General features: G+C 63.5%; 42 protein-coding genes (1 of these 42 running past the window's edge). 22 read left to right on the top strand and 20 right to left on the bottom strand.

Annotation, left to right across the window (positions count from 1 at the left end; translation table 11 throughout):
* The first annotated feature begins 1,061 nt into the window (after positions 1-1,061).
* The gene (locus BLV27_RS04390; RefSeq protein ID WP_092642947.1) at positions 1,062-1,739 is read left to right on the top strand and encodes a sugar transferase; all 678 of its coding nucleotides are present in this window, start codon (positions 1,062-1,064) and stop codon (positions 1,737-1,739) included.
* 1,851 nt (positions 1,740-3,590) lie between these two features.
* Here BLV27_RS04390 and BLV27_RS04380 read toward each other — a convergent pair.
* From BLV27_RS04380 to BLV27_RS04355, 6 genes are all read right to left on the bottom strand, one after another.
* Positions 3,591-3,830: an efflux RND transporter periplasmic adaptor subunit gene (locus BLV27_RS04380; protein WP_092642941.1), complete on the bottom strand. Its 240-nt coding sequence runs from the start codon at positions 3,828-3,830 to the stop codon at positions 3,591-3,593.
* A 356-nt stretch (positions 3,831-4,186) separates the two neighbouring features.
* Positions 4,187-4,993 carry a lytic murein transglycosylase gene (locus tag BLV27_RS04375; protein WP_092642938.1) on the bottom strand — a complete coding sequence of 269 codons (807 nt, stop codon included), beginning with the start codon at positions 4,991-4,993 and terminating at the stop codon, positions 4,187-4,189.
* A gap of 73 nt (positions 4,994-5,066) precedes the next feature.
* The gene (locus BLV27_RS04370) at positions 5,067-6,521 is read right to left on the bottom strand and encodes a cobyric acid synthase (protein WP_092642934.1); all 1,455 of its coding nucleotides are present in this window, start codon (positions 6,519-6,521) and stop codon (positions 5,067-5,069) included.
* 17 nt (positions 6,522-6,538) lie between these two features.
* Entirely contained in the window at positions 6,539-7,327 is a 789-nt protein-coding gene (locus tag BLV27_RS04365) for a lysophospholipid acyltransferase family protein (protein WP_092642931.1), read from the bottom strand.
* Positions 7,328-7,336: 9 nt separating this feature from the next.
* Positions 7,337-8,236, bottom strand: coding sequence for a cell division protein FtsX (locus tag BLV27_RS04360; RefSeq protein ID WP_092642928.1), 900 nt, complete (start codon positions 8,234-8,236; stop codon positions 7,337-7,339).
* A complete protein-coding gene (locus tag BLV27_RS04355) occupies positions 8,233-8,907 on the bottom strand; it encodes a cell division ATP-binding protein FtsE (protein ID WP_092643033.1) in 675 nt (224 codons plus the stop codon). The genes BLV27_RS04360 and BLV27_RS04355 overlap by 4 nt, the downstream gene beginning before the upstream one ends.
* 182 nt (positions 8,908-9,089) lie before the next feature.
* Here BLV27_RS04355 and BLV27_RS04350 point away from each other — a divergent pair, with 182 nt between their 5' ends.
* Positions 9,090-10,184, top strand: coding sequence for a zinc-ribbon domain-containing protein (locus tag BLV27_RS04350; protein ID WP_092642925.1), 1,095 nt, complete (start codon positions 9,090-9,092; stop codon positions 10,182-10,184).
* A gap of 6 nt (positions 10,185-10,190) precedes the next feature.
* On the opposite strand, the gene BLV27_RS04345 is transcribed toward BLV27_RS04350, so the two are convergent.
* From BLV27_RS04345 to BLV27_RS04335, 3 genes are read right to left on the bottom strand one after another with little or no spacing between them, the layout of a single operon-like run.
* Positions 10,191-12,806: a DUF4175 domain-containing protein gene (locus BLV27_RS04345; protein ID WP_342023728.1), complete on the bottom strand. Its 2,616-nt coding sequence runs from the start codon at positions 12,804-12,806 to the stop codon at positions 10,191-10,193.
* A gap of 37 nt (positions 12,807-12,843) precedes the next feature.
* Positions 12,844-14,112: a diaminopimelate decarboxylase gene (gene lysA / locus BLV27_RS04340; RefSeq protein ID WP_092642922.1), complete on the bottom strand. Its 1,269-nt coding sequence runs from the start codon at positions 14,110-14,112 to the stop codon at positions 12,844-12,846.
* Complete coding sequence (locus tag BLV27_RS04335; protein WP_092642919.1) at positions 14,112-14,420, bottom strand: DUF2834 domain-containing protein; 309 nt, start codon at positions 14,418-14,420, stop codon at positions 14,112-14,114. The genes lysA and BLV27_RS04335 overlap by 1 nt, the downstream gene beginning before the upstream one ends.
* 223 nt (positions 14,421-14,643) lie before the next feature.
* Between BLV27_RS04335 and BLV27_RS04330 the strand changes: the two genes are divergently transcribed.
* From BLV27_RS04330 to BLV27_RS04320, 3 genes are all read left to right on the top strand, one after another.
* Positions 14,644-16,290, top strand: coding sequence for an electron transfer flavoprotein-ubiquinone oxidoreductase (locus tag BLV27_RS04330; RefSeq protein WP_092642916.1), 1,647 nt, complete (start codon positions 14,644-14,646; stop codon positions 16,288-16,290).
* A 181-nt stretch (positions 16,291-16,471) separates the two neighbouring features.
* Complete coding sequence (locus tag BLV27_RS04325) at positions 16,472-18,151, top strand: tetratricopeptide repeat protein (protein WP_092642913.1); 1,680 nt, start codon at positions 16,472-16,474, stop codon at positions 18,149-18,151.
* Between the two features lie 3 nt (positions 18,152-18,154).
* On the top strand, positions 18,155-18,946 hold the full coding sequence (locus tag BLV27_RS04320) for a 4-(cytidine 5'-diphospho)-2-C-methyl-D-erythritol kinase (protein WP_092642909.1): 792 nt from the start codon (positions 18,155-18,157) through the stop codon (positions 18,944-18,946).
* On the opposite strand, the gene BLV27_RS04315 is transcribed toward BLV27_RS04320, so the two are convergent.
* Positions 18,943-19,935 (bottom strand): polyprenyl synthetase family protein, encoded by a 993-nt coding sequence (locus tag BLV27_RS04315; RefSeq protein WP_092642906.1) that lies wholly within the window; start codon positions 19,933-19,935, stop codon positions 18,943-18,945. The two genes, BLV27_RS04320 and BLV27_RS04315, sit on opposite strands and share 4 nt — an antisense overlap.
* A gap of 45 nt (positions 19,936-19,980) precedes the next feature.
* On the opposite strand from BLV27_RS04315, the gene BLV27_RS04310 reads away from it, so the two are divergent.
* The 3 genes from BLV27_RS04310 to BLV27_RS04300 all read left to right on the top strand — a co-directional run bounded on the left by BLV27_RS04310 (position 19,981) and on the right by BLV27_RS04300 (position 21,220).
* A complete protein-coding gene (locus BLV27_RS04310; RefSeq protein ID WP_092642903.1) occupies positions 19,981-20,196 on the top strand; it encodes a putative signal transducing protein in 216 nt (71 codons plus the stop codon).
* A 92-nt stretch (positions 20,197-20,288) separates the two neighbouring features.
* On the top strand, positions 20,289-20,939 hold the full coding sequence (locus tag BLV27_RS04305; RefSeq protein ID WP_244504530.1) for a tRNA1(Val) (adenine(37)-N6)-methyltransferase: 651 nt from the start codon (positions 20,289-20,291) through the stop codon (positions 20,937-20,939).
* Between the two features lie 104 nt (positions 20,940-21,043).
* Entirely contained in the window at positions 21,044-21,220 is a 177-nt protein-coding gene (locus BLV27_RS04300) for a YdcH family protein (RefSeq protein ID WP_092642900.1), read from the top strand.
* Positions 21,221-21,365: 145 nt separating this feature from the next.
* On the opposite strand, the gene gcvA is transcribed toward BLV27_RS04300, so the two are convergent.
* A complete protein-coding gene (gene gcvA, locus BLV27_RS04295; protein WP_092642897.1) occupies positions 21,366-22,310 on the bottom strand; it encodes a transcriptional regulator GcvA in 945 nt (314 codons plus the stop codon).
* Between the two features lie 112 nt (positions 22,311-22,422).
* Here gcvA and BLV27_RS19280 point away from each other — a divergent pair, with 112 nt between their 5' ends.
* Positions 22,423-22,563 (top strand): hypothetical protein, encoded by a 141-nt coding sequence (locus BLV27_RS19280; protein ID WP_170831346.1) that lies wholly within the window; start codon positions 22,423-22,425, stop codon positions 22,561-22,563.
* A gap of 74 nt (positions 22,564-22,637) precedes the next feature.
* Here the strand turns inward: BLV27_RS19280 and phbB are convergent, their stop codons facing one another.
* From phbB to BLV27_RS04275, 4 genes are all read right to left on the bottom strand, one after another.
* Entirely contained in the window at positions 22,638-23,363 is a 726-nt protein-coding gene (gene phbB, locus BLV27_RS04290; RefSeq protein WP_092642894.1) for an acetoacetyl-CoA reductase, read from the bottom strand.
* Between the two features lie 40 nt (positions 23,364-23,403).
* Positions 23,404-24,231 (bottom strand): patatin-like phospholipase family protein, encoded by an 828-nt coding sequence (locus BLV27_RS04285; protein ID WP_092642891.1) that lies wholly within the window; start codon positions 24,229-24,231, stop codon positions 23,404-23,406.
* 40 nt (positions 24,232-24,271) lie between these two features.
* Positions 24,272-25,447, bottom strand: coding sequence for an acetyl-CoA C-acetyltransferase (locus BLV27_RS04280; protein WP_092642888.1), 1,176 nt, complete (start codon positions 25,445-25,447; stop codon positions 24,272-24,274).
* A gap of 165 nt (positions 25,448-25,612) precedes the next feature.
* A complete protein-coding gene (locus BLV27_RS04275) occupies positions 25,613-26,443 on the bottom strand; it encodes an EAL domain-containing protein (protein ID WP_092642885.1) in 831 nt (276 codons plus the stop codon).
* 226 nt (positions 26,444-26,669) lie between these two features.
* Between BLV27_RS04275 and BLV27_RS04270 the strand changes: the two genes are divergently transcribed.
* Positions 26,670-27,251 (top strand): DNA-3-methyladenine glycosylase I, encoded by a 582-nt coding sequence (locus tag BLV27_RS04270; protein ID WP_092642882.1) that lies wholly within the window; start codon positions 26,670-26,672, stop codon positions 27,249-27,251.
* 376 nt (positions 27,252-27,627) lie between these two features.
* Complete coding sequence (locus tag BLV27_RS04265) at positions 27,628-28,413, top strand: SDR family oxidoreductase (protein WP_092642879.1); 786 nt, start codon at positions 27,628-27,630, stop codon at positions 28,411-28,413.
* A 198-nt stretch (positions 28,414-28,611) separates the two neighbouring features.
* Here the strand turns inward: BLV27_RS04265 and BLV27_RS04260 are convergent, their stop codons facing one another.
* Complete coding sequence (locus tag BLV27_RS04260) at positions 28,612-29,064, bottom strand: Lrp/AsnC family transcriptional regulator (RefSeq protein WP_092642876.1); 453 nt, start codon at positions 29,062-29,064, stop codon at positions 28,612-28,614.
* Positions 29,065-29,137: 73 nt separating this feature from the next.
* Between BLV27_RS04260 and BLV27_RS04255 the strand changes: the two genes are divergently transcribed.
* Positions 29,138-29,734: a LysE family translocator gene (locus tag BLV27_RS04255; protein WP_092642873.1), complete on the top strand. Its 597-nt coding sequence runs from the start codon at positions 29,138-29,140 to the stop codon at positions 29,732-29,734.
* A 2-nt stretch (positions 29,735-29,736) separates the two neighbouring features.
* Here the strand turns inward: BLV27_RS04255 and BLV27_RS04250 are convergent, their stop codons facing one another.
* Complete coding sequence (locus tag BLV27_RS04250; protein ID WP_092642870.1) at positions 29,737-30,021, bottom strand: DUF6476 family protein; 285 nt, start codon at positions 30,019-30,021, stop codon at positions 29,737-29,739.
* Here BLV27_RS04250 and BLV27_RS04245 point away from each other — a divergent pair.
* From BLV27_RS04245 to BLV27_RS04230, 4 genes are all read left to right on the top strand, one after another.
* Complete coding sequence (locus BLV27_RS04245) at positions 30,020-31,039, top strand: RluA family pseudouridine synthase (protein WP_092642867.1); 1,020 nt, start codon at positions 30,020-30,022, stop codon at positions 31,037-31,039. The genes BLV27_RS04250 and BLV27_RS04245 overlap by 2 nt on opposite strands.
* Before the next feature lie 231 nt (positions 31,040-31,270).
* Positions 31,271-32,167, top strand: coding sequence for an RNA polymerase sigma factor RpoH (gene rpoH, locus BLV27_RS04240; protein ID WP_092642864.1), 897 nt, complete (start codon positions 31,271-31,273; stop codon positions 32,165-32,167).
* Between the two features lie 146 nt (positions 32,168-32,313).
* The gene (locus BLV27_RS04235; RefSeq protein WP_092642860.1) at positions 32,314-32,583 is read left to right on the top strand and encodes a DksA/TraR family C4-type zinc finger protein; all 270 of its coding nucleotides are present in this window, start codon (positions 32,314-32,316) and stop codon (positions 32,581-32,583) included.
* A gap of 48 nt (positions 32,584-32,631) precedes the next feature.
* A complete protein-coding gene (locus BLV27_RS04230) occupies positions 32,632-33,615 on the top strand; it encodes a Gfo/Idh/MocA family protein (protein WP_092642856.1) in 984 nt (327 codons plus the stop codon).
* Between the two features lie 225 nt (positions 33,616-33,840).
* Here the strand turns inward: BLV27_RS04230 and BLV27_RS04225 are convergent, their stop codons facing one another.
* A complete protein-coding gene (locus BLV27_RS04225; RefSeq protein ID WP_092642853.1) occupies positions 33,841-34,500 on the bottom strand; it encodes a 50S ribosomal protein L25/general stress protein Ctc in 660 nt (219 codons plus the stop codon).
* Between the two features lie 179 nt (positions 34,501-34,679).
* Here BLV27_RS04225 and sseA point away from each other — a divergent pair, with 179 nt between their 5' ends.
* The 4 genes from sseA to BLV27_RS04205 are packed head-to-tail and all read left to right on the top strand — an operon-like array spanning position 34,680 to position 37,888.
* Positions 34,680-35,555, top strand: a complete 876-nt coding sequence (gene sseA / locus BLV27_RS04220; RefSeq protein ID WP_425283636.1) for a 3-mercaptopyruvate sulfurtransferase — start codon at positions 34,680-34,682, stop codon at positions 35,553-35,555.
* Between the two features lie 5 nt (positions 35,556-35,560).
* Positions 35,561-36,745 (top strand): amino acid aminotransferase, encoded by a 1,185-nt coding sequence (locus BLV27_RS04215; protein WP_092642850.1) that lies wholly within the window; start codon positions 35,561-35,563, stop codon positions 36,743-36,745.
* Between the two features lie 8 nt (positions 36,746-36,753).
* Positions 36,754-37,161, top strand: a complete 408-nt coding sequence (locus BLV27_RS04210; protein WP_092643024.1) for a VOC family protein — start codon at positions 36,754-36,756, stop codon at positions 37,159-37,161.
* Positions 37,154-37,888, top strand: a complete 735-nt coding sequence (locus BLV27_RS04205) for a TSUP family transporter (protein WP_092642847.1) — start codon at positions 37,154-37,156, stop codon at positions 37,886-37,888. Before BLV27_RS04210 ends, BLV27_RS04205 begins: the two co-directional genes overlap by 8 nt.
* Here BLV27_RS04205 and BLV27_RS04200 read toward each other — a convergent pair.
* Positions 37,872-38,414 (bottom strand): NADPH-dependent FMN reductase, encoded by a 543-nt coding sequence (locus BLV27_RS04200; RefSeq protein WP_092642844.1) that lies wholly within the window; start codon positions 38,412-38,414, stop codon positions 37,872-37,874. The two genes, BLV27_RS04205 and BLV27_RS04200, sit on opposite strands and share 17 nt — an antisense overlap.
* A gap of 57 nt (positions 38,415-38,471) precedes the next feature.
* Here BLV27_RS04200 and BLV27_RS04195 point away from each other — a divergent pair, with 57 nt between their 5' ends.
* Positions 38,472-40,118 carry a thiamine pyrophosphate-binding protein gene (locus tag BLV27_RS04195; protein ID WP_092642841.1) on the top strand — a complete coding sequence of 549 codons (1,647 nt, stop codon included), beginning with the start codon at positions 38,472-38,474 and terminating at the stop codon, positions 40,116-40,118.
* A gap of 354 nt (positions 40,119-40,472) precedes the next feature.
* Positions 40,473-40,817, top strand: a complete 345-nt coding sequence (locus BLV27_RS04190) for a hypothetical protein (RefSeq protein ID WP_092642838.1) — start codon at positions 40,473-40,475, stop codon at positions 40,815-40,817.
* A 107-nt stretch (positions 40,818-40,924) separates the two neighbouring features.
* On the opposite strand, the gene BLV27_RS19275 is transcribed toward BLV27_RS04190, so the two are convergent.
* Positions 40,925-41,016: the 3' portion of a hypothetical protein gene (locus BLV27_RS19275; RefSeq protein WP_170831345.1), read on the bottom strand. It continues 52 nt past the right edge of the window; the window shows 92 of its 144 coding nt (coding positions 53-144); its start codon lies beyond the right edge, outside the window; the stop codon is at positions 40,925-40,927.

Genomic DNA, 41,016 nt, shown 5'->3' with positions numbered 1-41,016 from the left:
GATCGCCTGCGCGCTGCTGGAAAATCCCATAAAGTGGTCATAACCGCCGTCGCCAGAAAGCTCGTCACAATCGCGAATGCGCTTTGCAGATCACGTCAAAAGTGGACCCGTCTGACCACCTGAGAAATACAGTTGCTAGTGACGCGGTCATCCCCCGCGCCGTCGAAAATCTTGTAATCGCCGACCGATCCACTGATCGTGTCATTCCCATCACCATCACCCCGTCTATGTCGTCACCGCCCAGATTGTCCGTCGTCATATAAGGTGGGGCATCAGAGCGGCTTGAGTTCTGGAGCCCCCGGCACGATTGCCTGATTGACTATGCCGCCAGGTTTTGGTGTTGCTGGCCGATAACCATGGCGTCGCCGTAAGCAGTGCGGGCGGCCAGATCGACCGAGCGGGTGGCGGAAACGGCCCCGGCTTCAATCGGAGCCTGCTCAAGGCATTCGGACAGAAGCCCATCCTCAGGTTCGGCCTGTAGCGAACATTCATGCAGACGATGGTGGGGAGGTTGGGCATGGTACGCGCTTGGGCGGCGGTCCGCCGGAATAGGCAAGGGATCAAGGTGGCTCGATCAACCTGTTGGTACTTCCGTACTTCTTGGCGCGGGTGGTTCAAGTCCGGCCAAGCCGACCAGCCGCGAGTGCCTGGTGCCACATTTCCGGCCCGAAGGCCGCTTGATTTTCTGTGAACTGTGTCGAGGCGGTTTCTTACGCAAAGCGATGATTTCAGTGGTGTTGATTCTGCGAGTGCGTTCGCATCAGGCTGGTGATTTAACGCCGGGATCCCTTTGTGCAATGGCCACTTGGCGGATTTCCGCCGTTAGGAATTCTGCGTTGCAGCATGTCGTGAGCCGGTCTGAAATCGCGCAGAATCCACACTTCTGGCCCCTGGACCGATTAAGATTTAGTTCAATATTGATTCACCGGCCCGAAAGATGACAAAGGTAGGTCACAATCTTTCCTGCGCGCCTTTCGCCCGCTAGCCTGAGGTCAGTTCTGCCAACCCTTACCTAGTCCTGCCAATCTCCCTGCTTTTTGGGTACCCTCAGAGGTAATTTTATGAAAGTTTCACAGACTCTGTCTGACTACTCGGCTGAGGCAAATCTCTCTCGTTCAGTCCGTAGACGTCGCGGCGCAGCGATCGGTAAGCGCACTTTTGATCTTGTTCTCGCTCTTCTCCTGCTCCCGATTCTGCTCCCGGTCATCGCCGCTCTTTGCGTGATCACGCGCCTTGATGGCGGTGCTGGAATCTATGGACACAAGCGGGTGGGCCAGGACGGCCACACGTTCCGTTGCTGGAAGATACGATCGATGGTCGAGAATTCCGGTGAGGTGCTAGAGCGTCATCTCGCGGAAAACCCGGAGGCTGCGGCCGAATGGGCTCGCGGCTACAAGCTGAGCGACGACCCCCGGGTCACGAGGTTGGGCAACTTTCTCCGCAAGACCTCGCTCGACGAGTTGCCGCAGATATGGAACGTGCTGCGCGGCGAGATGAGCTTCGTCGGCCCTCGCCCCGTCACCGAGGTGGAGCTGAAGAAGTACCAAGGCTACGAATGGTGCTATCTGTCGGTCAAACCGGGCATCACCGGTTTTTGGCAGGTCGCCGGGCGCGGTAATGTCGACTACAAGACGCGCGTTCGCATGGATGTCACCTACTTTCACAAGCGCAGCTTCCTAGGCGACATATTGATCATCGCCCGCACCGCTGGCGTGGTCGTTCGCGGCACCGGCCAGTAGATATCTGCATGATGCGAGAGGGCCGGTTCCGGAGGTTTCGGGGGCGGCCCTTTCTTGCTTTCGAAGCGTGGATTAACCAAACATCAGTGTGTTGTCGTCCATGCTCAGGGCAACGGCACCATAGGCGGCGCTCGCCGCCCCGCTTAGTTTTTGCCAGGACTTCGATCGAGCACTCGCTATGGCGCTCAAGATAGGCGCGACGCCCGTCGTGAACGATGAAGATCTCGGCTCCGGCGAAACCCGAGCTTTCGACGCCGGTGACGGCGATACTGTCGCCTAGAAATGTCCACGTGGAGGTTACCTTCAGCGCGGCGGCGATCCACCGGGACAAAAGCATGGTTCCCGCCACCGCTGGCAAGACGGCATTTGATTCATCCGAGTTTTAATCCGACGGCCACGTCGGCGTCCCCACATGACTATGCACCTGGTGGAGTAGTTGGCATCAGCCCTGCCAAGCCAAGCAGAAACCCGAAGTGCAGGGGCTTGGTCTCAATAATGCTCAAACGCTGCGCGGGCCGGGCCCCTGCGTCTCCCGCAAGATCTTTCGTAGATGCGGCAGAACGAATTCGCTCGGCAGAAGGGGCAATCTTGCCAGACTCTGATCGATTCAAATGAGCCTCGCTGGTCGGCAATTTTGTTCGATTCTTGATATATAAATCTTGTTCATCTGATGTGCCGATCCTTGACGGAGGCGATCTGACAGGTTTAACAGACAGTTAGAGCAGGAAGCGCCTCTCTTGTAGTGAGGACTTCTTTTGCTTTTTTCATTTGATATTTTTCCTTTTTGTCCGCGATTTCGTGGGCCTGCCAGTTCTGGTCCTTTTGCGCCAGCCTCGGCGAGTGGGTCTGGATCAGCCTCCGAGCATATTCAGAACAGCGGTATAGGAAGAAATCCTGATCAAGATGGTCTCGGGAGCGCTGACTGCCGTATCCTCGTGCGAATTCAGTCGGCTCACCAAGTCCCCGATCCGAATGAGACGCTAACAGCTTCACTGCTAGCCTCCGAAAAGGTCGCCCCTCGAGAAGATTCCGCCCGTCTGACGGCGTCGCCGTTTGGCTCCATTCTGAGTTGTGACCCCAAACCAACCCTTCGGCAAACTGCGGGAAGGAGGATCGGAGCGTATTTGAGACTGCTGCTGGCGGCATGTGGCGGCAGGGTGCTCTCCGAAACTGCGGCAGACATACCATTCCATCGGAGAAACGCGCGTCACATGGATGCGAGGGGGAATGGCAACCTGAATGAACGCTAGCACTTGGGTGGAGGCAGGAGCGGGGCGGCAACTAATATCTGATTGCAGAGAGGAAGAATGGAAATGGGTATACACGGTGGAAAGAGGGTGGGCGCGGGCCGCCCGAAAGGATCTCGAAACAAGGCGACGACCGCTCAGAAAACGGCGCTTTCTGAGCTGGCTCGGAGCCATGCAGAATCGGCTCTACAGGCCCTCGCAGAGGTTGCAGCGAAGGGCCGAAGCGAAAGTGCGCGTGTCACTGCCGCCTGTGCTTTGCTGGACCGGGCCTTCGGTCGACCCGGTCAGAGCGTCACAATGGGCGCGGCGGAGCCCGAGGACGGGTTCGCTTCATTCCTGAAGGACCTCCGTGCTCGGGGAAGCCGGGCTCCGATAGCGACCAATGCCGAGGATGAGTGATGCCGCCGCTTCAGGAAGCGGACCAGGACAAGATATCCGTCGGTTTCGATTGCCCGGCACACCGTCCCAAGTCGGTCGATCCGGTCGATTGGTGTACCTCTGTCAGCGTATTCTCAGCTCGCGACCTTTCGCGGATTCAAGGTGATTATTCACTAACAATATGAAAAATTCTGCGGGCTCTCGGGTCGCAACGTGGTGCAGGCCGTCAAGGTGGCGGGGCCAGGCGCAGTCCGGTCTCGATCCTGTCGTCGGGAAAGCGGACCACGATGTAGCCTTGGGCGAGGCCCGAGATGATTTGCGCCTCGGTGTCCGTCCTTTCTCCGACCGTCACCTCGACGCTTCGGGCGCGTCCGTCCACCATGGTGAAGACAGCCCAGGCATCTCTGTTGCGAAAGAGCGCGTTGACCGGCACTTTCAGCGCCTCCGACGCTTCCCACAGAACCACGCGAACCTCGACTTCGAACCCGTGACCGAGGCGCAGCCAAGTCTCGAACGGCGATATGACGTGATGTCGATGACCACGCCCACCCTCTGCTCCTCGATTCCGAGCGCGGACACTTGGTGAAACCGAATGGCTCCACCCGCTGCACTTCGCCTGACAGAGCCCAGTATTCTCCGCAACCAAATTAATGATGGGTCCAGAGCCTAACCTAAATCATAGATCCACCGGTTTTTGTACCAGAGCCCGTTGCGCACATGTCCTCTCAGAAACGTGCCAGACGGCCTCAAATTGAACCTGACCCGTGCGCGCCTGAAACAGAGCGGCCATCCCGGGCGAGCTGTCGCGACCCGCTCCGTTTACTACCGGATCTTGGCTGCTGACAGCGCAATCGCCTGCTGGTACACGGTCGCTGCGTTCCATTCATTCAGGACCCGGAAGTTTGCGGTGCCCTCATTGAACGGTTGCCCCGGTTGCCAGCCTTTCTGGCGCAGGAAGTTTGCGGTTGAAGCCATGGCGTCGGCCATGTTGTAGAAATCGACGCGCCCATCGCCGGTTGCATCCTGGCCATATCGAAGCGCATTGCCCGGCAGGAACTGGGTGTGGCCCAATTCGCCGTGGGCGGCCCCGTTCTGGCCGGGGGACAGCATCCCGCGGTCAACCATCTGAAGCGCGGCCAGCGCGTGGGGCGTAAAGAAATCTGATCGGCGGCAGTCATAGGCCACGGTCAGGATCGAGGAGACGACGTTCTCGGACCCCATGTTGCGACCGAAGCCCGTCTCCATCCCGTGGATTGCAAGCAAGATACCAGCGGGCACGCCGTAGCGCTGCTCCAGCGAGTTGAAGAACGCGCGGTTCTGGTTCAGGCGGTTCGTGGCCTGTGCGGCGAACCCGTCGATTGAGCCGAGGCGGATGCGGATGAAATCATTCAGGGCGTATCGAACGCCCTTCTGGTTGCGGTCGGCGGCGATTGTACGGGTGGAATAGCGCGCACCACCCAATGCTTGCAGACCCGGCTGTCCGATGCCGACGGCGGCCGCCTCCTGCGCGAATTGACCTTTCCAACGTTCCCAGCCGCTGGCATCATTGCCGCATTGGGCGGCAAGGGCGGGTGTGGCAGCACAGGCGGCCACGAGGGCAACAACGCGGAGCAAGGTGGCGCGGGACATGTGGATCTCCTGAACGAAAAGGTATGATCTGACATTAGCACGGGCCACGAGCCCCGCAACGCTCGGGACGGGGTTATCGGATATCGGTGGCGATCTGCGCGATGGCGTCCATGTCGAGCGTTGCCGCCAGATGATCGGCCAGTAGATCCAGCGTTGCCTCGACCGCCGCGCTGTAGTCGGTCGGCGCGACCGCCACACCAATGCGCCCCAGATAGGCTGCGCGGAAGGCATCGCCTGCGAACAGCCCATGCAGGTAGCACCCCCGGACACGTCCGTCGCCGCTTGCGGCACCGACCTGCGCGCCGTCGCGGGTCAGCCATCCGCGCATGGTGTCGGGGCCGCTCGTCTGGCCCAGGTGGATTTCGTAGCCCGGCACCGCTGCCCCACTCTCAACGTCGGTGGCAATCACGCGGGACAGGTGCTTGCGCGGTTGCATCACGGTGTGCACGTCCAGCAGGCCGAGGCCTTCGACCGTGGTTGGGGCACCCTCCAACCCTTCAGGATCGGCAATCGAGCACCCCAGCATCTGGTAGCCGCCGCAGATCCCCAGCACGTGCCCGCCGCGCCGGGCGTGTGCCGCCAGGTCGATGTGCCAGCCGTTGGATCGGAAATCAGCGAGATCGGCGATGGTGGATTTCGAGCCGGGAATAAGGACCAAGTCGCAGACCGGCAGGGGGCGGCCCGGATGGATCACCTCAACCGAAAGCGCCGGATCGGCAGAGAGTGGGTCAAGATCGTCGAAGTTGGCGATCCGGCTCAGACGCGGCACCGCGATGCGAAAGGCCCCTTCGCGTCTGGACGACCGGATGTCCATGATATCCTCGGCGGGCAGTTTCCACGCGTCGGCGAACCACGGCACGGTGCCCAACGGCGTCCAGCCGGTTCGGGCGGCGATCTGCGCCGTGCCTTCGTCAAACAGCGATACGTCGCCCCGAAACTTGTTGACCAAGAATGCCTTTATGCGCGTTGCGTCCGAAGGGTCGAGCACGGCCTTCGTGCCCACCAACTGCGCGATGACGCCGCCCCGGTCGATGTCGCCGGCAAGGATGACCGGAATGTCTGCCGCCTCGGCAAAGCCCATGTTGGCGATGTCGCCCGCCCGCAGGTTGATTTCCGCGGGGGAGCCTGCCCCCTCCACCACGATCAGGTCGGCCCCCGATGCCAGGCGGCGATAACTGCCGAGGCAGGCTGACAGCAGTTGCGGCTTCAGCTTGGCGTAATCCCTTGCCCGCACCGTGGCCAGACGCTGACCCTGAACAATGACCTGGCTGCCGGTGTCGGTCTCGGGCTTGAGCAGGACGGGGTTCATGTCGGTCACCGGGTCCACGCCGCAGGCCATCGCCTGCAAGGCCTGGGCGCGCCCGATCTCTCCGCCGTCCGCCGTCACGGCGGCGTTGTTAGACATGTTCTGAGGTTTGAAAGGGCGCACGCGCAGGCCCTGCCGCGCGAAATGGCGGCAGATCCCGGCGACCAGCATCGACTTGCCGACGTTGGAGCCCGCCCCTTGGATCATGATCGCCTGTGCCATGCGCGGCGCTTTCCCGATTAGTGGTGCTTGCCGCCGGCGACGTCGTGGGCGGCATGTGCCACCGGGTCCCCGATGGTCTGCGGGTCTATTGCGACGGGGAAGCCCGCTTCCTCCATCAGCCGGTTCGAGGCGGTCTCGATCCGCGCCTCAAGGGTTGCCATGAAGGTTGCACGGTCAAGGCCGGGCGGGATCGGCTCCAGAAACTCGGCAACCGCCAGCCCCGGCCTGCGCAATATGCCGCGCTTGGGCCAGAAGACGCCTACGTTCGTCGCGACCGGAACGCAGGGCTGCTTGAGCTGGTCATAAAGGGCAAACGTCCCGACCTTGTAGGGTCGCTTGGCCCCCGGTGCGACGCGCGTCCCTTGCGGATAGATCAGCAGTTGACCCCCCTCGCGCTTGCCCGAGCGGACTTCGGCAAGCATCAGCTTGATCGCCTCGGTCCGCTTGCCGCGATGCACGGGGATGCACCCCAGCCGCAGCGCGTACATTCCCAGGAACGGCGCAAAGCGCAGGATGGATTTCATGATGAAAAAGGGCCGCGAAAGCGCGGTCCAGATCAGGATGATGTCCAGAAAGCTTTGATGCTTGGCGGCCACCAGAACGCCTCCAGTGGGCACGGTGCCGCGGATCTCGCTGCGCAGGCCGGTGATCCTGGCCAACTGCCACAGGGTGCTTCGCGCGTAGAAGCTGCAGGCCCAGCGGGCCCCCTCGGGCGAGGCGATGAGCAGTGGGATGCAGGCAATGCCCACGATCGCCATCCAGACATACATTGTGACGTTGAAAAGCGCGGAGCGGATCAATTGCATCGGGGGTCCTTATTCGAAACCGGCCAGCGCGCGAAATGCCGCGCGACGGGTGGCCAGGAAGGCGACAGCCCCGGCAAAGAGGGGAATGAGCGGCAGCAGAAGCCAACCCGCGCCGTTGAAGCCTAGCCCCGTCAGAAACCCGCCTGCGGGGTCCGCCTGCGGAAGAAATGCAATCGCGAGGCCGCCTGACGTCGCGCCGACAGCGGCACCCATCGCGGTCCGCAGGGTGAAACGGCGGGTAAAGGCGCGGATGACGTAAGCGTCACGTGCGCCGACGAGGCGCAGGACGTGGATGATCTGACGGTTCGCGGCAAGGGCGGCGCGCGCAGCCAGTGTGATCATTGCGGCCAGCGTCCCCGCGATCAGTGCAAGTGCGATCCACCCCAGGCTGCGTAACCGGTCCGCCGCCTGCACCAGTGGCTGTCGCCAGCGGGTGTGATCGTCATAGGTGGCCCCCGGCACTTCGGCCGCCAGCCTTTGACGCAACCCCTCGACGTCCAGATCCTCCGTGCCTGTCACCTCGATCAGGCGGGGCAGGGGCAGGGTGTCGAGCGGAAGGTCCGGGCCCAGCCATGGCTCCAGAAGGGCGAGCTGCTCGGCCTGCTCCAGAACGCGGGCTTCCGCGATACCTGGGGTGGCCGACAAGATCGTCTCTAACGCGGCGACCTGTGCGTCGGCCTGCTCGGGCGGGGCGGAAATGCGGATGGTTGCCGCTTGGGCCAGACTGTCGGCCCAGCGGTCCGCCAGCCGCCCCGTCGCCAGCGACAGCGCCAGCGCGAACACCGCGAGAAAGGCCATGGCCCCGGCAGTCAGAACCGTCAGCCATACCGTGTGTCCCGTGGGAGGGACGACGCGATCGGCCTGGCGGTCGCCAAGCGCGGCATTCAGAAGGGCGCGCAAGGCCTTCACAACGCGGCCCCCGTCGTCAGAACGCCGTTGGCCAGCCGTAACACGCGGGCCGAAACCTGGGCCTTTGCCGCGCGGATCAGGGCAAGGTCATGCGTTGCCACCAGCACGGTCTTGCCCATTCGGTTCAGTTCGGCCAGCAGGGACAGCAGGCGCTGGGACATTTCCCAGTCAATGTTTCCCGTGGGTTCGTCGGCGATAATAATCTCCGGGTCCATTATGACCGCCCGCGCCAGCGCCGCACGTTGGCGTTCGCCCCCCGACAGTTCGGGTGGCAGGGCGTTGGCGCGCGGTGCCAGCCCGACCCAACTCAGAAGTTGATCGAGGTTCGTCGCCTCCGCCGCCACATCGCGGCCCGAGACGGTCAGGGGCAGCGCCACGTTTTCGCGGATCGACAGGTGGTCGATGAATTGGCAATCCTGGTGCACCACGCCGATCCTTCGCCGGATCCGTGCCAGACCATCGCGGTCGAACGTCCGCGTATCGCGCCCGTCCAGAAGAACCTGGCCGGAGGTCGGTTTCAGATCACCATAGCACAGCCTGAGCAGCGTGGTCTTGCCCGCACCCGATGGACCGATCAGAAAGTGGAATGACCCCGGCGGCAAGCCAAGGTCCAACCCGGCCAGCAGCCCTGCGCCACCATAGGAATATCCTGCGCTCTGCAGCTCGATCACGGTTGTCCCCTCGCGTTGCCGCCCTTCTGCCCCAGCCATGATTTTGACGCAATCACCGCCTTTCTGGGTCTTCACGCCACAAACCGCCGGTGCAAGCAGGCCGTCAGGGTTGACACCCGTGGATCAATCGGGCGCGGTAAGGGCAATTGTTAACCACACACACAGGATATGACGTCCCACCCATGCGTATCACCTGTCCCAATTGCAACGCCCAGTACGAAGTGGGTGACGACATGATCCCGTCTGATGGACGGGAAGTTCAATGCTCGAATTGCGGAACGACATGGTTTCAGGGCGGACGCCCCCGTGCAGCAAGTGCGGTAGAGGAACGCGCAGTCCGGCGACCGGGGCACAAGGCATCGACGATGCCTGATGATGCTGTCGACGATGTCGCGGACCACGATAAAGACGATCTCGGCCGCGAAGATGACGGCGAAGACAAGAAAACACAGCGGGATGCCGTGCCTCCGGGTTCAAGGCCCCGTCGCCGGGAACCTGATCCGGAAATGCTGGATATCCTGCGCGAGGAGCGGGAGCGGGAGGAGCGCCTGCGCGCAGCGGGTGAGGCATCCGACATTTCGGGCGAGACGTCTGACGACGCTGAAAACGATGTGACCGAACCCGCACCCGAGCCTGAGGTTGATAAGGCCGAGGCGGAGGCCGTTGTTGAGCACCGTGCACAGGCTGCGACCGAGCGGGCGCGCATGGCCGCCGCGGCCTCTCTGGCGCGAGCCCGAGCCCGCAGCTCCGATTCGCGCGAGAGGGGAGCACCGTCAGGACGGGTACCCGAGCCGGCGCAGGACGATGATGTCGACATGTCGGACGTGATCGCCGCAACCCTGCGCGATGCCAGCGTAACGCAGGTCGAGGAAGACGACCCGGACGAGGACATCTTGGCCGAGGACGACGCGGCCGCCAACGACACCGCACCGACGTCCTCAAGGTCGGCGCGTCGGGAATTGTTGCCCGATATCGAGGAAATCAATTCATCCCTGCGTCCTGACGAACGCGCCGCCGAGGCCGAGGCGCTGTCCGGTGAGGAGTCTGAGGCCCCGGAGGAGGCAAGACGCAGCAGTGGCTTCCGGATCGGTTTCCTGCTGATGTGTGCGATCATCATAGTCCTGCTTGGCGTCTACGTTTTTGCCGGGCAGATCAGCGAGGCCGTGCCGCAACTCGCGACAATGCTTTCGAAATACGTAGCATGGGTCGACGAGCAGCGCGTTGCTCTGGCGGCCGCCACCGAGGCGCTTACCGCCAGCATCGCACCCGACAGGTAGACGCACTCAGAACCGGTCAAGCAGGCGGCGCAGGTAGTCCAGTTCGATTTCCGGGCGATCACGTTCGCCCGAGCGGCGACGTATCTCATCCATCAGATCGCGGGCACGGCGCTGCGCTTCCGGCCCTTCACCCAGCGGGTCCGCGCTGCCGATTTGGCCACCTTCGCCGGACTGACGGCCAAGCGGGTCGCGGTCGATGGCGCGTCCGGCGCGATTGCCCTGCTGACCCTGATTGCCGGGCTGCTTGCTGCCCGGTTGGCGGTCGTCGGCCAGCGCGCGGCCCAACTCCTGCATCCCGTCGCGCAAGGCGTCCATGGCGCGCGCCTGGTCGTCCAGCGCGCCGCCCAGGTTGCCGTCGGCCAGGTCCCGCTCCGCGTCTTCCATGGCACCCTCGGCACGACCGAGGGCATCGCGCGCGGCATCGCCGGCTTCGGTGCCCGCACCCGGAAGGTTATTGCGCAGTGTCTCAAGTCCCTCGCGCAGCGCCTGCTGACGTTCGGCCAGGGCCTGTGCATCGGTGCCGTTGCCGCCCTGTCCGGGCTGATCGCCGGGGCGACTCTGACCGCCACCCTGGCCGGGATTCTGGGATTGGCGGGTCTCGCCTTGTTGGCCGGATTGGCCTCGTTCGGGTTGCTGACCCTGTCCGGGCTGTTCGCCCTGACCCTGTTGGCCTTGCTGGCCCTGTTGCCCCTGTTGGCCGGGCTGCTGACCTTGTTGGCCGAATTGCTCCTGCAACTGGCGGAAGGCCTCGTCCGAGAGTTCCTGCTGCTCTCTCAATTGGTCGCGCAGCTCGTCCATGGCCTGCTCGCCTTCGCCCTGCTGGCCCTGACCGCCACCCTGGCCCTGCGTAACCTGCATATTCTCCATCATTTCTTGAAGCTGCCGCAGAAGCTCCTGCGCCTCCGCGGTGCGGCCCTGCGCCATCAACTCCTCGATGCGTTGCATCATCTGATCCAACATGTCGGGTGTGATTTCCTGCGTCTCGCCCTGTGCCTGTTGCTGCTGACCCTGTTGGCCCTGCTGTTGGGCAAGCTGACGGGTGTAGTCGTCCATCGCCTCACGCATTTCGGCCATCAGGCGGTCGATTTCCTCGGGCGAAGCTCCCTGCCGGATGGCCTCGGCAAGACGCTCCTGCGCCTCGCGCAAACGGGCCAGCGCGCTGTCGAGCGATCCGTCCTCGATCCGCACGGCGGCCTGCCACAGCATCTCGGCCACTTCGTCACGTGTCTCAAGCGTCAGCGGCCCGCCATCCAGACGACGTATCGCCATGCGTGTGATGATATAGGCGGTGGGCGCATTCCAGCTGCCGTCGGCCTGCCACGTGATGGCCTTGAGCAAGCGCGAAACGCGGGCCCGGTTCGCGCGTGACCAGTTCAGGTCGCGGCGCTGTTCGATCAGGGCTGCGGCAATCGGGTCATAGAAGGCGCGTCCCGGCAGGACGATGCGGTCAACTGTGGTGCCTGTTTGTCCGGCGGCATCCGTCGCGGACAGGTTGATCGTCACCGGCATATCAGCCAAGGGGTGCTCGGTCAGTTCGGCGCGGAAGATCTCGATGATATCGGTGCGGTCGCCCGCAATGGGAAGCGACATATCGAGCGTCAGCGGCTCTCGAGGTTCGGGTTCGATCGAAAGGCCGTGACGGCGCTCGGCCGCGTCCGGGTTCAACGCGATGGTGATTTCCGCCGCCGTCACGCCGTAGTCGTCCGCGGCGGTCCACGGGAGCGTGACCTGATCGGGGAATTCGAAGGCGGCTTCGCCGCTGGTGGCGATCACGGGGGCGGCGTCCGGGGTGGCGGTCAGGGTCCAGAGCGGCGCATCGTCGGTTCCGTCGATCGAAAGCGTGCCTGATTGGCTAACCCTGAAGTCCTGGAGCGGTTCGGAGGGTTGCGTCTCGGACCGGCCCGATACGGTTTCGGACACGGCAAGCGCGCCGGTCTCGCCGTAAAGGCGGACAGTCACGCGCGTGCCCTTGGGGACGTCGACCGGACCCGGCGCGATGTCTTTGAGATAGAGCGTCGGCAGGCCGGTGTGGCGCGGTGGCTCCAGCCAGCCTTCCCAGGCAGGCCCGGTCGCGACCTGTTGGCCAATGCCCGGAAGCTGCGGCACCTCGGGCACCCGCCAGAGCGTGCCGAACAGAACCGCAATGGCCGCGAACAGCACGGCCATGTAGCGCAAGGCATAGGGATCGCGATGCGAGATGCGCAGATTGCCGGGGACGCCTTTCGCTCCTGCCAGACGCGCGCTCATGCGGCGACGGTGCGCGGCCCAGACAGCGGCGGCCTGCGGATCGTCCGATCCGACGGCCATATGGTCCGACAACGCGGTAAGGGGGCGACCGGGCAGCGTTTCATCCAGCCGTGCCATGGCGTCAGCTTGGGTCGGGGCGATGAAATTCCACAAACCTGCGACAACGAAGCCCACCGTGGCGATCATCAAGGCACCCACGGCCGTCCATTCCCACAATGGAGGCAGGAGGCCAGACGCCCAGATCGCCAAGCCGACAAAAGCGACGGTCCACGCCGACCAGAACGTACGGGTGATGCGTTCAGCCCAGAGGCCGAGGTGCGTCAGGCGCATGGCTCGCGCGATGGAGCTTTTGGCGGGCGACTTTTTGTCGGTCAAACGACCCTCCCCGTGGTTGGTCACGTCTAAGGTAGGATCATTCCAGCCAATGGGGAACACTATCGCGTGAAATCATCTCCTCATAGGTCGGGCGCGGGCGGATCACCGCGTATTGATCGCCCTGCACCAGCACCTCCGGGATAAGGGGGCGGGAGTTGTACTCACTCGACATCGCGGCCCCATAGGCCCCGGCAGAGCGGAAGGCGATCAGGTCGTGCGGGCCGACGGGCGGCATGTCGCGGCCCTTGGCAAATGTGTCACCCGTCTCGCAGATGGGGCCGACGATGTCGAAGGCGCGGGTTTCGACGCCGGGGGCCGGCTCGACCACGGGGACGATATCATGGTGCGCGCCGTACATCGCGGGGCGGATCAGGTCGTTCATGGCTGCATCCACGATCAGGAAATCGCGGCCCTCGCCTTCCTTCACGAAGATGGTCGAGGTCAACAGGATGCCCGCGTTGCCCGCGATCAGGCGACCCGGCTCAATCTCAATTTCGCAGCCCAGGTGGCCGACTTCCTCCTGGATGACAGTCCCGTATTCCATCGGCACCGGCGGCGCGAGGTTCGAGCGCGCATAGGGAATGCCCAGACCCCCACCAAGATCGAGGCGGGTGATCTCGTGCCCGTCGGCGCGCAGGACCCCGGTCAGGTCGGCGACTTTGCGATAGGCCGCGCGGAATGGCTCCAGATCGGTCAGTTGCGAGCCGATATGCACGTCGATGCCGACGACCCTGAGGCCGGGCAGCGTGGCGATTTCGGCGTAGACTTCGCGCGCACGGGAAATGGGGATGCCGAACTTGTTGTCGGATTTTCCGGTTGCGATCTTCTCGTGGGTCTTGGCATCGACGTCGGGGTTCACGCGAACGGTAACGGGCACCTCGACGCCCAACTCGGTCGCCACCTTCGACAGCAGGCGCATCTCCGGCTCGCTCTCCAGATTGATCTGGCGGATGCCGTTTTGCAGGACGTACCGCATCTCGCCCTCGGTCTTGCCCACGCCGGAGAACACGATGCGGTCACCGGGAACACCGGCGGCGCGGGCGCGGCGGTATTCGCCCTCGGAAACGACATCCATGCCGGCACCCGCGTCTCCCAGCAACTTGAGGATTGCGACATTGCTGGCCGCTTTGACGGCATAGCAGACAAGATGCGGGCCCCAGGCCAAGGCTTCGTCAAACAGGTTGTAATGCCGCAAGAGCGTCGCCGCGGAATAGACGTAGACCGGAGTGCCCACGCCGCGCGCGATTTCGGTCAGGGGGACGTCTTCGGCATGAAGCGCGCCGTCGCGGTAGAGGAAGTGGTCCATCAGCGGCTCCGCAGGAACAGGTACAGGGGCAAGCCCAGCGACACGCCGATGAAATAGGTGGCAGGGATCGCGATCAGGCCGGTCCAATTGCGCGTCTTCACCGACTCGTAAATCACCCAGACGGTCAGCGTGATTGCCGCCACCGTCAGGTCCCAGACAAGACCGCTGCTGGCATCGTTGACGTGCCAGGCGTCGATCATCGCGCCGATGTTCCAGTCGTTGGCCTGAAGCCAGGGCAGGAAATAGCGCATGGGAAGGATCACGCCCGCCACGCAGAGGATAAGCCAGAAAATACGGATCGGTTTCATGTCGGTCCCTCTCGAGGTGTCGCGTCCTCATATAGAACGGTTGCGCGGGTTGGAACGGGGGGGCCTGCGGCGGGGATATTTTCGGAAAGGGGGAGCCGGCGGGGGCGGCGCGTAAGTGATGTGGCGCGGCAAGACGCTGCGACACTATGTTGCGCTGCGATTGACCTGTCCGGCGAGGGGCCGCATATCGGGGTCCAGAAAAATTTACCGACAGGGGGCCGGGATGTCCGAGGCAGTGACACGCGAAGCGATGGAATATGACGTGGTCATCGTGGGGGCGGGACCGGCGGGCCTGTCGGCCGCAATCCGGCTCAAGCAACTGGACCCGGACATCAGCGTCGTCGTGCTGGAAAAGGGCTCCGAGGTTGGCGCGCATATCCTGTCGGGGGCAGTACTGGATCCGTCGGGCCTCAACGCGTTGATCCCCGACTGGAAGGAAAGGGGCGCGCCGCTTGATGTGCCGGTTACGTCGGATGCGTTCTATGTTCTGGGCGAGGAGGGGAAGGTCCGCGTTCCCAACGCCGCGATGCCGCCGCTGATGTCGAACCACGGCAACTACGTCGTCTCCATGGGGAACGTCTGCCGCTGGATGGCTCAGCAAGCCGAAGACTTGGGCGTCGAGATTTTCCCCGGCATGGCCTGTTCGGAGCTGGTGATGGACGGCGACCGGGTGAAGGGTGTCGTCGCGGGGGAATTCGGCAGGAATTCCGACGGCTCCGAAGGGCCGGGTTACGAGCCGGGGATGGAGTTGCACGGCAAATACGTGATGCTGGCCGAAGGCGTGCGTGGGTCGCTATCCAAGCAGGTCATCGCGCATCACAAGCTGGACGCCAATTCCGACGTGCAGAAATACGGCCTTGGCATGAAGGAAATCTGGGAGATCGACCCGGACAAACATCAGCCGGGCAAGGTCGTGCATACGATGGGCTGGCCGCTGGGCAAGAATGCCGGGGGCGGCAGCTTCATCTATCATCTGGACAACAATCAGGTCTACGTCGGGTTTGTCGTCCACCTGAACTACAAAAACCCATACGTGTTCCCCTTCATGGAATTCCAGCGGTTCAAACATCACCCGATGGTGGCCGAGCTTCTGGAAGGCGGCAAGCGCGTGGCTTACGGCGCGCGGGCTATCACCGAAGGCGGGTGGCAATCTCTGCCCAAGACGGCTTTTCCTGGCGGCGTTCTTCTGGGCTGCTCGGCGGGGATGGTCAACGTCCCGCGCATCAAGGGGAACCACAACGCGATGCTGTCGGGCAAAGCCGCGGCAGAGTCCGCCTGGGAGGCGATCCAGGCCGGGCGCGAGGGCGACGTGCTGGAAGGTTACGATACTGAAGTGCGGACGGGGGCCATTGCCAAGGACCTTAAGCGCGTGCGCAACGTCAAGCCACTTTGGTCGAACTACGGCCTGACGGCTTCGCTGACGGTGGGCGGGGCGGACATGTGGTTGCAGAACCTGACCGGTTGGTCGCCGTTCAACTTCAAGCACGGCAAAACCGACGCCGCCGCCACCGAGGAAGCGTCCAAGCACCAGGAAATCGTCTATCCGAAGCCCGACGGCAAGTTGTCGTTCGACCGGCTAACCAACGTGGCCTTCAGCTTCACCAACCACGAGGAAAGCCAGCCCGCGCACCTGAAACTGAAGGATGAGGACGTGCCGGTGGCGGTCAACCTGCCGAAATACGCGGGGCCGTCGGCGCGGTATTGCCCGGCAGGGGTCTACGAGTTCGTGGGCGAGGGGGCGGACGCCAAGTTCCAGATCAACTTCCAGAACTGCGTCCACTGCAAGACCTGCGACATCAAGGACCCGTCGCAGAACATCGTCTGGACCACGCCGCAGGGCGGCGATGGACCGAATTACCCGAACATGTGATCGCCCTGGCAATCGATCCGTCGGCCCTGTGTTCCAACGCGAATGCGGGGCCGTGCTTTCCCGGAGTCGAAATTTTCCACGCAAAGCAGGGTGAGTGGCGCGGGCGCGCGTTGCATCCTGACGCATCGGCCCCTAGCGTATCGCAAACGTGGGCCGGAAAGCCCCGAGAGAGAGGTACCCCATGCTCCGTTCGCTTCTGTTGGCCGCAGCATGCCTGGCCCCATTTCCCGCATTGTCGCAGGGCATCGCGGGGCCATATCTGTCCGCGCGGGTGGCGGGGTTCACGAATGACTATGCAGCGGCCGGCGAAAGCTACGCCGAACTGCTTGCACAGGGTGAAACGACGCCGCAGATCCTTGAGAACGCACTGATTATCTATTCGGTTTTGGGGGATTTCGATGCGGCGGTAGGCGTCGCCGACATCCTTGAATCGCAGGGGGAAAGCAGCCAGTTCGCAGGCAGCGCGCGGATGGTGGTGGCCCTGCGCGATGGTGACCTGGGGACGGCTCGTGGGCTTATCGAAGGTGACGGCGTGGCCGGCCCGTTGCTTGATGGTTTGCTGCTGGGATGGATTGCGGCGGCCGATGACGACCCCGAGCGCGCGCTGACGGCCTTCGATGCCTTGGCCGAGACCGAGGCATTCACGCCCTTCGCCTTGCAACATAAGGCTTATTTTCTGGCGATGACCGGAGATTTCGAAGGCGCGGACGAGGTGATGTCAGGGCGGTCAGGCGACGGTCTGCTGGACGCGACCACCCGTGGGATTGCAGCCCATGCGCAGGTCATGACGCAGCTCGGCCGCCCGGAAGATGCGCTCGACCTGCTGACCAAGGCGAACGAAGCGACGAGCAACGCATTGCTGCGCGATCTGCAAGAGCGATTGGCGGCGGGCCAAGATATCCCGTTCGACCTGATCCGAACGCCGCAGGATGGAATGGCCGAAGCCTATTTCGTGTTTTCAGCGCTCCTTGCGAGCGATGCCTCGGCGACATTCACCTTGCTGAATGCGCGCGGGGCGGCCTCATTGCGGGCGGATCATGTGGATGCGCTTGTCCTGATTGCGCAACTTCTGGAAGGGCAGGGGCAACTCGATCTGGCCGAGCAGGTTCTGGAAACGGTGCCGGCGGACGATCCGTCGTTTTACGAATCCGAGATCACGCGCGCCGATATCATGCTGGCGATGGAGGCGGAGGATGCCGCCGTCACCGCATTGCAGGATCTGACCCAAAGCGACGGCGACAAGGTGGAAGTCTGGGCCGCGCTGGCGGATGCGCTGCGGCGGCTGGACCGGTTCGAAACCTCGGCCGAGGCCTATGACCGGGCTATCGGTCTTCTGCCCGATGTGACGGAGCGTAATTGGCTGCTGTTCTACGCTCGTGGCATCGCGCGGGAGCGTCTTGGCGACTGGGAGGAGGCGGAGGCCGACTTTCGCCGTGCGCTGGATTTGAACCCGGGAAACCCGAATGTGTTGAACTATCTGGGCTACGGGTTGGTCGAGCAGCGGATGAAGCTGGACGAGGCGCTGGACATGATCGAGCGTGCGGTCGCGGCCCGCCCCGATGACGGGTTCATCACCGATAGTCTGGCGTGGGTTCTGTATCGTCTTGGACGATACGAGGAAGCCGTTGAGCCGATGGAACGCGCGGTGATGCTGAGTCCGTTGGACCCGCTGATCAACGACCATCTGGGCGATGTTCTCTGGGCCGTTGGCCGCAAGCGCGAGGCGGAGTTCCAATGGCGCCGCGCCCTATCGCTCGAGCCTGAGGAGCAAGTCGAGCGCATCCGACGCAAGCTTGAGTCCGGGCTTGACGTCGTGTTGGAAGAAGAGGGCGGGGTCGGCCCGATCAAAGCTGCTGACTGACCTGTGGAGCCGGGGTTTGCGCCTGCCAAAATCAACCTGACGCTTCATGTAACGGGGCGGCGTGCGGACGGGTATCACCTGCTCGACTCGTTGGTGGCTTTCGCGGATGTGGGCGACAAACTCACTGTCGCGCCGGGCGACGGGCTGACCGTGACGGGGCTGTTCGCCGCGGGCGTGCCGACGGATGACAGCAACCTGATCCGCAAGGCGCTGGCTTTGGCTGGCGTCTTCCGCGCGGTAATTCTCGACAAGCAGTTGCCGCACCCGGCAGGGATAGGCGGTGGGTCATCGGATGCGGCCGCCGCGCTACGACTGGTAGGGGCGGAGCTGCCTGTTGGCAAAATTCTGACGCTTGGGGCTGATGTGCCGGTTTGCATGGCCGCGCAAGGGGCGCGGATGCGCGGGGTCGGCGAGGTGGTGGAGCCTGTCGCGCTACCGCCGCTTCACGCCGTTCTGATCAATCCCGGCCTGCCTGTCCCGACGCCAGCGGTGTTTCGGGCGCTGGTCAGTCCTGAAAATGCGCCAATGCCGGATCTGCCGCGCTGGCCGGACGCCACATCACTGGTCGGTTGGCTGGCAGAGCAACGAAACGACCTCGAGCCGCCCGCCCTCACCGTTGCGCCGGGCATCGGGGATGTACTGGAGGCGCTGCGCGGCTCGGGGGCTGGGTTGGCGCGGATGTCCGGGTCGGGGGCGACGTGTTTCGGACTTTACGGCTCCGGGGCGGATGCGGCCGGTGCCGCTGCCCGACTGGCGCACCCCGACTGGTGGGTACGCGCCTGCACGCTGACCTAAAGCGCGCGCGCGACCACGTAATCGGCCAAATCGCCCAGCATGTCGCGCAAGTCGCTAGCGGGCAGGCGGCCGAGCGCGGTCTTGGCGCGGTCGCGCCAGGCGATGGCCTCCAGCCGGGTTTCCTCCAGCGTGCCATGCTTCGCAAGGATGGCGCGCGCCCGGCCCAGATCGTCGGCTTTGCCCTTTTCCAGCGCGGTCTTCCAGAAAGTCCGCTCCTCGGCATCACCCTTGGTCAGCGCGCGAATGACCGGCAGTGTCAGCTTTCCTTCGCGGAAGTCGTCGCCCAGGTCCTTGCCTATGGCATCGCCCGCCCCGCCATAGTCGAGCCAGTCATCAATGATCTGGAAGCTTACGCCGAGCGCATCGCCGAAATCGGCAAGTGCGGCGACGTGATCTTCGGGCGCACCCGCTATGACCGCTCCGCTTTCGCAAGCGGCCTGGAACAGGGCGGCGGTCTTGCCGCGCACCACCTTGATATAGGTCTCTTCGGTGGTGGCCAGGTTGCGCGCGGCGGTCAGTTGCAGCACCTCGCCTTCGGCAATCGTGGCGGCCGCGCCCGACAGGATGTCCAGAATGCGCAAGGAGCCGGTTTCCACCATCAACTGAAACGAGCGCGCAAACAGGTAGTCACCCACCAGAACGCTTGACTGGTTGTCCCAAAGCAGGTTGGCCGTCGGCCTGCCACGCCGCTGCGCGCTCTCGTCGACGACATCATCATGGAGCAGCGTAGCGGTGTGGATGAACTCCACCGTCGCGGCCAGCTTTACGTGATCCTCCCCTTCGTACCCACAAAGTCGCGCCGCAGCGACCGTCAGCAGGGGCCGCACCCGCTTGCCGCCCGCGCTGACCAGATGGGCCGTCACCTCGGGGATGCGGGGCGCATTTTCCGATGCCATCCGCGTGGTGATCAGATTGTTCACGGCGTCCATGTCCTCGGACAAGGCGGCCGCCAGACGTTCGTGTGGCTTGATCGGTTTGGCCTCGGTCATGGCGGGTCCTCGACAATGGCGCGGGGCGCGCCCATAGCTTGATTCATGAAAGAATTGCTGCGCACCAACGACCCTACGATCATCGCTTTTGCAACCGTCCTTCTGGACGGCGAAGACATAGATTGCTTCGTGCTGGATGAAAACATCTCGGTGCTCGAAGGGTCTATCGGAATCCTGCCGCGTCGCATGATGGTCGCGGATGCCGATCTGGAGGACGCGCGCGACGTCCTGCGCGACAACGGGGTTTCCGTCAGCCGGTGACGGAAGCCCGCGACGTGACCGCAGACGCCTTCCTGGATGGGCGCGTGACGCTGCTGCAGCCACGCCGGGGGTTTTGATCTGGCTCCGATGCGGTGCTGTTGGCCGCGACCTGTCCCGCACGTGCGGGCGAGACGGTGCCTGATATGGGATGCGGTGTGGGTGCTGCGATGTATTGCCTCGCCGGACGTGTACCAGGTGTGCACCTGACCGATGTGGAGTTGGAGCCTTGGGTGGCGGCGTTGGCGCGCCGGAACGGCGAGGCTGATGTCGTGGAAGGCGACGCGCTGTGCCTTCCACCGGTTCTGCGACGGTCATTCGACCATGTGATCTGCAATTCGCCCTATTTCACCGCGGGTGCCGGGCGCACCGCATCGCGCCCCGCCCGCGAAGCCGCAATGCGGGAGGATGGTCCGGGTGGTTTCGGAAAATGGCTGGATGCGGCGGCGCGTCGGGCGGGGCGAAAGGGTAGCGTGACGGTCATTGCGCGGGCCGAACGGCTGCAGGAAATGATTGTGAGTTTGTCGCCTCGGCTAGGGCATCTTGTCATCCTGCCGATCACCAGCCGGGCGGGGCAGGAGGCGCATCGCGTCGTCGTTCAAGGGATCAAGGGACGCCGCGCGCCCTTGCGGTTGCTTGCGCCGCTCATCCTGCACGAAGGGGCGATGCACGACGGAGACCGTGACAATCACACAGTCGCAGCGCAGCAGATTCTGCGTGATGGACGGGCATTTTCACTGGCCTAGAGAAAATTTTACGCAGCAATCCGCCGCCAGTTTCGAAAATATCGTGACAGGTGCCCGGGTCTTGTGCTGCACTGGCTCTACTTAAAACATCAGAGGAGATTGCCATGTCGCTCACGTCCCATCTGTCGGAACTGCGAAAGAAACATGAAACTCTCTCTCAACAGGTCGAAGCCGAGGCGCGTAGCCCGGGTGTAGATTCCATCGCCCTGACCGAGATGAAGAAACGAAAGCTGGCGATCAAGCAGGAGATCGAAAAGCTGAGCGCGTCACCCGCGCACTAACCTCCCCAAAGGATTCCAAAGGCCCGTCTCGGTGATTCCCGAGTCGGGCCGTTTTTGGTTGGACCAGCGGCAATGCTGATGGTCTTCCTGTTCCCAAACCGTTCTGCAGCAATCATGCCGACCAAGGTGATACACTGACCTTCGGTCACGCGCCGGGCATAACCATCCGCCGTCCCTCAAGTTGACCTTCCATGCGGCCTGCTTCCAACGCCAGCCAATCCAGGAACGCGCGCGTGCCCGGTCGCGTTTCTGCACCCTCGGGGCAAAGCACGCGGAAGTTGGCGCGCGGCACCAGCGCCGTATCAAACGGTGCCACCAGGTTGCCTTGACGCAGCGCCGTTTCGCCCAGGCTGATGCGGCCCAGCACGACCCCCGCGCCCGATTGTGCGGCATCGATGGCGTGGTCGGCCTGGCTGAAGTGGGTGCCGTGCAGTTCGCGGGCTTGCAGATCGTGGGCCCCGAACCAGTCTGCCCAGCTGACAGAATTCTTCAGGAACTTCATCGAGTCGTCGAAGATGATCGTTGCCCCCAAAAGGCTTTCCACCGTCGGATATTTTGAGACGAGGTCGGGGTGCATCATCGGTGTCACCCACTCCTCAATTGTAAGGGCGCGGTGAAGGCCGGGCTCGTCGGGCTGATCGCTTGGCCCAAAGCGTATGGCAATATCAACATTGTCGGTGGTGAAGTTCAGCATCCGAAGTGTCGCTGCAAACCGCAGTTCGATCTCCGGGTGGTTCCCCACGAAGTCGAACAGGCGCGGAGCCAGCCATTTCGCGGTGAAAGCCGGGCCTGCGGTGATTGTCAGGATACCCGAATCAAGGACCCGCTTGGCCGCGCGCCAACCGGCGGTCAGAAGCTGGAACCCTTCGGAGGCCTGTGGCGACAGGACATTTCCGGCTTCGGTCAGTTCGACCCGGCGGTTCAGGCGGCGGAACAGGGGGGCCCCCAGGTGCTCCTCAAGGCTCTTGATCTGGAACGACAGCGCGGCCGGGGTTACGTTCAATTCCTCCGCAGCAGCTTGAAAAGACAGATGGCGAGCAGCGGCTTCAAAGGCGCGCAGGGCGGTCAGTGGGGGCAGGCGGCCAGACATAACGCATAAGTATATCTTTACTGAATCTTTGAAAAGTCTCGTTTGTTAAGTGCATTGAAGGTCTTCATTTAGCTATCAACAGCAACACAGTTGACCCGAAGGAATACCCGCCATGTTCGAGACGCATGCCTCCATCACCTATAACGAAGCCTTTGCCCGTGCCCACAAGGAGCGTGCCGAAGCCTTCCGCGAATTCCTTGCATTCTTTCGCCTGCCTCGACTGTCGAAGGTGTCTGGCAACGCGAACGCCTGAATCCAGAGCGACTTGGAAAAACGAAAACGGGGCCCCGATTGGTGCCCCGTTCGCATTCCGGACCTGACGTTTGATCAGGTCATGTACTGGCCGCCATTGGCCGAGATCGTCGACCCGGTAATGAAACCGGCGTCGTCCGCCGCCAGAAAGGCCACGGCCCGTGCAATTTCGTCGGCCTCGCCCAGGCGACCCACCGGAATCTGCGGTAGAATCACCTCGTTCATGACCTTCTCGGGGATGGTGCTCATCATTTCGGTGTTGATGTAGCCGGGTGCCACGACGTTGACGGTAATACCCGCGCGGGCACCTTCCTGCGCCAGGGCCTTGGTAAACCCAATGTCACCGGCCTTGGTCGCCGCATAGTTCGCCTGTGCAAACTGTCCCTTCTGACCGTTGATCGACGAGATCGTGACGATGCGTCCGAACTTGCGTTCGCGCATGCCGCCCCAGACGTTATGCGTCATGTTGAAAACGCCGTTCAGGTTGGTGTCGATGCACTCGTGCCACTGCTGCGGCGTCATCTTGTGAAAGGGCGCATCACGGGTGATGCCCGCGTTGTTCACCAAGATATCGACGGCACCGAGATCAGCCTCGACCTGAGCGACACCTGCCTTGCAGGCTTCGTAATCGGCAACATCCCACTTGTAGGTCTTGATTCCCGTCTCCTTGGTGAAGGCGGCGGCCTTCTCGTCGTTGCCGGCATAGGTCGCGGCGACCTGGCAGCCCTGTGCCTGAAGGGCTTTGGCAATTGCGGCACCGATGCCGCGGGAGCCGCCTGTCACGATTGCTGTGCGAGTCATGTTATTTCCTCCTCTATGACGTTCACGTTATTTTGCTTCGTCACCGCCGTCCATCGTCGCGGCCCTGATTCCAGGCCTCGGACACCAGATCGGGGTCGGTGAAGTCCAGTTTTCGGCCCGGCAGGATGTCACTTTCGGGCTGGACGAATGTGATGCGCCCGTCTTCATCCTCTGGCAGGGCTTGGAACCGCTTGGTCGGCAAGACGAGCGTCCGACCCTCGCCGGGCTCGGGCATGGGGGCCTTGTCGACCATCCCGCCGTCGAAAACCATTTTCCCGTTCCATTCGTCCGGGCGAAACGCGGGGGAACGGTGGCGGCCATCCGGATCAGATCGGGCCAAAGGCCCTCGCGCGCCGCCTGTCGCGCATCGATCAGTCGCTGTTCCATGCCAGTGGCCGGCGAAAGGATGCAAGGAATTCGCGGAAGGCTTCGGCACGCTCCTTCTGGGCACGGGCAAAGGCTTCGTTATAAGCGATGGTGCCAAGCTTTGGCCGGGTGTCGAGACGCTGATCTGGAAGGCCAGGCCCGCAGCGATGCGCACTTGCGCGACGCTGTCGATCATCCCCCGGATCATCCCGTCGTAGACCCGCTGATGCACCGATCGGCCATCTTCGTCGTCCAGATCGTTCACTGTGACGTTACTCTTGATCTCGCGCATCGCGGCGGCGAAGCGATCCCGGAGTTCAGTCTCAATGCCCAGTACCCACGCGGCTGCCGATAGCGCTCCGCCCGAACTTCCGGTGACGCGGCGTGGGGTCAGGGGGCGTCCGTCGGTCAGCGTCTCCAAGAAGCCGCCGTGCCAGAAGCAGCGCAGGCCACCTCCGCGGAAAACCAGCTGATCAAAAGGGGCAGGGGACGAATCGGACATGGATCGGACCGGGCTGGAGCCCGGTCCTGACCTTAAGGCCTCAGGGGCGCTCAACGCAGAGTGCGACACCCATGCCACCGCCGATGCACAGCGTGGCTAGGCCCTTCTTGGCACCGCGCCGCTTCATTTCGAACAGCAGCGTGTTCAGCACCCGGCAGCCCGAGGCCCCGATGGGGTGCCCGATGGCGATGGCCCCGCCGTTGACATTCACGATTGACGGATCCCAGCCCATGTCCTTGTTCACGGCGCAAGCCTGCGCGGCGAAGGCCTCGTTAGCCTCGACCAGATCCAGATCGCCGACGGACCAGCCCGCCTTTTCCAGCGCCTTGCGCGAGGCATAGATCGGGCCGACGCCCATGATCGACGGGTCCAGGCCGGCGGTGGCGTAGCTGACGATGCGGGCCAATGGCTCGATCCCGCGCTTTTCGGCCTCCTCGGCCGACATCAGTAGCGTCGCCGCCGCGCCGTCGTTCAGGCCGGATGCGTTTGCCGCCGTGACCGAGCCGTCCTTGGTGAACGCCGGGCGCAGTTTGGCCATTGCTTCCATCGTGGCACCGTGGCGGATGTATTCGTCCTGATCGACGACGGTGTCGCCTTTACGCCCTTTCACGGTGAAGGCCGCGATTTCATCGGCAAACTTGCCGGCCTTCTGCGCGGCTTCGGCCTTGTTCTGGCTGGCAACGGCGAATTCGTCCTGCATGTCGCGGCTGATTTGCCATTTCTGGGCTACGTTCTCGGCAGTCTGACCCATGTGGTAGTTGTTGAACGCGTCCCACAGGCCGTCCTTGATCATCGTGTCGACCAGCTTCATGTCGCCCATCTTCTGACCCTGACGGATTGCCTGGGCGTGCATGGACATGGACATCGATTCCTGGCCGCCTGCGACAACGATGTGGCTGTCGCCCAGCATGATGTGTTGCGCGCCAAGCGCCACGGCACGCAGGCCCGAACCGCAAACCTGGTTGATGCCCCAAGCGGCACTTTCCTGCGGCAACCCGGCGTTGATATGCGCCTGGCGTGCGGGGTTTTGGCCCTGTCCGGCGGTCAGCACCTGGCCCAGAATGGTCTCGGATACCTCGGACTTGTCGACCCCTGCGCGGGCAACGACATTTTCGATCACGGCGGCACCCAATTCATGGGCTGGGGTATTGGCGAAGCTGCCGAGGAACGATCCGACGGGAGTTCGGGCGGCAGAGGCGATCACGACATTGGTCATGGCAAACTTCCTTTTTTGCGCGACGGAGGCGGAACGGCGTGTTCCGACGAAGTGCCCCGCCGCGATTTTTCCCCCTTGCCCTATCGTGCAGGGCCAGAAGGATCAAACGATGTTGCCGCAATCGACATGACCAAGACAAGGTGCGCAAGAAATTCGGTAATGGCCTCAGCCCGCCTCCTGCATGCCTGTTGACCTGCCTTTCAGCCACGCCGGGTTCACTTGGGGGGCCCCGTAGTAGTACCCCTGCAGGCAATCGGCCCCTGCCGCGACGAGGAATTGCGCCTCGGCCGCTGTTTCGACGGCTTCGGCGACGATGAACATGTCGAACTGCTGCCCTACCGTGATTAGGGCGTTCACGATGCATTGGTTGTCGGGGTCGGTGTCGCAATTGCGCACAAAATTGCCGTCGATCTTCAGGATGTCGAAGTAGAATTCCTTCAGGTGACGGAAACTGGTCTGGCCCGCACCGAAATCGTCAAGCGCGAAGGTGATGCCTTGGTCCTGTAAGTCGGCCATGAATGCTTTCACCAGTTCGGGGATCTGCATGGCCGAGCGCTCGGTGATCTCCAGGATCAGCCGTTCCCCGACGGAAGGAGCATGAGCCAGCCCGTGTGTCAGCGTTTGGGTCCAGCGCGCATAGCCGATCGAGCGGGCGGACATGTTGATGGAAAGGCGAAGGTCGGGCTTGCCGGCAAGCGCGGCCAGCCCGAGGCGCAGGGCCGCGCAGTCGATTTCCCGACCCAGTTCGTTGGTCTCGACCGCTTCGATGAACTGGCCCGCCGGGATGATGCGCCCGGTCGCGTCGCGGAGGCGAATCAACCCCTCGTGGAAGGCGACTTGCCCGGTGACGGACCCGACAACGGGTTGATAGGCCAGCATGACCCGGTCCAGCTCCAGCGCCTCGCGCACCATGTCCAGAACGGTCCGGTCGCGTTCAGCGGCGGCGGCGGCGATCAGATCGTCGTCAGTTGAGGCGATGATGGTTTGGTCTGACATGGCGTTCCCTTCGCAGGTCCTTGAGGCATCGCATATCAGGTTGAATGCTTCGTTAATCGGCGGCGTATCCGGGTCGTTTTCCAGGCGCTTACCAGTTTATCAGGTGCCAAAATCGTTCAAATTCACATGACTGTGGTTGGCGACTTTGAGAGGAGGTCGAGATATGGTCTTCTCAAAGGAACATGCCCGCTCGGCGGTCGGGTGGGTGGCTATTTCGGGGTATTAGATGGATCGGTGCGGCTGGGTCGGTGCGGACGTTGTGTATGAAGGTTATCACGACACTGAATGGGGCGTGCCTGAGCACGATGCGCGGGCATTGTGGGAAAAGCTGATTCTGGACGGATTTCAGGCCGGTCTGAGTTGGATCACGATCCTCCGGAAACGCGAGAACTTCCGCAGCGCGTTCGCCGATTTCAATCCCGAAATAATTGCGACCTGGGGCGAGGAAGAGGTGAGCCGTCTGCTGGAGGACGCCGGGATAATCCGTCACCGCGGCAAGATCGAAGCGACCATCGGCAATGCCCAGGCCTATCTGACATTGCAGGACGCGCAGGGTTTCGACCGTTTTCTTTGGGACTATGTCGACGGTGTGCCGATCCGAAATGCTTGGGCGTCCCTGGTCGATGTGCCGACCGAGACCGCTTTGTCCCGGCGGATATCGAAGGACCTGAAGAAGGCAGGCTTCAAGTTCTGCGGCCCCACAATTGTCTATGCCTTTATGCAGGCCGTCGGGATGGTAAACGACCACACGCTGAACTGCCACCGTCACGGCATCGTTGCACATATGAAGGGGCCGGGCGAAATGTGATCTGGTCGGGTGCAGAAGGGGTGCCCGAAAACGGGGCACCCCTTCGCAGTGGGCCGGGAGCGGGGGCGTGCCGGCCACGAAGACCTGCTGCGGGGAAGCCAGCGGGTCTTCTGTTGAATCACGAGAACATGTCCCGTCAGTCATGCTTGGCCTAGGCCCATCCTGTGACGGTTTGATTGCAACCCCGTGACAATTCTGTGTTCAGGAATTCCGATGGCTTGGTTGTTTCACCCGTATTCCTAGGGTAACTTCGAGAGATTAGGCGAAGGATAAGATCGATGGATAGACGCGACCGATAGACCGGTAAAACGTCACGCGGGACAAAAGGATGGTGATCCGGTTTCCGCGCACCCATTTCTTATCGACAGGACATTACATGCCAAGACTGGTTGGAAAAACATGCCTCGTGACCGGGGCGGCCCGCGGCATCGGTGCCGCAATCGTGCAGGCCTTTGTCCACGAAGGCGCGCAGGTCATCGTTACTGATATCGACGAGGAGGGCGGCCGCGCGGTCGCCGAAGAGGTCGGCGGTGATTTCCATCGGCTGGACGTCAGTTCCGAGGAAGACTGGAAGGCTTTGGCCCGCAATATTCCGCAGCTGGATGTCATGGTAAACAACGCCGGAATCACCGGGTTCGAGGGGCCGGGCGCGCCGCCCGCGCACGATCCGGAAAACTGTGGCCTTTCGGCGTGGCACGCCGTGCACGCGGTGAACTTGGACGGCACGTTTCTGGGCTGTCGCTATGCAATCCGTGCGATGCGGGCCAAGGGCGCGGGGTCGATTATCAATATCTCCTCCCGCTCGGGCATGGTCGGGATCCCGATGGCTGCTGCCTATGCTTCGTCCAAGGCAGCCATCCGTAACCACTCGAAGACCGTCGCGCTCTATTGCGCGGGGCAGGGGTTGGCGATCCGTTGCAACTCGATCCATCCGGCGGCGGTGATGACGCCGATGTGGGGGCCGATGCTGGGGGGTGGACCGGATCGGGCCGAGCGGGAAGCGGCCTTCGTCGCGGACACGCCGCTCAGGCGGTTCGGCCAGCCGGAAGAGGTTGCAGCGCTGGCGGTTATGCTCGCGTCGGACGAAGCGGCTTATATGACCGGGGCAGAACTGACGATCGACGGCGGCATTCTTGCGGGGTCGGCGGCGGCACCGGGTTGATAGCAATGGGACGCGAAGCCCCGCTGTCAGCAGAAGCCAAGGACTCTGCCTTTAACGGCCTCTGCGAGTCGATCGTGTGAACCGGGACAGATCCGTGCCGCGTCGTTTCGAACCGGCGACCAATCCACGTTCCGGTTTCGGCCAGACGCCCGTAACCTGCGACTCTGAAATGGCTTCGCGGTAGCGGTCCGGCCGAAGTCAGGCCCGTTCGTCTTTTGGCGAGCCCATTACCACGTAGGTCGTCAGCCGGGCGACTTGCGGCAACACACCAAGCACTTCGGTATGGAAATGCTTGTAGGCGATCAGGTCGCGCGCCTCGATCCTTAGCAGGTATTCAACGTTGCCGGTGATGTTGTGGCACTCGCGGACTTCAGGGGCGCGACCGACCGCCTTCTCGAAGGCTTCCTGACCTGCCTTCGTGTGATCGTTAAGGCCCACGGCAATGAAGGCGGTAAAGCCGATACCGGATTTTTCCCGATCGATCACGGCGCGATAGCCTTTGATAAGGCCCATCGCTTCCATTGCCTGCACCCGGCGCAGTGTGGCCGATGGCGACAGACCTACTCGTTCCGCCAGCGCTTGATTCGTGATGCGACCGTCGAGAGTCAAGGCGCGCAATATTCTGTCGTCAATTTTGTCTATACCGATCATAATTTGCGAATACTGTCCGGTCGGCGCTTCATTCGCAAGAACTTGGCGCAGTTTTTCGCGGATAATCCGTCATATGAGCATTGATATACTTCTTGCCTTAGCGGGCTTTGCTTTCGTCTCCTCGATCACGCCGGGGCCAAATAACCTGATGTTGATGGCCTCGGGGGCGAACTTCGGTCTGCTGCGTTCGATCCCGCATGCGTTGGGCATCGCGGTGGGGTTTACCGTCATGATCGTCGTGGTCGGGCTGGGGCTGTCGCAGGTGTTCGATACATTCTCGTGGGCGCGCCCTGCGCTGGCCGCCCTGTCAGTGGTCTACCTGCTGTACCTTGCGTGGAAGATTGCCAACGCGGCCCCACCGGACCGGACCGAGCCTGAGGGGACGCCGATGACCTTTCTTCAGGCGGCGGCATTCCAGTGGGTGAATCCGAAGGCCTGGACGATGGCGCTGACGGCGGTGACGCTCTACAGCAACGGGTCCGTATGGTCGGTGGTGGCGGTGGCGGGCGTGTTCGGTGTTATCAACGTTCCCTGCATCAGCTCCTGGACTTTGCTAGGGCGTCAGATGCGGCGGCTTTTGACATCGCCCATCCGGCTGCGGGCGTTCAATTGGACGATGGCCGCGTTGCTGGTCGCGTCGCTGATCCCTTCGGTCGCGCCGCTGCTCTGACGTCAGTTCAGCGCGAGGTCCCGGCGGAAGGTACCGTCTGGGGCGAAGATCAACACCCTGTCGTCCTCGGTCGTGGCAAGCCAGTAGGACGCGGATTGGGTGACCGCGACGACCCTTGCACCTTCGGGAATTTCCAGCTGATCGGGCAGGGTGACCGCCGCCCCCGGCAGGCGCGTGACAAGCAGGCCAACGACGGTTATCAGCCCGATAATCATCACCCCCGTCAGGATTGTGACCAGCGTCTTAAGAAAGCGCAGGTCAGGGGGAAGCCCGGGGTTTTCATCCATGTCCGACACGCCAAACTCCTCAAAGGTCGTTGCCTTTGTCATCGCGGAAAACCCGCCATCGCGTCTGGATAAGGCAATCGCCCGCGACGTGCCAGCCGAGGCACATCTGTCACGGTCCCGGTTGTCCAAGCTGCTGGAGGAGGGGCGTGTCACCGTGGACGGCGCGGCCGCCGGGGCCCGCGACAAGGTAAGCGAAGGGGCCGAGGTCGTGGTTTCCGTGCCCATCGCGGACGACCCCGAGACGCGCCCCGAAGATATATCCTTGACCATCGTCTACGAGGACGCCGACCTGATCGTCATCGACAAGCCCGCCGGCATGGTCGTCCACCCCGCTCCCGGATCGCCCGGCGGCACGCTGGTCAACGCGCTGTTGCACCATTTCGGCGGGAACCTGTCGGGCGTCGGCGGCGAGAAGCGGCCCGGCATCGTGCACCGCATCGACAAGGAAACAAGCGGCCTTCTGGTGGTGGCGAAATCGGACGCGGCCCATCATGGACTGGCCGCGCAGTTCGAGCAACACACGGTCGAGCGTCGCTACATCGCCGTTTGCCACGGAGTGCCGAATGCCGGCGATCCCCGTCTGCGCGGCACACGGGGCGTCAGTTGGGAACAGGCGGACATCCTGAAAATCACGACGCAGCTGGCGCGGCACCGGACCGATCGGCAGAAGCAGGCAGTCTGCTGGGAGGGGGGACGCCACGCCGTGACGCGGGCGCGCACCGTGGAAGCCTTTGGTCCGGCCGCACTGATCGAATGCTGGTTGGAGACGGGGCGCACGCACCAGATCAGGGTTCACATGGCCTATGCCGGGCACGGGCTGATCGGCGACCCGACCTATGGCGGCGCGCGCCGCCTGCCGCGCGATCATCCCGGTGTGGAGGCAGTCGCGGGCTTCCCGCGCCAGGCCCTTCACGCGGAAACCCTTGGTTTTGTGCACCCCGTAACCGGAGAGGAAATCCGGTTCACTTCCAATCTGCCGCAGGACATGCAGGACCTTGTTGCTGCCCTGCGGCGGTAATCGGTCTCGGCAGGGAACCTTCACCGCAGTTGGGACGTTTTCTGTGCATTTAAGCAGGGCGATCGGGCCGTTTCAGCCGTAGTGGTGCGCAATGCCATAGGCTACACCAACATCCCGACGCCGGATCTTGGGAAACACGTCCCCGTGATCCCCCAAATCTTGAAGTTCAACGGAACAGACCCCAACTAACGGATATGGGGTGTTAAGCCCATTAACATCAGGGAGCCCGTCATGGCCGCCACATATGCCAATCTTCCGGCACCGAATCCCGAAGCCGGTTTGAACCGGTACCTGCAGGAGATTCGCAAGTTCCCGATGCTGGAACCCGAAGAAGAGTACATGCTCGCCAAGCGCTGGGTCGAGGAGGGGGACACCGAGGCCGCGCACAAGATGGTCACATCCCACCTGCGCCTCGCCGCGAAAATCGCGATGGGATATCGTGGCTATGGTCTGCCGCAGGCCGAAGTCATCTCCGAAGCGAACGTCGGGTTGATGCAGGCCGTCAAGAAGTTCGACCCCGAGAAGGGCTTCCGCCTCGCTACCTACGCGATGTGGTGGATCCGTGCCGCGATCCAGGAATACGTCCTGCGGTCGTGGTCGATGGTAAAACTGGGCACGACTTCGGCGCAAAAGAAGCTGTTCTTTAACCTTCGCAAAGCGAAGAACCGTATCGGCGCGCTGGAGGAGGGCGATCTGCGCCCTGAGAACGTGCAGCGCATCGCCACTGATCTGGGCGTGACCGAGGCCGAGGTCACGTCGATGAACCGGCGCATGTCGGGGGGCGATGCCTCGCTCAACGTGCAGGTCGGCTCGGACGGCGAAGGCTCGACCCAATGGCAGGACTGGCTGGCCGACGACAGCGCCGATCAGGCTGGCGATTATGCCGAGAAGGACGAATTCGATACGCGCATCGACATGATGACCGAGGCAATGGGAGTGCTTAACGAGCGCGAAAAGGATATCCTTACCCAACGTCGTCTGTCCGAAGAGACGGTCACCTTGGAAGATCTGTCGACCAAGTACGAGGTCAGCCGCGAGCGAATCCGCCAGATTGAGGTGCGCGCTTTCGAAAAGCTGTCGAAGCGTGTCCGCGAACTGGCTCGCGAGAAAGGCATGGCCCCTGCATAAGCAGCGCCGATCGCGGCTCCGGTCTGCCGGAGCGTTCGAAAGGCCGGAACGGGGCCGCGTCCGAACAGGCGCGGCCCCTTGCTTGTGGGCGCGGTCGTAATCTGCTGCATTTGACTGGACGCAGCAATGTTGAAGCGGAGAGCGAGATGGCAGGTGGATGGGCAAAGGACGGGGCCGTTTCGGAGCAGATCGAAGCCTCGATCAATGACGAATTGGCGCGGTTGAAGGCGCGCAAGTCTCCGACAGGGGAAAGTCTGACCCATTGCGCGGATTGCGAGGAACTGATCCCGGAGGCCCGACGAGAGGCGCTGCCGGGGGTCAAGCTCTGCATTGATTGCGCGGGACAACGCGATGCACGAACCGCGCCGAGGTCGGGTCCAAACCGGCGCGGCAGCAAGGATTTACAACTGAAGTGACTGGACACTGCCGCGCAGCCGCGAAACCTTGGCGGCGGAGGTGTCCCTATGACCAAACCAATCCGCTGGGGCGTGCTGGGCGCGTCGAATTTCGCACTGCGCAAGATGGTCCCTGCGATCCATCTGGCGCACCGGCATCAATTCGTTGCTCTTGGTACCCGCTCGCCAGCCAAGGCCGCATCCTTTGCGGGCCTGGCCCCCGGCTTGCGCGTGCATGGCGATTACGATGCACTCCTGGCGGACCCGGACGTGGATGCCGTCTATATTCCGTTGCCCCATACGCTGCACATCGAATGGGCGATCAAGGCGCTGCGCGCGGGCAAACACGTGCTGGTGGAGAAGCCGGTCGCGATGCACGCCGATGAGATTGCGCCCCTGATCGCCGCGCGCGACGAAACGGGCCTGATCTGTGCCGAAGCTTACATGATCGTGCATCATCCCCAGTGGCAGCGGGTGCGCGACCTGTTGGCCGACGGCGCGGTGGGGACGCTTCGGCACGTGGAGGGCGTCTTCACCTACAACAACGCCGACGATCCGGGGAACATTCGCAATTCGGCGGCGACCGGCGGTGGCGCGCTGCCGGATATCGGCGTCTATTCATACGGTTCAACCCGATGGGTTACCGGGATGGAGCCGGAGGAAATCACCCACGTCGAGATCGATTGGGAGGACGGTTGCGACGTGCTGGCACGCGTATCTGCGCGGTTTCCCGCCTTCACTGCGCATTTCGTCAATTCGATGAGGCTGCTGCCCGAGCAGTTCGTCGTCTTTCACGGCGACACGGGCTTGATTCGCATGACCTGCCCGTTCAACGCGGGCACTTTCGACATCGCGCGGATCGAAGTGCATGGGCCCAAGGCCGCGCGCGTCGAACGCTGGGCCGAGCCAAACCAGTACGTTCTTCAGGTCGATGCTTTCGGAGCCGCAGTGCGTGGGGAGCAGGCCTTTCCCTGGTCGCTAGAGGATGCGCGCGGCACGCAGGCGATGATCGACGCCGTCTATGCCAAGGCGGGCGGACGACCGGCGGGCTAGCCATTCCGGACTCTTCGACCTCGTGGCTCCTGATGTGCTTCGCTTTCTTTCGGATCGAGGCAACGCATCCCAAGGTCGTGGTGAAGCCGCGTGTCGGCGCGCTGGCTTGCATCGGGGGGGCCGGAACCACTTGTCCGTCAACTGTGCCGTCCTCCGGGATCGGCATGCAAAACGGGCGCGACGGTTTCCCGTCGCGCCCGTTCATCTTTCGGTCAGATGTGCGACTTACGCTTCGGCGTCGTCGGACTTCTCGTTGATGACCTCGGTCTCGGGGGCCTCTTCGCCCTCCTCGTCCTCGTCCTTCTGCGATGCCAGACCCGACGGGGCCTGCATGTTGCCCAGAACGAAGTCGCGATCGATCGTCGCCACGGACCCCTTGGGCAGCGTCACATCCGAAATGTGCAGCGTATCGCCGATTTCCATGCCCGAGCAATCGACGGTGATCGCCTCGGGGATGTCCCCGGCAGTGACGCGCAGCTCGACTTCCGGGCGCACGATGGTCAGAACGCCACCCTGCTTGTCGCCGGGGCAACCCTCGACACCCTCGAACACGACGGGGATGAACAGGTTCACCTTGGACGTGCGGCGTAGGCGCATCAGGTCCAGGTGGGTCGGCAGGTCCTTGACCACGTCGCGCTGAACGTCGCGGGCGATGACGCGGACGTCTTCCTGACCCTCGACTTTCAGGTTCCAGAGGGTGGCGCGGAAGCGCCCAGCCTTGAGCTTCTTCAGCAGGTCATTGAAGGGGATCTGAATCGGCAACGGATCTTCGCCGCCACCATAGACGACGCCGGGAACCATTCCGTCCCGACGAGCTTGACGAGCGGCCCCCTTGCCTGTCCCCGTCCGTGCATGTGCCACGAGATCCGGAATCTCTTTAGCCATGATGTTTCTCCATATGATAAAGGGGCGGCCTCCAAGGGTGTCCGCCCGGTCGAAGCCCGCCCATTAAGGCCCGCGCGCACGCAAGGCAAGCCCCTGCGCGTCGCTGGTCCGTTGCGCCCGGCCCGCCGCGGGCGTAAGCCGCTCGGGATAAAACGATCCGACCCCCGGAGGCCCGCTAGATGTCAAACCCCGCGACTGAACAAATGCGCGACGACCCTGCGACATTGGTGTCGACCCGGTGGCTGGCACAGCGCCTGACATCGCCGGATCTGCGGGTCATCGATGCGTCATGGTATTTGCCCGATGCGGGCCGCGACCCCGAGGCGGAATATACCGCCGCCCACATCCCCGGCGCGCGCTTTCTGCACCTGGACGACGTCAGCGATGCGCGCAGCGCCCTGCCGCACATGGCCCCGCCAGTTGAGAAGTTCATGTCGCGCCTGCGCAAGATGGGCGTGGGCGATGGGCACCGGATCGTGATCTATGACGGCAACGAAGGCGGGGTGTTTTCGGCCGCCCGCGTCTGGTGGCTGTTTCGGCTGTTCGGCCAGACTGCGGCGGTTCTGGACGGCGGCATCGCCAAGTGGCGGGCGGAGGGCCGGCTTGTGACCACCGACCTGCCAACGATCCGCGACCGGCACATGACCGTGACGCGCCACCCCGAGTTAATGCGCGACGTAACCGAAGTGGCGCAGGCGGCCAAGTTGGGCCGCGCGCAGATCGTCGATGCCCGCGCGGCCCCACGGTTTCGGGGCGACGCCCCGGAACCCCGGCCCGGCCTGCGGGCGGGCCATATTCCAGGATCGAAGAACGTGCCGATCAAGACGTTGTTCCGGGCCGACGGTGCGATGAAGGACGGGGCGGACCTTGCTCAGGCTTTCGTATCGGCGGGCGTCGATCTTGAAAGACCGGTCATCACAACCTGCGGGTCCGGTGTGACGGCGGCCGTGCTGAACCTCGGTCTTGCCCGGCTGGGGCACGACGAAAATTCCCTTTACGACGGCAGTTGGTCGGAGTGGGGGCGCTATCCTGATCTGAAAATCGAAAGAGGCTGATCCCGATGATGAACGCACTGACCCCGCAGGCCCCCGACAAGATCCTGGCGCTGATGGCAGCCTATCGCGAAGACCCGCGCGACACCAAGATCGACCTTGGCGTGGGCGTCTATAAGGACGCGACGGGCCTGACCCCCGTGATGCGCGCGGTTAAATCCGCCGAGCGCCAACTGGTCGAGATACAGGACACAAAGGTCTACACCGGCCTTGCAGGCGATCCGGCTTTTGCCGAGGTACTCTCGAAGCTGGTTCTGGGCGATGTGCGGCCGACCGACCGCCTTGCCTGCGTGGCGACGCCGGGCGGCACCGGGGCCATCCGTCAGGGCCTGGAGCTGATGCGCATGGCGGCACCCGATGCCCGGCTCTGGCTGTCGATGCCGACCTGGCCCAACCATCCGGCAATTGCCAAATATCTTGGCGTCCCGGTTTCGGAGTATCGCTATTTCGACGCGCAAACTGGCGGTGTCGATTTCGCCGCGATGATGGGGGATCTGTCATCCGCGACCGCAGGTGATGTGGTGATGCTGCACGGCTGCTGCCACAATCCAACGGGCGCGAACCTGACATTGGACCAGTGGAACGACGTCGCCGATCTGATCATCGAGAAGGGCTTGATCCCCTTCGTCGATATTGCCTACCAAGGGTTCGGCGACGGGCTGGAGGCAGATGCCAAGGGCATGCGAGCGCTGATCGCCAAGGTGCCCGAGGCGCTGATCGCGGCCAGTTGTTCCAAGAACTTCGGCATCTACCGGGAACGCACGGGCCTGCTGATGGCCATTGCGCCTTCAGCGGACAAGCTGTCGGTGACACAGGGGGCCATGTCCACGTTGAACCGCCTGAACTTCAGCTTCCCGCCCGACCATGGCGCACGCGTGGTGCAGATGATTCTAACCGATGATGTGCTGCGCTCCGATTGGGCGGCGGAGTTGGAGGACGTGCGTACCGGCATGCTCGGCCTGCGCGAAGCCCTTGCCGCCGCCCTGCGCGAGCGGACGGGGTCGGACCGCTTCGGCTTCCTTGCCGCGCACCGGGGCATGTTTTCTCTGCTGGGGGCAACGCCTGAGCAGGTCGAGACGATGCGTCGGGAGCATGGCATTTACATGGTGGGCGACAGCCGCATGAACATCGCCGGGCTGAACGCGCGGACGGTGCCCCTGCTGGCGGATGCGATCGTCGCCGCAGGGGTTTGACCGTGAAAATGGACGGTGGGTCGGTTCGCGTCGCGACGCTGGACCACCTCGTCCTCACGGTCGCCGACCCCGAGGTGACGGCGGCGTGGTACGTCCGCGTGCTGGGCATGACCCAGGCCGAGTTCCGGCCCGCCGACGGATCGACGCGGATTGCGCTGACGTTCGGGACGCAGAAGATCAACCTGCATCGCGCTGGAGCCGAGTGGGAGCCGAAGGCAGCGCATCCCGGACCGGGCACGGCGGACCTGTGCTTTCTGTCCCATGACCCCCTGGGCCGATGGCTGGCGCATCTGGATGCTCTCGGCATCGCGGTCGAGTTGGGGCCGGTCGCGCGCAGTGGCGCAACCGGGCCGATCACGTCACTTTACCTGCGTGACCCAGACGGCAACCTGGTCGAAGTCTCGGAGCGTGGCTGACCTTCTGCCATCGCCGGGCGTATGGGCGGCGTGTCTGCTTGCGGTGGTCCTCGGCACGGTCGTGCAACGGCTGGCCGGACAGGGGTTCGGCATGGTCGCGGCACCGATGCTGGCGCTTTTGGCCCCGTCCTATTTGCCGGGCACGGTCCTACTGGTCGGGCTTTGCGTCGGTGCGGGGTCTTTCATGGCCGATCGCTCCGCTGTCGTGCTGCGCGATTTGCCGCCGGGGTTCACGGGGCGCGCCTTGGGGGCGGCCATCGCCGCCTGGATCGCCGCACGCGTCGTCGGGACGCCCGCGCTGCCGCTGGTAACCGGCCTCTTGGTCTGGCTTGCGGTCGGCCTGACGTTATTGGGCCTGCGCTTGCCGGTGACGCCGCCCACGCTGTTCGGGGCGGGAACAATGGCCGGCGTCATGGGCACGCTAACTGGGATCGGTGCGCCGCCCATGGCCATCGTCTATGCCAACGTGGAGACGCGGCGGTCGGTGGCCACGCAAAACGTGTTCTTCGCTTTCGGCATGGCGGTCTCGATCGCCGCACTTCTCCTGGCGGGCGTCATCGGGTTGCGTCATCTGGTCTTCGCCGTCACGCTCGCCCCGGCCGTGCCGGTCACGCTCTGGGCGGTGCGCCCGCTGGCCGGCCGCGTGGCGAAGCGGGCGATCCGGCCTTGGGCCCTGGGCCTTGCATCGATCGCGGCGGGCGTCCTGATCTTCAGGAGCCTGCTTTGACGCGCAGCTTTTCGATCAGGGTGGTCAGGGCCTTGAGGTTGATCTCGTTCGTCAACCGGCCTTCGGCGTCGAACTGGTTGCTGGCTTGCCCGACCAGAACGTCCGGCCCGGTCAGAACGTCCGCACCGAACGGCACCATGTTCAGGCGTAGCGCGGCCTGAGTCCGTTCGCCCCCGGCGCGGCCCCCGGTGGCGGACATGATCGCGACGGGTTTCCCCTGCCAGACCCCGCCCGGCACGCGGCTGATCCAGTCGAGCGCGTTCTTCAACACACCCGGCGGGGCCTTGTTATACTCCGGGCAGGCGATCAGCACGGCGGGCGCGTCCTTGATCTGCTGGGCCAGGGTCTGGACCTCGGCGGGTACGCCTTCCGCCTCCTCCAGATCGCCATCGTAGAGCGGCAGGCGCAGGTTCGCTTCCGTTACGCCGCCGAACAGGCGACCCGCCTCCAGAAGCAATTTGCGGTTGAAGCTGCCGCGGCGGAGCGAGCCGCAGAGACCGAGTGCGGGACCGTAGGCGGTGGACATTCAGGAACCTTTCCGTTTCGACTGCGCCAAATGCGCGTTCCACGGGAGGATAGTGCGATGCGGCACGGCGGCCAGATACTTGTGGACCAACTTTATATTCAGGGGGTGCGCCGTGTTTTCTCGGTGCCAGGCGAAAGCTTCCTTGCGGCGCTGGACGGATTGCATGACGTCGGTATCGACAATGTGGTCTGCCGACAGGAAGGCGGGGCCGCGATGATGGCCGAGGCAACGACCAAGCTGACCGGCACGCCCGGCGTCGTTCTGGTGACGCGCGGGCCGGGGGCGACGAATGCCAGTGCCGGCTTGCATATCGCGATGCAGGACTCGACGCCAATGGTCTGTTTCGTGGGCCAGATCGCGCGTCACCATCGGGATCGGGGTGCGTTTCAGGAAGTTGATTACCGTGCTTTGTTCGGCGGTTTGGTAAAATGGGTGGCCGAGGTCGACCAGACGGACCGGCTGCCCGAATACATCGCGCGGGCCTTTTCGGTCGCACAGTCGGGGCGGCCCGGTCCGGTGGTGCTGGCGCTGCCGGAAGACATGCTGTCGGCCATGGCCGATGTGCCCGACCGGCCCGCGGTGGTGGTGCCGACCCCTGCCGTGCCTGATTTGGACGAGATGGTCGCACGGCTGGCCAAGGCCGAGCGCCCGCTGGTCGTTGTGGGTGGATCGCAATGGTCGCCGGACGCCGCGACCTGCCTGCAAGGTTGGGCGGAGCGGAATGGCCTGCCCGTCGCCGTCGCGTTCCGGCGGCAGGATAGAATCGACAACCGCTCGCCGTCCTATGTGGGCGACCTCAACGTCGGGCCGAACCCCAAGCTGATGGCGCGGCTCAAGAACGCGGATTTGATCGTGGCGCTTGGTACACGATTGGGTGACATCGCGACCGGAGGGTACGAGGTGTTGGACCCCGTGCGCGACGCGCCGCGGGTCATCCACGTGCACCCGGATGCGGACGAATTGAACCGGGTCTGGTCCTCGGTCGTTCCGATCGTCGCGCGGGCCTCCGATGTGGCCATGGCCCTGTTTGCGCGCGACGATGATCTGCCCGGCTGGCACGCCGAGACCGCCCAGGCCCGCGCCGATTACGAGGCCTGGGTCCAACCAAGGGAAACGCCCGGGGCGGTCAAGTTGGAGCAGGTGATCGCGCATCTTGATGCCACGCTGCCCGATAACGCCGTGGTGGCGAACGGGGCCGGGAATTACGCGGCTTTCCTGCACCGGTATTATCGGTGGAAAGGGCACGGGACGCAGCTGGCCCCGACGTCCGGCTCCATGGGGTACGGCTTCCCGGCGGCGATTGCCGCGTCGATCCACCGCCCGGACGTGCCGGTGATCTGCCTCGCGGGCGACGGCTGCTTCCAGATGACCTGCAACGAAGCCTCGACCGCCGTACAACACGGCGCAAAGCCTGTCGTGATCGTCGCCAACAACGGTCGCTACGGCACGATCCGCATGCACCAGGAGCGGCACTATCCAGGCCGCGTCTCGGGAACGGAGTTGGCCAACCCCGACTTTGCGGCATTGGCGCGCGCTTACGGAGGGCAGGGCTGGACGGTCGAGACGCAGGAGGATTTCGCGCCCGCATTGAAGGCCGCGCTGGCCTGCGGGCGCTTTGCCGTGATCGAGTTGAAGCTGGATCGGGACATGCTGACGCCGGGTGCATCCTTGTCTGACATGGCGGCGCTTGGCGGATCGAAATGACCGACGACCATCGTCTCGCCCCCGCTGACCGGGACGCGTTCGAGAAAGCCTGACCGGCCTGCCGGAAATCTGCGCCTACACAGCCGAAGGGGGGCATTCCTGCGCCAAGAAGGTGCTGGACGTCATGGCCTGCGGTGCTGGTGCAACGCAAGAAATTGCGGCCTTGGACGGATGTATGGATGGGGCTGTGCCGCGAGCCTGCACTCGCTGGCAGTTGGGCTCGCTGTCGGTTCTGTGAACCTGGACACCTGCGACGCCCCGAATTCCATGCCGGCAGCGGCGACGGTCTGGCAGGAGCGCGATTGGTGGGCGATGGACTAAGGGCCGGCGCTTTCGCGCGGCTTCGCGGCTCTCATGGTCCGTGCCACCGTTGAAGGGTTTGAGTTTATCACGCTGGGTGCGCAAGTCAGCCATAAATGCGAACAGGCGGGTTATATGGGTATGGGCGCAACTTGCGCAGGGGACCGATCTGCTGGAATTGGCCGCGCCGGTCGTATCCGACCACTGCGTGATCCGCACGTCGCGGGGGATGCGGCAGAGCTGGCGGCAAAGCTTCAGATCGACGGTAATGCGTTCTTCTTGATCAAGGTGGCCGACGGGCAGAGCTGCTTGCGCGCGGCCATCACCAACCGCCGGACGATGCGCTCGGATGTTCTGATGTTGATCGGGGCGTTGGAGACGGCTGTCGTATCGGCCTGAGTAAATAAATCCGAACGCGGCCCAGTTGGCAGACAGCGGCCGCGTTCGGGTTCGATCAAGGGCGGAGCGATACTCAACACCCCGGATCGATCTTCAAGATCGTCCGGTCACGCGGTGCGTGCGGCTGTCTGCTGAGCGGGGGTTGCCTGCTCCGGCGTGGCGGGTGCGGGGCGACGCCGGGTCCAAGGCATCTGGAGGT

The organism is Jannaschia faecimaris, from assembly GCF_900107415.1.
Taxonomy (GTDB): domain Bacteria; phylum Pseudomonadota; class Alphaproteobacteria; order Rhodobacterales; family Rhodobacteraceae; genus Jannaschia; species Jannaschia faecimaris.
The sequence above is the reverse complement of the archived record's forward strand: the minus strand, read 5'-3'. Positions and strand labels throughout refer to the sequence as shown.

Bases quoted from the DNA above. Each gene is read 5' to 3' on its own strand.
- BLV27_RS04210 (WP_092643024.1), top strand. From the start codon at position 36,754: ATGGACGGTGGGTCGGTTCGCGTCGCGACGCTGGACCACCTCGTCCTC.
- BLV27_RS04285 (WP_092642891.1), bottom strand. From the start codon at position 24,231: ATGTCCGATTCGTCCCCTGCCCCTTTTGATCAGCTGGTTTTCCGCGGA.
- BLV27_RS04215 (WP_092642850.1), top strand. From the start codon at position 35,561: ATGATGAACGCACTGACCCCGCAGGCCCCCGACAAGATCCTGGCGCTG.
- BLV27_RS04195 (WP_092642841.1), top strand. From the start codon at position 38,472: ATGCGGCACGGCGGCCAGATACTTGTGGACCAACTTTATATTCAGGGG.
- BLV27_RS04245 (WP_092642867.1), top strand. From the start codon at position 30,020: ATGTCCGACACGCCAAACTCCTCAAAGGTCGTTGCCTTTGTCATCGCG.
- BLV27_RS04365 (WP_092642931.1), bottom strand. From the start codon at position 7,327: ATGCAATTGATCCGCTCCGCGCTTTTCAACGTCACAATGTATGTCTGG.
- BLV27_RS04375 (WP_092642938.1), bottom strand. From the start codon at position 4,993: ATGTCCCGCGCCACCTTGCTCCGCGTTGTTGCCCTCGTGGCCGCCTGT.
- BLV27_RS04255 (WP_092642873.1), top strand. From the start codon at position 29,138: ATGAGCATTGATATACTTCTTGCCTTAGCGGGCTTTGCTTTCGTCTCC.
- lysA (WP_092642922.1), bottom strand. From the start codon at position 14,112: ATGGACCACTTCCTCTACCGCGACGGCGCGCTTCATGCCGAAGACGTC.
- BLV27_RS04250 (WP_092642870.1), bottom strand. From the start codon at position 30,021: ATGGATGAAAACCCCGGGCTTCCCCCTGACCTGCGCTTTCTTAAGACG.
- BLV27_RS04310 (WP_092642903.1), top strand. From the start codon at position 19,981: ATGAAAGAATTGCTGCGCACCAACGACCCTACGATCATCGCTTTTGCA.
- BLV27_RS04265 (WP_092642879.1), top strand. From the start codon at position 27,628: ATGCCAAGACTGGTTGGAAAAACATGCCTCGTGACCGGGGCGGCCCGC.
- BLV27_RS04230 (WP_092642856.1), top strand. From the start codon at position 32,632: ATGACCAAACCAATCCGCTGGGGCGTGCTGGGCGCGTCGAATTTCGCA.
- BLV27_RS04200 (WP_092642844.1), bottom strand. From the start codon at position 38,414: ATGTCCACCGCCTACGGTCCCGCACTCGGTCTCTGCGGCTCGCTCCGC.
- BLV27_RS04335 (WP_092642919.1), bottom strand. From the start codon at position 14,420: ATGAAACCGATCCGTATTTTCTGGCTTATCCTCTGCGTGGCGGGCGTG.
- BLV27_RS04280 (WP_092642888.1), bottom strand. From the start codon at position 25,447: ATGACCAATGTCGTGATCGCCTCTGCCGCCCGAACTCCCGTCGGATCG.
- BLV27_RS04260 (WP_092642876.1), bottom strand. From the start codon at position 29,064: ATGATCGGTATAGACAAAATTGACGACAGAATATTGCGCGCCTTGACT.
- rpoH (WP_092642864.1), top strand. From the start codon at position 31,271: ATGGCCGCCACATATGCCAATCTTCCGGCACCGAATCCCGAAGCCGGT.
- sseA (WP_425283636.1), top strand. From the start codon at position 34,680: ATGTCAAACCCCGCGACTGAACAAATGCGCGACGACCCTGCGACATTG.
- BLV27_RS04275 (WP_092642885.1), bottom strand. From the start codon at position 26,443: ATGTCAGACCAAACCATCATCGCCTCAACTGACGACGATCTGATCGCC.
- BLV27_RS04350 (WP_092642925.1), top strand. From the start codon at position 9,090: ATGCGTATCACCTGTCCCAATTGCAACGCCCAGTACGAAGTGGGTGAC.
- BLV27_RS04300 (WP_092642900.1), top strand. From the start codon at position 21,044: ATGTCGCTCACGTCCCATCTGTCGGAACTGCGAAAGAAACATGAAACT.
- BLV27_RS04325 (WP_092642913.1), top strand. From the start codon at position 16,472: ATGCTCCGTTCGCTTCTGTTGGCCGCAGCATGCCTGGCCCCATTTCCC.
- BLV27_RS04270 (WP_092642882.1), top strand. From the start codon at position 26,670: ATGGATCGGTGCGGCTGGGTCGGTGCGGACGTTGTGTATGAAGGTTAT.
- BLV27_RS04315 (WP_092642906.1), bottom strand. From the start codon at position 19,935: ATGACCGAGGCCAAACCGATCAAGCCACACGAACGTCTGGCGGCCGCC.
- BLV27_RS04330 (WP_092642916.1), top strand. From the start codon at position 14,644: ATGTCCGAGGCAGTGACACGCGAAGCGATGGAATATGACGTGGTCATC.
- BLV27_RS04370 (WP_092642934.1), bottom strand. From the start codon at position 6,521: ATGGCACAGGCGATCATGATCCAAGGGGCGGGCTCCAACGTCGGCAAG.
- BLV27_RS19280 (WP_170831346.1), top strand. From the start codon at position 22,423: ATGTTCGAGACGCATGCCTCCATCACCTATAACGAAGCCTTTGCCCGT.
- BLV27_RS04190 (WP_092642838.1), top strand. From the start codon at position 40,473: ATGGTCCGTGCCACCGTTGAAGGGTTTGAGTTTATCACGCTGGGTGCG.
- BLV27_RS04235 (WP_092642860.1), top strand. From the start codon at position 32,314: ATGGCAGGTGGATGGGCAAAGGACGGGGCCGTTTCGGAGCAGATCGAA.
- BLV27_RS04390 (WP_092642947.1), top strand. From the start codon at position 1,062: ATGAAAGTTTCACAGACTCTGTCTGACTACTCGGCTGAGGCAAATCTC.
- phbB (WP_092642894.1), bottom strand. From the start codon at position 23,363: ATGACTCGCACAGCAATCGTGACAGGCGGCTCCCGCGGCATCGGTGCC.
- gcvA (WP_092642897.1), bottom strand. From the start codon at position 22,310: ATGTCTGGCCGCCTGCCCCCACTGACCGCCCTGCGCGCCTTTGAAGCC.
- BLV27_RS04225 (WP_092642853.1), bottom strand. From the start codon at position 34,500: ATGGCTAAAGAGATTCCGGATCTCGTGGCACATGCACGGACGGGGACA.